The organism is Burkholderia sp. GW821-FHT14F03, from assembly GCF_058803765.1.
Window position 1 is genome coordinate 59,102 of sequence record NZ_JBXAPG010000015.1, and the last position, 55,433, is coordinate 114,534.

The 55,433-nt window shown below is 69.3% G+C and carries 55 protein-coding genes and 2 pseudogenes (1 of these 57 cut by a window edge); 35 read left to right on the forward strand and 22 right to left on the reverse strand.

Going from position 1 to position 55,433, the window contains the following annotated elements:
- Positions 1 to 404: histone H1-like DNA-binding protein (locus tag AC1RQF_RS12445; protein WP_492872156.1), on the forward strand; the 404-nt coding region annotated here is incomplete at its 5' end.
- A 213-nt stretch (positions 405 to 617) separates the two neighbouring features.
- Here AC1RQF_RS12445 and AC1RQF_RS12450 read toward each other — a convergent pair.
- The 11 genes and pseudogenes from AC1RQF_RS12450 to AC1RQF_RS12500 all read right to left on the reverse strand — a co-directional run bounded on the left by AC1RQF_RS12450 (position 618) and on the right by AC1RQF_RS12500 (position 9,473).
- The gene (locus AC1RQF_RS12450) at positions 618 to 1,091 is read right to left on the reverse strand and encodes an outer membrane lipoprotein (protein WP_274001073.1); all 474 of its coding nucleotides are present in this window, start codon (positions 1,089 to 1,091) and stop codon (positions 618 to 620) included.
- A 26-nt stretch (positions 1,092 to 1,117) separates the two neighbouring features.
- A complete protein-coding gene (locus AC1RQF_RS12455; RefSeq protein ID WP_274001074.1) occupies positions 1,118 to 2,056 on the reverse strand; it encodes a carbohydrate kinase family protein in 939 nt (312 codons plus the stop codon).
- Between the two features lie 99 nt (positions 2,057 to 2,155).
- Positions 2,156 to 2,659, reverse strand: a complete 504-nt coding sequence (gene tpx, locus AC1RQF_RS12460; protein ID WP_274001075.1) for a thiol peroxidase — start codon at positions 2,657 to 2,659, stop codon at positions 2,156 to 2,158.
- A gap of 69 nt (positions 2,660 to 2,728) precedes the next feature.
- Positions 2,729 to 3,682, reverse strand: a pseudogene (locus tag AC1RQF_RS12465) (DUF3426 domain-containing protein); the annotation flags it as partial.
- Between the two features lie 903 nt (positions 3,683 to 4,585).
- Positions 4,586 to 4,651: pseudogene (locus AC1RQF_RS12470) on the reverse strand (MJ0042-type zinc finger domain-containing protein); the annotation flags it as partial.
- 47 nt (positions 4,652 to 4,698) lie between these two features.
- A complete protein-coding gene (gene prmA / locus AC1RQF_RS12475; protein ID WP_274001076.1) occupies positions 4,699 to 5,601 on the reverse strand; it encodes a 50S ribosomal protein L11 methyltransferase in 903 nt (300 codons plus the stop codon).
- Positions 5,602 to 5,604: 3 nt separating this feature from the next.
- On the reverse strand, positions 5,605 to 6,972 hold the full coding sequence (accC, locus tag AC1RQF_RS12480) for an acetyl-CoA carboxylase biotin carboxylase subunit (protein WP_274001077.1): 1,368 nt from the start codon (positions 6,970 to 6,972) through the stop codon (positions 5,605 to 5,607).
- Between the two features lie 111 nt (positions 6,973 to 7,083).
- Positions 7,084 to 7,557: an acetyl-CoA carboxylase biotin carboxyl carrier protein gene (accB, locus tag AC1RQF_RS12485; protein WP_274001078.1), complete on the reverse strand. Its 474-nt coding sequence runs from the start codon at positions 7,555 to 7,557 to the stop codon at positions 7,084 to 7,086.
- A 67-nt stretch (positions 7,558 to 7,624) separates the two neighbouring features.
- Positions 7,625 to 8,077: a type II 3-dehydroquinate dehydratase gene (gene aroQ / locus AC1RQF_RS12490; RefSeq protein ID WP_274001079.1), complete on the reverse strand. Its 453-nt coding sequence runs from the start codon at positions 8,075 to 8,077 to the stop codon at positions 7,625 to 7,627.
- Between the two features lie 194 nt (positions 8,078 to 8,271).
- Positions 8,272 to 8,820, reverse strand: a complete 549-nt coding sequence (locus AC1RQF_RS12495; RefSeq protein WP_274001080.1) for a TlpA family protein disulfide reductase — start codon at positions 8,818 to 8,820, stop codon at positions 8,272 to 8,274.
- Positions 8,820 to 9,473 (reverse strand): UDP-N-acetylmuramate--alanine ligase, encoded by a 654-nt coding sequence (locus tag AC1RQF_RS12500; protein WP_274001081.1) that lies wholly within the window; start codon positions 9,471 to 9,473, stop codon positions 8,820 to 8,822. Before AC1RQF_RS12500 ends, AC1RQF_RS12495 begins: the two co-directional genes overlap by 1 nt.
- 217 nt (positions 9,474 to 9,690) lie before the next feature.
- Here AC1RQF_RS12500 and mpl point away from each other — a divergent pair, with 217 nt between their 5' ends.
- From mpl to pyrF, 17 genes are all read left to right on the forward strand, one after another.
- Positions 9,691 to 11,106, forward strand: a complete 1,416-nt coding sequence (gene mpl / locus AC1RQF_RS12505) for a UDP-N-acetylmuramate:L-alanyl-gamma-D-glutamyl-meso-diaminopimelate ligase (RefSeq protein WP_443111553.1) — start codon at positions 9,691 to 9,693, stop codon at positions 11,104 to 11,106.
- Positions 11,103 to 11,672 (forward strand): YqiA/YcfP family alpha/beta fold hydrolase, encoded by a 570-nt coding sequence (locus AC1RQF_RS12510; protein ID WP_492872157.1) that lies wholly within the window; start codon positions 11,103 to 11,105, stop codon positions 11,670 to 11,672. Before mpl ends, AC1RQF_RS12510 begins: the two co-directional genes overlap by 4 nt.
- A 108-nt stretch (positions 11,673 to 11,780) precedes the next feature.
- Complete coding sequence (locus AC1RQF_RS12515; RefSeq protein ID WP_492872158.1) at positions 11,781 to 13,919, forward strand: ribonuclease catalytic domain-containing protein; 2,139 nt, start codon at positions 11,781 to 11,783, stop codon at positions 13,917 to 13,919.
- Entirely contained in the window at positions 13,916 to 14,764 is an 849-nt protein-coding gene (gene aroE, locus AC1RQF_RS12520) for a shikimate dehydrogenase (protein ID WP_274001086.1), read from the forward strand. The genes AC1RQF_RS12515 and aroE overlap by 4 nt, the downstream gene beginning before the upstream one ends.
- A gap of 5 nt (positions 14,765 to 14,769) precedes the next feature.
- Positions 14,770 to 15,516 (forward strand): monofunctional biosynthetic peptidoglycan transglycosylase, encoded by a 747-nt coding sequence (gene mtgA / locus AC1RQF_RS12525; protein WP_274004435.1) that lies wholly within the window; start codon positions 14,770 to 14,772, stop codon positions 15,514 to 15,516.
- Positions 15,517 to 15,958: 442 nt separating this feature from the next.
- On the forward strand, positions 15,959 to 17,581 hold the full coding sequence (locus tag AC1RQF_RS12530) for a S10 family peptidase (RefSeq protein ID WP_492872159.1): 1,623 nt from the start codon (positions 15,959 to 15,961) through the stop codon (positions 17,579 to 17,581).
- A 79-nt stretch (positions 17,582 to 17,660) separates the two neighbouring features.
- Positions 17,661 to 18,059 carry an EF-hand domain-containing protein gene (locus AC1RQF_RS12535; protein ID WP_274001088.1) on the forward strand — a complete coding sequence of 133 codons (399 nt, stop codon included), beginning with the start codon at positions 17,661 to 17,663 and terminating at the stop codon, positions 18,057 to 18,059.
- Between the two features lie 353 nt (positions 18,060 to 18,412).
- Positions 18,413 to 19,318 (forward strand): IclR family transcriptional regulator, encoded by a 906-nt coding sequence (locus tag AC1RQF_RS12540; protein ID WP_274001090.1) that lies wholly within the window; start codon positions 18,413 to 18,415, stop codon positions 19,316 to 19,318.
- Positions 19,315 to 20,322: a 2-dehydro-3-deoxygalactonokinase gene (locus AC1RQF_RS12545; RefSeq protein ID WP_492872160.1), complete on the forward strand. Its 1,008-nt coding sequence runs from the start codon at positions 19,315 to 19,317 to the stop codon at positions 20,320 to 20,322. The genes AC1RQF_RS12540 and AC1RQF_RS12545 overlap by 4 nt, the downstream gene beginning before the upstream one ends.
- 26 nt (positions 20,323 to 20,348) lie before the next feature.
- Positions 20,349 to 21,029, forward strand: coding sequence for a 2-dehydro-3-deoxy-6-phosphogalactonate aldolase (locus tag AC1RQF_RS12550; protein ID WP_492872161.1), 681 nt, complete (start codon positions 20,349 to 20,351; stop codon positions 21,027 to 21,029).
- Entirely contained in the window at positions 21,026 to 21,805 is a 780-nt protein-coding gene (locus AC1RQF_RS12555; RefSeq protein ID WP_492872162.1) for an SDR family oxidoreductase, read from the forward strand. The genes AC1RQF_RS12550 and AC1RQF_RS12555 overlap by 4 nt, the downstream gene beginning before the upstream one ends.
- Before the next feature lie 117 nt (positions 21,806 to 21,922).
- Entirely contained in the window at positions 21,923 to 22,918 is a 996-nt protein-coding gene (locus AC1RQF_RS12560) for an arabinose ABC transporter substrate-binding protein (RefSeq protein ID WP_274001097.1), read from the forward strand.
- Positions 22,919 to 22,982: 64 nt separating this feature from the next.
- Complete coding sequence (araG, locus tag AC1RQF_RS12565) at positions 22,983 to 24,494, forward strand: L-arabinose ABC transporter ATP-binding protein AraG (protein WP_274001098.1); 1,512 nt, start codon at positions 22,983 to 22,985, stop codon at positions 24,492 to 24,494.
- A 79-nt stretch (positions 24,495 to 24,573) separates the two neighbouring features.
- A complete protein-coding gene (araH, locus tag AC1RQF_RS12570; protein ID WP_492872163.1) occupies positions 24,574 to 25,584 on the forward strand; it encodes an L-arabinose ABC transporter permease AraH in 1,011 nt (336 codons plus the stop codon).
- Between the two features lie 27 nt (positions 25,585 to 25,611).
- A complete protein-coding gene (locus AC1RQF_RS12575; RefSeq protein WP_492872164.1) occupies positions 25,612 to 26,391 on the forward strand; it encodes an SDR family NAD(P)-dependent oxidoreductase in 780 nt (259 codons plus the stop codon).
- A gap of 50 nt (positions 26,392 to 26,441) precedes the next feature.
- Positions 26,442 to 27,500, forward strand: a complete 1,059-nt coding sequence (locus AC1RQF_RS12580) for an aldose 1-epimerase (protein WP_274001101.1) — start codon at positions 26,442 to 26,444, stop codon at positions 27,498 to 27,500.
- A 41-nt stretch (positions 27,501 to 27,541) separates the two neighbouring features.
- On the forward strand, positions 27,542 to 28,375 hold the full coding sequence (pyrF, locus tag AC1RQF_RS12585; protein WP_274001102.1) for an orotidine-5'-phosphate decarboxylase: 834 nt from the start codon (positions 27,542 to 27,544) through the stop codon (positions 28,373 to 28,375).
- 9 nt (positions 28,376 to 28,384) lie between these two features.
- On the opposite strand, the gene AC1RQF_RS12590 is transcribed toward pyrF, so the two are convergent.
- The 3 genes from AC1RQF_RS12590 to thiL are packed head-to-tail and all read right to left on the reverse strand — an operon-like array spanning position 28,385 to position 30,522.
- Entirely contained in the window at positions 28,385 to 28,885 is a 501-nt protein-coding gene (locus tag AC1RQF_RS12590; RefSeq protein ID WP_274001103.1) for a CinA family protein, read from the reverse strand.
- 31 nt (positions 28,886 to 28,916) lie between these two features.
- The gene (locus AC1RQF_RS12595; RefSeq protein ID WP_274001104.1) at positions 28,917 to 29,495 is read right to left on the reverse strand and encodes a phosphatidylglycerophosphatase A family protein; all 579 of its coding nucleotides are present in this window, start codon (positions 29,493 to 29,495) and stop codon (positions 28,917 to 28,919) included.
- Complete coding sequence (gene thiL / locus AC1RQF_RS12600) at positions 29,485 to 30,522, reverse strand: thiamine-phosphate kinase (RefSeq protein WP_274001105.1); 1,038 nt, start codon at positions 30,520 to 30,522, stop codon at positions 29,485 to 29,487. The genes AC1RQF_RS12595 and thiL overlap by 11 nt, the downstream gene beginning before the upstream one ends.
- A gap of 138 nt (positions 30,523 to 30,660) precedes the next feature.
- Between thiL and AC1RQF_RS12605 the strand changes: the two genes are divergently transcribed.
- The 3 genes from AC1RQF_RS12605 to AC1RQF_RS12615 all read left to right on the forward strand — a co-directional run bounded on the left by AC1RQF_RS12605 (position 30,661) and on the right by AC1RQF_RS12615 (position 34,303).
- On the forward strand, positions 30,661 to 32,961 hold the full coding sequence (locus AC1RQF_RS12605) for an NADP-dependent malic enzyme (protein WP_274001106.1): 2,301 nt from the start codon (positions 30,661 to 30,663) through the stop codon (positions 32,959 to 32,961).
- 330 nt (positions 32,962 to 33,291) lie between these two features.
- Positions 33,292 to 33,723, forward strand: coding sequence for a ribonuclease (locus tag AC1RQF_RS12610; protein ID WP_274001108.1), 432 nt, complete (start codon positions 33,292 to 33,294; stop codon positions 33,721 to 33,723).
- 16 nt (positions 33,724 to 33,739) lie between these two features.
- Positions 33,740 to 34,303 (forward strand): barstar family protein, encoded by a 564-nt coding sequence (locus AC1RQF_RS12615; protein WP_252982145.1) that lies wholly within the window; start codon positions 33,740 to 33,742, stop codon positions 34,301 to 34,303.
- An 86-nt stretch (positions 34,304 to 34,389) separates the two neighbouring features.
- Here the strand turns inward: AC1RQF_RS12615 and AC1RQF_RS12620 are convergent, their stop codons facing one another.
- The 3 genes from AC1RQF_RS12620 to speE are packed head-to-tail and all read right to left on the reverse strand — an operon-like array spanning position 34,390 to position 36,474.
- Positions 34,390 to 35,154, reverse strand: a complete 765-nt coding sequence (locus AC1RQF_RS12620) for a 16S rRNA (uracil(1498)-N(3))-methyltransferase (protein WP_492872165.1) — start codon at positions 35,152 to 35,154, stop codon at positions 34,390 to 34,392.
- On the reverse strand, positions 35,151 to 35,567 hold the full coding sequence (locus AC1RQF_RS12625; RefSeq protein ID WP_274001111.1) for a VOC family protein: 417 nt from the start codon (positions 35,565 to 35,567) through the stop codon (positions 35,151 to 35,153). Before AC1RQF_RS12625 ends, AC1RQF_RS12620 begins: the two co-directional genes overlap by 4 nt.
- A 49-nt stretch (positions 35,568 to 35,616) precedes the next feature.
- Complete coding sequence (speE, locus tag AC1RQF_RS12630; RefSeq protein ID WP_274001112.1) at positions 35,617 to 36,474, reverse strand: polyamine aminopropyltransferase; 858 nt, start codon at positions 36,472 to 36,474, stop codon at positions 35,617 to 35,619.
- A 259-nt stretch (positions 36,475 to 36,733) separates the two neighbouring features.
- Between speE and tkt the strand changes: the two genes are divergently transcribed.
- Complete coding sequence (gene tkt, locus AC1RQF_RS12635; protein WP_274001113.1) at positions 36,734 to 38,761, forward strand: transketolase; 2,028 nt, start codon at positions 36,734 to 36,736, stop codon at positions 38,759 to 38,761.
- Between the two features lie 105 nt (positions 38,762 to 38,866).
- Complete coding sequence (gene gap, locus AC1RQF_RS12640) at positions 38,867 to 39,877, forward strand: type I glyceraldehyde-3-phosphate dehydrogenase (RefSeq protein ID WP_274001115.1); 1,011 nt, start codon at positions 38,867 to 38,869, stop codon at positions 39,875 to 39,877.
- A gap of 96 nt (positions 39,878 to 39,973) precedes the next feature.
- Here gap and AC1RQF_RS12645 read toward each other — a convergent pair whose 3' ends face one another.
- The 3 genes from AC1RQF_RS12645 to AC1RQF_RS12655 all read right to left on the reverse strand — a co-directional run bounded on the left by AC1RQF_RS12645 (position 39,974) and on the right by AC1RQF_RS12655 (position 42,447).
- Positions 39,974 to 41,167 (reverse strand): MFS transporter, encoded by a 1,194-nt coding sequence (locus tag AC1RQF_RS12645; RefSeq protein ID WP_274001117.1) that lies wholly within the window; start codon positions 41,165 to 41,167, stop codon positions 39,974 to 39,976.
- 98 nt (positions 41,168 to 41,265) lie between these two features.
- Complete coding sequence (cynS, locus tag AC1RQF_RS12650) at positions 41,266 to 41,733, reverse strand: cyanase (protein WP_274001119.1); 468 nt, start codon at positions 41,731 to 41,733, stop codon at positions 41,266 to 41,268.
- Positions 41,734 to 41,787: 54 nt separating this feature from the next.
- Positions 41,788 to 42,447 carry a carbonic anhydrase gene (locus AC1RQF_RS12655; RefSeq protein WP_492872166.1) on the reverse strand — a complete coding sequence of 220 codons (660 nt, stop codon included), beginning with the start codon at positions 42,445 to 42,447 and terminating at the stop codon, positions 41,788 to 41,790.
- A gap of 124 nt (positions 42,448 to 42,571) precedes the next feature.
- Here AC1RQF_RS12655 and cynR point away from each other — a divergent pair, with 124 nt between their 5' ends.
- Positions 42,572 to 43,450: a transcriptional regulator CynR gene (cynR, locus tag AC1RQF_RS12660; RefSeq protein WP_492872167.1), complete on the forward strand. Its 879-nt coding sequence runs from the start codon at positions 42,572 to 42,574 to the stop codon at positions 43,448 to 43,450.
- A 12-nt stretch (positions 43,451 to 43,462) separates the two neighbouring features.
- Here the strand turns inward: cynR and AC1RQF_RS12665 are convergent, their stop codons facing one another.
- Positions 43,463 to 44,155: a FadR/GntR family transcriptional regulator gene (locus AC1RQF_RS12665; protein ID WP_274001122.1), complete on the reverse strand. Its 693-nt coding sequence runs from the start codon at positions 44,153 to 44,155 to the stop codon at positions 43,463 to 43,465.
- Between the two features lie 243 nt (positions 44,156 to 44,398).
- On the opposite strand from AC1RQF_RS12665, the gene AC1RQF_RS12670 reads away from it, so the two are divergent.
- The 3 genes from AC1RQF_RS12670 to AC1RQF_RS12680 are packed head-to-tail and all read left to right on the forward strand — an operon-like array spanning position 44,399 to position 47,309.
- Positions 44,399 to 45,727, forward strand: coding sequence for a C4-dicarboxylate transporter DctA (locus tag AC1RQF_RS12670; protein WP_274001123.1), 1,329 nt, complete (start codon positions 44,399 to 44,401; stop codon positions 45,725 to 45,727).
- A gap of 44 nt (positions 45,728 to 45,771) precedes the next feature.
- Positions 45,772 to 46,782 carry an allantoicase gene (gene alc / locus AC1RQF_RS12675; protein WP_274001124.1) on the forward strand — a complete coding sequence of 337 codons (1,011 nt, stop codon included), beginning with the start codon at positions 45,772 to 45,774 and terminating at the stop codon, positions 46,780 to 46,782.
- An 11-nt stretch (positions 46,783 to 46,793) separates the two neighbouring features.
- The gene (locus AC1RQF_RS12680; RefSeq protein WP_492872168.1) at positions 46,794 to 47,309 is read left to right on the forward strand and encodes an ureidoglycolate lyase; all 516 of its coding nucleotides are present in this window, start codon (positions 46,794 to 46,796) and stop codon (positions 47,307 to 47,309) included.
- 101 nt (positions 47,310 to 47,410) lie between these two features.
- On the opposite strand, the gene fur is transcribed toward AC1RQF_RS12680, so the two are convergent.
- Positions 47,411 to 47,839, reverse strand: a complete 429-nt coding sequence (fur, locus tag AC1RQF_RS12685) for a ferric iron uptake transcriptional regulator (RefSeq protein WP_274001128.1) — start codon at positions 47,837 to 47,839, stop codon at positions 47,411 to 47,413.
- A gap of 154 nt (positions 47,840 to 47,993) precedes the next feature.
- On the opposite strand from fur, the gene AC1RQF_RS12690 reads away from it, so the two are divergent.
- The 8 genes from AC1RQF_RS12690 to AC1RQF_RS12725 all read left to right on the forward strand — a co-directional run.
- Positions 47,994 to 48,782 carry an outer membrane protein assembly factor BamE gene (locus AC1RQF_RS12690; RefSeq protein WP_274001129.1) on the forward strand — a complete coding sequence of 263 codons (789 nt, stop codon included), beginning with the start codon at positions 47,994 to 47,996 and terminating at the stop codon, positions 48,780 to 48,782.
- A 60-nt stretch (positions 48,783 to 48,842) separates the two neighbouring features.
- Complete coding sequence (gene dapB / locus AC1RQF_RS12695; RefSeq protein ID WP_274001131.1) at positions 48,843 to 49,649, forward strand: 4-hydroxy-tetrahydrodipicolinate reductase; 807 nt, start codon at positions 48,843 to 48,845, stop codon at positions 49,647 to 49,649.
- 11 nt (positions 49,650 to 49,660) lie between these two features.
- Complete coding sequence (locus AC1RQF_RS12700; RefSeq protein WP_274001133.1) at positions 49,661 to 50,332, forward strand: MotA/TolQ/ExbB proton channel family protein; 672 nt, start codon at positions 49,661 to 49,663, stop codon at positions 50,330 to 50,332.
- A 25-nt stretch (positions 50,333 to 50,357) separates the two neighbouring features.
- Positions 50,358 to 50,795 carry an ExbD/TolR family protein gene (locus tag AC1RQF_RS12705; protein WP_274001135.1) on the forward strand — a complete coding sequence of 146 codons (438 nt, stop codon included), beginning with the start codon at positions 50,358 to 50,360 and terminating at the stop codon, positions 50,793 to 50,795.
- 146 nt (positions 50,796 to 50,941) lie between these two features.
- The gene (gene leuS, locus AC1RQF_RS12710) at positions 50,942 to 53,536 is read left to right on the forward strand and encodes a leucine--tRNA ligase (RefSeq protein ID WP_274001137.1); all 2,595 of its coding nucleotides are present in this window, start codon (positions 50,942 to 50,944) and stop codon (positions 53,534 to 53,536) included.
- A gap of 22 nt (positions 53,537 to 53,558) precedes the next feature.
- Complete coding sequence (locus AC1RQF_RS12715; RefSeq protein ID WP_274001138.1) at positions 53,559 to 54,113, forward strand: LPS-assembly lipoprotein LptE; 555 nt, start codon at positions 53,559 to 53,561, stop codon at positions 54,111 to 54,113.
- A 40-nt stretch (positions 54,114 to 54,153) separates the two neighbouring features.
- The gene (gene holA, locus AC1RQF_RS12720) at positions 54,154 to 55,242 is read left to right on the forward strand and encodes a DNA polymerase III subunit delta (protein WP_492872169.1); all 1,089 of its coding nucleotides are present in this window, start codon (positions 54,154 to 54,156) and stop codon (positions 55,240 to 55,242) included.
- 122 nt (positions 55,243 to 55,364) lie between these two features.
- Positions 55,365 to 55,433 carry the start of a glutamate-5-semialdehyde dehydrogenase gene (locus AC1RQF_RS12725; protein ID WP_274001141.1) on the forward strand. Its footprint extends 1,203 nt past the window's final position, so the window shows 69 of its 1,272 coding nt (coding positions 1-69); its start codon is at positions 55,365 to 55,367; its stop codon lies beyond the right edge, outside the window.

Consider the following 55,433-nt stretch of genomic DNA (forward strand, 5'->3'; position numbering starts at 1 on the left):
CGGCGAAGAAGGTTGCAGCCAAGAAGGTCGCGGTGAAGAAGGTTGCCGCGAAGAAGGCAGCGCCGGCCAAGAAGGCGGCGGCGAAGAAGGTTGCAGCCAAGAAGGTCGCGGTGAAGAAGGTTGCCGCGAAGAAGGCAGCGCCGGCCAAGAAGGCGGCAGCGAAGAAGGTTGCAGCCAAGAAGGCTGCGCCCGCGAAGAAGGCTGCGCCTGCTGCGAAGAAGGCCGCTCCCGCCGCGAAGAAGGCTGCGCCCGCGAAGAAGGCTGCCGCTCCGAAGAAGGCCGTCGTGAAGAAGGCTGCGCCGGCAACGACGGCGTCGACGGCATCGGTCGCACCGGCATCGGGCGTGAAGACCGCGCTGAACCCGGCTGCTGCATGGCCGTTCCCGACCGGCAGCCGTCCGTAATCGCTGTCCTGTCGGACGCTGCTATCTATATAGCGTGTCCGCGGATTGAGTAGGCCTACTCAAACCGAAATCCCGCCACGGCGTGCCGTCGGCGGGATTTTTTATGCCTGCGCGCAGGCGGGCGCGCTTCGCGCGCAGGCATAAAAAAACGCATGCGCGAGTTACGCGCATGCGTCGGATCGCGGCTCACGCCGCGTGCTGAGGTCAGTCCGCTCAGTGCGTGACGCGGGTCACGCCGCCGCTCGACAGCAGTCGCACGCGTTCGCCCGCGCGGAATACTTCCGCCGTCGCCGCTTGCGTGATCGAGCGCAGGTCGCCGTTGTCGAGACGCACCGTGATTTCGACACCGTTGGCATTGCTCAAACCCTGGCCGAGCGCATTGCCCGCGACTGCGCCGGCGAGGCCGCCCGCGATCGCGGTCAGGATCGAGCCCTTGCCGCCGCCGATCGCGCTGCCGGCCACCGCGCCGAGCGCGCCGCCGCCGAGCGTGCCGATCGCCGCGCCGCCGCCTTCGCCTTCGATCTTCACCGCGCGCACGCTTTCGACCGTGCCGAGGCGCACGGTTTGTTCGCGCTGCGCCTGGCCGACGCTATAGACGTCGGCCGACCCCGGCGGGGTGAAGCAGCCGGTCAGCGTTACCGATGCGACCAGCATGGCCGCGAGCGTCAGGGTTTTCTTGTTCAACATGTGTCGTGCTCTCCAACTCTTTCAGTTCATTTGAGACTGTAACCGAACGCGGTTTCAAAGCGAGCGTTGATTTCCGCGCGGCTCGGTGCATAGGTTTGCGGCCCTTGGGCCGCGATCTTGAGTGAGCCCATCAGGCTGGCGAGGCGGCCGGTGGTCGCCCAGTCCAGCCCGTGCTCGATGCCGTACAGCAGACCACCGCGGAAGGCGTCGCCGCATCCGGTCGGATCGACGATGCGCTCGGCCGGAACGACCGGAATCTGCTCGTCGCCGCCCTTGAGGCGGATGGTCGCGCCGTGCTCGCCGCGCGTGATGATGAGGGCCTGAACCCGGCCGGCGATTTCGTCTTCGGACCAACCCGTTTTGTCGCTCACCAGCTTGGCTTCGTAATCGTTGACAGCAACGTAAGACGCAAGTTCAATGCTGCGGCGCAATGTAGCACCGTCGAACAGCGGCAGGCCCTGGCCCGGATCGAAGATGAACGGCACGCCGGCAGCCGCGAGTTCCTCGGTGTGCTGGACCATGCCCTGGAACCCGTCCGGGCCGACGATCGCGAGCTTGATGTCCTTCGCCTCGCCCGCATGGTTCAGGTGGGACTGCATCATCGCGCCCGGGTGGAATGCGGCGAGCTGGTTGTTGTCGAGGTCGGTCGTGATCATCGCCTGCGCCGAGTGCATCTCGGGCAGTACGCGCACGTGTTCCTTCGACATGCCGAGCTGGTCGAGGCGATCGAGGTAGGGCTGCGCGTCGACCGCGCCGAGCGTGCCCATGATGCGCGCGTCGCCGCCCAGCAGGTGCAGCGCGTAGCCGATGTTGCCCGCGCAGCCGCCGAATTCGCGCCGCATCGTCGGCACGAGGAAGCTCAGGTTGATCATGTGCACCTGGTCGGGCAGGATGTGCTCCCGAAAGCGCCCTTCGAACGTCATGATGCTGTCGTAGGCGATCGAACCGCAGATAAGCGTAGCCAAGATAGCGTCCTTAGATATCAGTAGTTTTTTGTCGGCCCGGATGCGCGTACGCCGCGCACGGATGCGCGGCGTACGGCGGTCGCTCGGAGTGGATGGGGGTCAGTTCAGTGCGGCGAGCGCAGCCTCGTAGTTCGGCTCGTCCTTGATCTCGCCCACGAGTTCAGCGTGCGCGACCTTGTCGTGCTCGTCGAGCACCACCACGGCGCGCGCGGTCAGCCCATTGAGCGGGCCGCTCGTCACGTCGACGCCGTAGGCGCCGGCGAAGGCCCGGCCGGCGCGGAAGGTCGACGCGGTGACGACGTTCGCGAGGCCTTCGGTCGTGCAGAAGCGGGTGGCCGCGAACGGCAGGTCGCCCGACACCACGATCACCACCGTGTTCGCGAGCTTGCTCGCCGCTTCGTTGAACTTGCGGGTCGAGGTGGCGCAGGTCGGCGTGTCCAGGCTCGGCACGATGTTCAGCACCTTGCGCTTGCCCGCGAAGCTGGCGAGCGACAGGTCGGCGAGATCCTTGCCGACCAGCTTGAAATCGGGGGCTTGTGAACCGACGGTCGGGAAGGTGCCGGCGATCTCGATCGGGTTGCCACCCAGCGTGACTTTGCTCATGTTCGTGCTCCGGAATGATGCGTCGACGTGACGCACGGGTTGAAGGCTGGCGCGCGAAGGCGCGCCGTTTTACGGATAAAAGATCTGGACGCGGAAATTCGAGGCGGTGACGTCACCCGTCTCGATCCGGACGACCATGGTCTGCGTCGCGCCGGCCGGAATGCCCGCGTCGACCGACGCGCCGGGGCGGACATAATCACGCGGCGCGAGTACGCGGCGCACCGCCACGCGGTTGGCCTCGTCGAGCAGCGTCAGTTCGATCGCGGGATAGGCGAGCGCGACCGAATAATGATTGGTGAGCGGCACCTTCAGCTCCAGCACGTGCGGCCCGTCGAGCTGGCGCAGGTCGGACGCGTCGAGCCGCAGCCCGTCGATCGCGCGCGGCGGCGCGACGTGGCAGCCGAGCGTCGCGCAGGCCCGCGCGAACAGCGTCTGGCTGGTCGGCCAGTAGACCATCGCCTTTTCACGCTGCCACCACGCGAGCTGCACGATCAGCAGCAGCGCGAGCGTCAGCGCCAGCCCGATCACGAAGCCGCCCAGCACCCGCAGGAAGCCGCCGCGACGCTGCGGCGCGCGGGTCTCGCGCGTCATCGCGAAGTGTTCGCGCGCATCGTCGGCGGGCGCGGTTGCGAACGGAACCTCCGGCGGCGACGTGAAGTGCGGCTCGCGGTGATCGCGATCGCCGTCGGGCGTGACCATTGCAGCGGCGCCGGCCGCGAGGGTCGGTTCCAGCGCGGCGGGCGAGGCGTCGTGCCCAGCCGCAGGCGGGGCCGATTCGGAGGAACGCTGCCGTCCGGCCGCGGCCGGAAGCGGATCGGGTTCGGCGTGTGCCGGTTCGGCGACGAGCGGCACCGGCGCGCCGGAGAAGCGTGCAACGGCGCTCGCGCCGTCGGCGCCGGGGCCGCTGCGGTCCGGCAGCGCAAGCGGCACGAGCGGCGTGGTGCTGACGTTCGCGCCGCTGTGCTGGAGGGCCGGGTCGATGCCGCCGTCGAGCCAGGGCGCCCACATGTCCCACGCGCCGGGCGCGAAATCCTGCTCGTGAGTGGGCGAGGCGGTCGACTCGGTCGTCGCGAACGTGTGATTCGGGATGACCACGGGGGGCACGGCAGGCCGCGCAGCATGCGTTGGTTCGTGTTCGGCCGGCGGCGCTGCGTCGGGCGCGAGCGGGTGTTGCGTGGCGGGCGGGACGTCGGACGCCGCCGTATGCTCGACGGCCAGGGTGTCATGTGGCGTCGGCGTCTCGGGCGATGCGTCGGCGTCGGGTGTGTGTGCCGCAGGCGTGTCGGTTGCCGCAGCGATCTCGCCGCGCGCTGCTTCGACGCCGGGCGCGGACGCTTCATCGAAGGCGGATCGTGCCGTGGCCGAATCGTGAGCGTGTGCGGTTGCTACGGGCGCATCGGCAACGGGCGCGGGAATCTCGTCGTGCGTTGCCGCGATGTCGGGCGCGGACGCTTCATCGGAGGCGGACTTTGCCGTGGCCGAATCGTGAGCGTGTGCGGTTGCTACGGGCGCATCGGCAACCGGCGCGGCGATCTCGTCGTGCGTTGCCGCGATACCGGCGGGCGTCTCGATCTCATCGGCGGCGGTGCGTGTCGCGGCCGGATCGTGCGCGGGCGTGGCGTTATCGTGCGTTTCGGCCGGCGCAGCAGGCGCAACGTGCGTGGGCGGCTCCGAGGCAGGCGAGTGGCGGGCTGCCGCGTCGTCGGCGGCGGCGCCCTCGGCGGAGGGCGACCCGGCCGGCCGCGGCGCATCGCGCGGCGGCGCGACCTCGTGCGCGATCGGCGACGGGGTGGACGACGGGATCGGCGCGGCCGGGCTGTCCGCCGCGCGCGCGGCGGCGTCGAGCAGCGGCCCGGGCTCGACGAGCGAACTGGCCGCGTCGAATACCTGCTGGCATTGGCCGCAGCGCACGAGCCCGCCGTGCAGCGTCAGGTGATCCTGCCGCAGCCGGAAGACGGTTTCACAATGAGGACAGCGCGTCGCGAGGAGCATGGGTAGCCGGGCGGCCAGCTGGGCCTGAGTGAAAGACAGCGCTTATTCTAATGGCTTTCGCGTCGCGTTCCGGCCAGACAGACCCAACCTTCGTGTTCGCGCCACACGGCAATGTCGATATAGCGCGCATAGACGCTCGCGACTTCCTCCGCCTGGCGCGCCAGCACGCCCGACAGCGCGAGGCGCCCGCCCGGTTTCACCTTCGACGCGAGCATCGACGCCATCAGCTTGAGCGGGTTCGACAGGATGTTCGCCACCACGATGTCGAATTCTCCCGCCGGGCAATCGTCCGGCAGCCCGTAGGTCACGTCGGCGTGGTTGCGCGCGCTGTTCTGGCGCGCCGATTCGACGGCCTGCGGGTCGATGTCGATGCCGGTCACCGGCTGCGCGCCGCATTTGCGCGCGAGAATCGCGAGGATCCCCGAGCCGCAGCCGTAGTCGAGCACCGACTGGCCGGGCCGCACCGTCTGCTCGAGCCATTCCATGCAGAGCCGCGTGGTCGGATGGCTGCCCGTGCCGAAAGCCAGGCCCGGATCGAGTTCGAGTACGAGCGCGTCGGGATCCGGCGCCGCGTGCCACGACGGCACCACCCAGATCCGCTCGCCGATGGGGATCGGCTCGAATTGCGACTGGGTGAGCCGCACCCAATCCTGCTCCGCGACTTCGCGCACGCTGAAGGCGGGCGTATCCGCCAGCCCCAGCGCATTGGCGGCGGCGGCGAGCAGCACCGCCGGCTCGCGCTGCGCATCGAGCAGCGCGACCACGCGCGAACGCTGCCATGCGGTGCGTTCGGGCGTGAGGCCGGGCTCGCCGAAGAGCGGCTGCTCGTCCGGCGTGTCCGCGTCGGCGTCCTCGACGGACACCGACAGCGCGCCGAGGTCGAGCAGCGCGTCCGACAGGGCTTCCGCGTGCTCGCGCGCGAGTTCGACGACGAGTTCCCGATAGCTCATGGCTTACGCTTCGTCCCGTGCGACCTGCTGGCGTTCCGCCAGACGGTTTTCGAGGTAGTGGATGCTGGTGCCGCCCTCGACGAACTTCGCGTCGAGCATCAGCTCGCGGTGCAGCGGGATGTTGGTCAGGATGCCTTCGACCACCATTTCCGACAGCGCGATGCGCATGCGCTGGATCGCCTGGTCGCGGGTCGCGCCGTAGGAGATCAGCTTGCCGATCATCGAATCATAGTTCGGCGGCACGAAATAGCCGTTGTACGCGTGCGAATCGACGCGGATCCCGGGGCCGCCCGGCGTATGCCACGACGTGATCCGGCCCGGCGACGGCGTGAACTTGAACGGATCTTCCGCGTTGATCCGGCACTCGATCGCGTGACCGCGGAACTGGATGTCGCGCTGGCGGAAGCCGAGCTTCTCGCCGGCCGCGATGCGGATCTGTTCCTGCACGATATCGACGCCGGTGATCAGCTCCGTCACCGGGTGCTCGACCTGCACGCGCGTGTTCATCTCGATGAAGTAGAACTCGTTGTTCTCGTACAGGAACTCGAAGGTGCCCGCGCCGAGGTAGCCCATCTTCTTGCAGGCGTCCGCGCAGCGATCGCCGATCCGGTCGATCAGGCGGCGCGCGATGCCGGGCGCCGGCGCTTCCTCGATCACCTTCTGGTGGCGGCGCTGCATCGAGCAGTCGCGCTCGCCGAGCCAGACGGCGTTCTTGTGCGAATCCGAGAGCACCTGGATTTCGATGTGGCGCGGATTCTCGAGGAACTTCTCCATATAGACCTGTGGATTGCCGAACGCACGGCCGGCTTCCTCGCGGGTCATGTTGACCGCATTCACGAGCGCGGCCTCGGTGTGCACGACGCGCATCCCGCGCCCGCCGCCGCCGCCCGCCGCCTTGATGATGACGGGATAGCCGACCGCACGCGCAATTTTCACGATCTCCTTCGGATCGTCCGGCAACGCGCCGTCCGAACCCGGCACGCAGGGCACGCCGGTGCGCATCATGGTCTGCTTCGCGGTGACCTTGTCACCCATCATGCGGATCGTGTCGGGACGCGGCCCGATGAAGGTGAAGCCCGATTGCTCGACGCGCTCGGCGAAGTCGGCGTTCTCGGACAGGAAGCCGTAGCCCGGGTGGATCGCCTCGGCATCGGTGACTTCGGCCGCGCTGATCAGCGCCGGCATGTTCAGGTAGCTGAGGTTCGACGGCGCCGGGCCGATACAGACGGCTTCGTCGGCGAGCCGCACGTATTTCGCTTCCTTGTCGGCTTCCGAATAGACGACGACCGTCTTGACGCCCAGCTCGCGGCACGCGCGCTGGATGCGCAGTGCGATTTCGCCGCGATTGGCAATGAGGATTTTTTCAAACATAACGAGTATTCGTCTCTTCAAGGGGCGCGCGCGAGGCGCGCCTTAAGAGGATCGGCGTCGCGCAGCGCGAGGGCGCGCGGCGGTCCGCGAGGCTGTTCGCACGACGGCTCGTCAGCCGATCACGAACAGCGGCTGGCCGTACTCGACCGCCTGGCCGTTGTCGACGAGGATTTCCTTGATGACGCCTGCCTTGTCCGATTCGATCTCGTTGAGCAGCTTCATCGCTTCGATGATGCAGAGGGTCTGGCCTTCCTTCACGGTGTCGCCGATCTGGGCGAACGGATCGGCGCCCGGCGACGGTGCGCGGTAGAAGGTGCCGACCATCGGCGAGGTGACCACGTGGCCCTGCGGCGCGCTGGCCGCGGGGGCCGCGCCGGCCGCGGCCGGTGCGCCGGCTTCGGCGGCGAGAGGCGCGGCGGCCGGGGCCATGCTGACTTGCGGGGCGAAACCGCTCGATTGCTGGACATAGACCGGCGGCGCGTTCTTGACGATGCGCACCTTGCCTTCGCCTTCGGTGACTTCCAGCTCGGAGATGCCGGATTCGGAGACGAGGTCGATCAGAGTTTTCAGCTTACGAAGATCCATCGGGAGTTCCCCTTTTCAATACGTGAAACGCCGGTTTGAACCGGCGTTGAATCGAGTTCTTGATCAATCAGCCGCGCGACGCGCCTTGCAGCTTGTCGAGCGCGTAGTCGAGCGCGTAGAGGTAACCGCGCCAGCCGAGGCCGCAGATCACGCCGTCGGCGAGATCTGACAAATAGGAGTGTTGCCGGAACGGTTCGCGACGGTGCACGTTCGACAGATGCACTTCCACGAACGGTATCCCGACGCCCGCGAGCGCGTCGCGGATCGCGATGCTCGTGTGCGTGTACGCGGCCGGATTGATCAGGATGAAGTCGGTCTGCTCATTCCGGGCCGCCTGGATCCGGTCCACGAGCGCGCCTTCATGATTGCTCTGGAACGACGCCAGTTCGGCGCCGGCCTGCTGCGCCCGCTCGGTCAGCGCCTGATCGATCTGCGCAAGCGTCACGCGGCCGTACACCTCCGGTTCCCGGGTGCCGAGAAGGTTCAGGTTGGGGCCGTGCAGCACCAGCAATCGTGTCATGGTCGCTTCTTTTTCTGCGGAATTGCGCGAACTTTAGCGCTGATTAGAGAAATTTGTCTAGTTTTGCCGAATGGTCCGCGGCGCGCGACCAGCGTGGCGCATCGTTTCGCGATTTAACAATCAGCTAACTGCATTGATTTTGATGTCAATCAGGCCGGTTCTGCGCATAACGCGCAGAACCAAAATTCACGCGATCAGAGCGCGTCGAGCGTGCGTTTCAGGGCATCCGGCTGAATTTGCCCCAATTTTGTCTCACGAACCTTGCCGGTTTCGTCGATGACGACCGTGAAGGGCAGCGCGCCCGCGCTGTTGCCGAACTGGCGGGCGAGGTCCGCGCCCGCGTAGCCGCTGACGAACACCGGGTAGTCGACCTTCACCTTCTGCAGGAAGGCCTTCACGTTCTTCTCGGAATCGACCCCGATCCCGATGAAACGGATGCCCTTCTTGCGGTATTCGTGCGACAGGCGCACGAGTTCCGGCATTTCCTCGACGCACGGGCCGCACCACGAGGCCCAGAAATTGACGACGACCTTCTGGCCCTTGAAAGCGGTCAGCACTTGCGGTTTGCCGTCGGCGTCGGTCATCGGCGCGGCCCACAGCATGTCGACCGCGTTGCCTTTCGCGGGCGCGGCCTCGGCCGTGTTCTCGAGCGAGCCGCCGCGCACCCAGTGACCGGCGGCAAAGCCGCCGACGATGGCGATCGCCGCGACCGCGGCGCCCGCCAGGATTCGTTTGGTATTCATCATCCGTTCAATTCCGCGTTCAAAGGAGTGCCGGCGCCGCCGAGCAGCGCGCGCAGCGCGTTCGCGTCGGCCCGCGCGAGCCGGCCGCGCGCGTCGGCCCGGACCGCGCCGCGCAGGTCGTCGCTTGTATACAGTGAGACATGCAGGCCGACGGGCTCCGCGGCGCGGCGCTCGCGCCACAGGAAGCTCAGCGTCTCGACTTCGCCGCGCCCCGCGAAGTGGCGGGTCTCGGATACGTCGTACTGGATGTTCTCGTTCAGCAGATAGATCGCCACGTCCTTCTGGCTGTCGGAGAAGGTCTGCAGATGGATGTCCGAGTGTGCGTTCGCGGTGCCATTCAGCACGGCGCCCGTGACATACGGATTGAATTGCGCGAGCCGTGCCATCCAGGCAAGCGCGATCTCGCGCAGGCGCAGCAGCTCGGCCGGCTGCGTGTCCGACTGGAACAGCGCCAGGTATTCGTGCAGTTCCGCCTCGATCTGGTCGTTATCCGGCAGCCATTCGCCCGCAATCCGCGTATCGCCGATCAGCTGGCGCGCGGCCTTGCGCTTGGCGCCCGCGTAATCGAGCCCATCTTCGGCGATCAGGCGAGCCGCGGCCAGGGCGATTTCCTCGCGCACGCGACGCGGATCGAGTAAGGGTTTTCGAGACATGATGCGCCCATCATACTAGATCGGCCCGCCGCAACCCGCGCGGCGGCAAGCCGCGGCAGCGAGGTCGGTGCGGCGGGCCCGTTGCGGCAAGGCCGGCACGGCGGGACCGGCTCGGCGGGACCGTCAGTTACAATAACGGCCTTCGCGCGGCGGCAGGCGCGCCACCCATGCGGGCGGCGCGCGCCGTTGCCGGGCCTACGTCTTCGACTCTACGCCGATGCGGCGCGACTGTTCTATGCATATCCACATTCTTGGCATCTGCGGCACCTTCATGGGCGGTCTCGCCGTGCTCGCGCGCGAGGCCGGCCATACGGTCACGGGGTGCGACGCGGGCGTCTATCCGCCGATGAGCACCCAGCTCGAGGCGCAGGGCATCCAGTTGATCGAAGGATACGGCGTCGAGCAGCTCGACCTGAAGCCGGACCTGTTCGTGATCGGCAACGTGGTGTCGCGTGGCAATCCGCTGATGGAGGCGATCCTCGACCGCGGGCTGCCGTATACGTCCGGTCCGCAGTGGCTCGGCGGGCACGTGCTCGCCGGCAAATGGGTGCTGGCCGTCGCGGGCACCCACGGCAAGACCACCACCAGCTCGATGCTCGCCTGGCTGCTCGAGGACGCCGGCCTCAACCCCGGCTTCCTGATCGGCGGCGTGCCGCTGAACTTCGGCGTGTCGGCGCGGCTCACCGATTCGAGCTTCTTCGTGATCGAGGCCGACGAATACGACACCGCCTTCTTCGACAAGCGCTCGAAGTTCGTCCACTACCGGCCGCGGACCGCGATCCTGAACAACCTGGAATTCGATCACGCCGACATCTTCCCCGATCTCGCCGCGATCGAGACGCAATTCCATCACCTGGTCCGCACCGTGCCGGGCCTGGGCCGGCTCGTGAGCAACGGCCGCGAGGCCGCGCTCGACCGGGTGCTCGCGCGCGGTTGCTGGAGCGAGGTCGAGCGCTTCGGCGTCGACGGCGGCTGGCAGGCGCTGCCTGTCGAGGACGGCGTGCCGGTCGACGCGCGCTTCGCCGTGTATGCGCGCGGCGAACGGGTCGGCGAGGTCGACTGGGCGGTGCAGGGCGAACACAACCGCCAGAACGCGCTGGCCGCGATCGCGGCCGCGCGCCACGTCGGCGTGCCGCCTGCGCAGGCGGCGGCGTCGCTGTCGACGTTCCGCAACGTGAAGCGTCGGATGGAGGTGCGCGGCAGCGTCGACGGCGTGACGGTCTACGACGACTTCGCGCATCACCCCACCGCGATCGAAACCACGATCGCCGGGCTTCGCGCGCGGATCGGCAGCGAAAACACCCGGATCCTTGCGGTGCTCGAGCCGCGTTCGAACACCATGAAGCTCGGCGTGATGAAGGCGCAGCTGCCCGCGAGCCTTGCCGACGCCGATCTGGTGTTCGGCTACGGCGCGCCCGGCAGCGGCCGCGACGCGCTCGGCTGGAGTCTCGCCGACGCGCTCGCGCCGCTGGGGGCGAAGGCGCATGCGTTCGACGACCTGCACGCGCTGGTGAAGGCGGTGACGGCGGCCGCGCGTCCCGGCGACCAGGTGCTCGTGATGAGCAACGGCGGGTTCGGCGGCGTGCATCAGCTGCTGCTCGATGCGCTGTCGGCGCGCGGGAGCGCCGCGTGATCCTGTATCTGCACGGGTTCCGCTCGTCGCCGCAGTCCTTCAAGGCGCAACTGCTGGCCGCACGGCTCGCGGAACGGGGGCGCGCGGACATCTGGCGCTGCCCGGCGCTGCCGGTGTCGCCGTTCGACGCCGTGGCGGCCGCCGAGGCGGCCGTGGCCGGCGCGGCGGCGGACGAGGTGACGGTGATCGGCAGCTCGCTCGGCGGCTACTACGCGACCTGGCTCGCGGAGCGCCACGGCTGGCGCGCGGTCCTGCTGAATCCGGCCACCACGCCGCAGCACGACCTCAGTCACCACCTGGGTGAGCAGCCGTTGTGGCACGGCGGCGGCAGCATCGTCGTCGAGCCGCGGCATCTCGACGAACTGGACGCGCTGCGCGTCGCGGCGATCACGCGGCCCGAGCGCTACTATCTGATCGCGGCGACGGGCGACGAAGTGCTCGATTACCGCCAGATGCTCGCGCACTATCCCGGCGCGCGCACCCGGGTGATCGAAGGCAGCGATCACGGCATCAGCGAATTCGCCGACTATCTCGACGACGTGCTCGCTTTCTGCGACGTCCGCTAGTCGGTCAGTCGGCCGGGGCGGCCCGGCCAACCGCACACACCATCCAACGCGGCGCGGCGTCTCCCTCGCGGGAGGCGCGGCGCCCTGAAGTCTGAACGAGAGTACTGAGTGAACGTTTTCTTCGAGGAATCGGGCAGTTTCAAGGCGGGCAGCGTGCTGTCCCGCCAGGGCGACGCCTTTCAGGTCGAATTGCCGGGCGGCCGGCGCGCGAAGGTCCGCGCGAAGGACGTGCTGATCGAATTCGAAAAACCCGCCGCGGGCGAACTGATGCAGCAGGCGGACGCCGCCGCGCAGCAGATCGATCTCGATTTTCTGTGGGAATGCGCGCCGGAGGAGGAGTTCGCCTATGGCGCGCTCGCCGACGACTACTACGGCGCGGGCTACGGCGCGGTCGAGCGCGCGGCGCTGGTGCTGCGCCTGCACGCCTCGCCCGTCTATTTCCGCCGCAAGGGCCGCGGCCAGTATCAGCGCGCGCCCGAGGAGCAGCTCAAGATGGCGCTCGCCGCGCTCGAACGCAAGCGTCAGCAGGCGCTCGTGCAGGCGGGCTACGAGGAGGAACTGAAGGCGGGCCGGCTGCCCGAGGCATTCGCGGGCAAGGCGCTCGCGCTGCTCACGCGGCCGGACAAGAATTCGATCGAATACAAGGCGCTCGAATCGGCGGCCGGCGCGCGCGGCGAATCGGCCGCGCGGCTGATGCTCGAATGCGGCGGCATTCCGTCCGCGCGCGCGCTGCACGAGGCGCGCTTCCTCGCGGAATTCTTCCCGCACGGCACGGGCTTCCCGCCCGTCACGGTCGGCGCGCTGCCTGATGACCTGCCGCGCGCGAACGTCGAGGCGTTCTCGATCGACGACGTGACCACCACCGAGATCGACGATGCGTTCTCGGTCGAACACCTGTCCGACGGCCGGATCCGGGTCGGCGTGCACATCGCGGCGCCCGCGCTCGGTGTGACGCGCGGCGACGCGGTCGACGCGATCGCGCGCGCGCGGCTGTCGACCGTCTACATGCCCGGCGACAAGATCACGATGCTGCCGGACGACGTCGTCGAGGTGTTCACGCTGAAGGAGGGCGACTACCGTCCGGCGCTGTCGCTCTACATCATCGTCAATCGCGAGACGCAGGAGATCGTCGCGAACGAGACCCGCGCCGAACGGGTGTTCATCAAGCACAACCTGCGCCACAACACGCTCGACGAGCTGGTGACCGAGGATTCCCTCGCGGCCGGCAGCGGCGAGTATCCGCACAAGGATGACATCGCGGTGCTGTGGCCGCTCGCGCAGGCGCTGTTCGAGAAGCGCCAGGTCGCGCGCGCCGGCTACGGGCTGAAGCGCGAGGTGCAGCGCAACACCGACTTCAACTTCTACGTCGAAGGCGAGCACGTGACGATCACGCCGCGCCGGCGCGGCTCGCCGCTCGACCTGATCGTGTCCGAGCTGGCGATTCTCGCGAACTCGACCTGGGGTGCGTTCCTGCACGACCACAGCGTGCCCGGCATCTACCGCTCGCAGCGCGCGTTCGGCATGCCGAGCGGCCCGAAGCGCACCCGCATGCAGACCAGCGCCGCGCCGCACGAAGGGTTGGGCGTCGCGCAGTATGCGTGGAGCACCTCGCCGCTGCGCCGCTACGTCGACCTCGTCAACCAATGGCAGCTGCTCGCGTGCGTGCAGCATGGCGTGACGGCGAAGCTCGCCGCGCCGTTCAAGCCGAAGGACGCCGATCTCTATGCCGTCGTGCAGGGCTTCGACGACACCTATGGCGCGTACGCCGACCACCAGCGCCGCATGGAGTATTTCTGGTGTCTGCGCTGGATCACGCAGGAGGGCCGCAAGCAGGTGGCCGCGACCGTCGTGAAGGGCGACCTGGTGCGCCTCGAGGAAGTGCCGCTGCTGCTGCACGTGCCCGCGCTCGGCGTGCATGCGCGCGGCACGCGCGTGCTGCTCGACGTGATGTCGATCGACGAACTGACGGTCGAGGCATCGGTGCGGCTCGTGAGCGTGCTTGACGCGCCGGTCGTGTCGGGCGGCGAGCCGGCCGACGATGAGGACGAGGCGGGCGACGATTCGCCGGGCGACGAAACGCCGGGCGACGAAACGCCGGGCGACGACTCGCCGGGCGACGAAACCCTGCTCGACGCCGCCGACGCATCGGCCGAGAGCGAAGCGGAAGCGCTTGCCGAGGCGCCGGAGGCCGACGCAACGCCGGCGGACGAGCCCGCGGCGGACGGCAACCCGGAGCGGGCGGCATGAACGCCGTGCGCGACCAGTACGCGGTGATCGGCAATCCGGTCGCGCACAGCAAGTCGCCGTTCATCCATGCCCGCTTCGCCGAGCAGACGGGCGAGGCGCTCGACTACACGCACCGGCTCGCGCCGCTTGACGGCTTCGTCGAGTCGGTGCGCGCGTTCGCCGCCGCCGGCGGCCGCGGACTCAACGTCACGGTGCCGTTCAAGCTCGAAGCGCATGCGCTTGCCGACACGCTGTCGCCGCGCGCGGCCGCGGCGGGCGCGGTCAACACACTGCGCATCGATGCGGCGGGCATCCACGGCGACAACACCGACGGCGTCGGGCTGGTGCGCGACATCGAAGCGAACCTCGGCGTGCGTCTCGCCGGCGCGCGGATCCTGCTGCTCGGCGCGGGCGGGGCGGCGCGCGGCGTGGTGCTGCCGATGCTCGAACGCGCGCCGCTGTCGCTGACGATCGTCAATCGCACGGCGAGCAAGGCGGAGCAACTGGCCGGCCAGTTCTCGCAGGCTGCGCACGAGGCGGGCTGCACGCTCGCGGGCGGCGGGGCCGAGCGGGTCGGGCGCGCGCCCTACGACGTGATCGTCAACGCGACGGCGGGCAGCCTCGACGCGGCGCTGCCCGAGTGCGACCCGGCCGCGTTCGGCGCAGCGACGCTCGCCTACGACATGATGTACGGCGCGCAGCCGACGGTGTTCATGCAGCACGCGACGGCGCTCGGCGCGCGCGCGGCCGACGGGCTGGGCATGCTGGTCGAGCAGGCGGCCGAATCGTTCCGGATCTGGCGCGGCGTGCGCCCCGACAGCGCGCCCGTGCTGGCCGCCCTGCGCGCGGCCCTGAGCCGGTCTTGAGCGTGCTGCCGCGACACGGCGGCGCGGCCGGCGTCGGGGTGGCCCGGCGCGCGGGTCCGCTGCGCTGGCTGGTCTACGCGTCGCTCGTGCTGGCCGGCGCGTGGGCCGCGACCCAACTCTATTATTTCGCGCAGATCGGCCTGTGGGCGGTGCTCAATCCGTCGTCGACCGCCTTCATGCGCGCCGACGCGTGGCGCCTGTCCGCCGCGCAACCGCCCGTCGCGATCCAGCACCAGTGGGTACCCTACGAGCAGATCTCGCGCAACCTGAAGCGCGCGATCATCGCGTCGGAAGACGCCGACTTCGCGAACAACAACGGCTATGAAGTCGACGCGATCCTGCAGGCGTGGGAGCGCAACAAGGCAAAGGGGCGGATCGTCTCCGGCGGTTCGACGATCAGCCAGCAGCTCGCCCGCAACCTGTTCCTGTCGAGCCAGAAGAGCTACGTCCGCAAAGGCCAGGAACTGATCATCACCTGGATGCTCGAGACCTTGCTGGACAAGGAGCGCATCTTCGAGATCTATCTGAATTCCGTCGAGTTCGGCAAGGGCGTGTACGGCGCCGAGGCCGCCGCGCGCTACTACTACCGGGTGCCCGCGAGCCGCCTGAGCGCATGGCAGGCGGCCCGGCTCGCGGTGATGCTGCCGAGTCCGAAATATTTCGACGCGCATCGCGGTTCGCCCTATCTCTCGCAGCGCGCGGGCGTCATCACCCGGCGCATGGGCGCGGCCGAGCTGCCGGCCTCGCAGTAAGCCGGGCGCGCGCTCGCGCATCCCCGTTTCCCCCTCAGGTTTTCTTCGCCTTCGTGAAGCGTCGCAGAAGCGTCGCGGAAAGCGGCTTTCAAAACGGCTACGCGTCGTCTGTTTCGATTACTTCATCTATTTCAGGCTCCTGATCAATGGTTGGCCGCGGTCGGCCATTGGTAACCAAAGTGTGCGCGGGATTGTCGGTTTGAGCGCCGTCGACAGCACTGCCAATGAAATAGTCAGCTGAATGAATGGTGTTGGTCTGAATCAAAAACATGCAATTGAAAGGACAAAATTCCACCTGTTTCTTTCAAATGTTTCCGTATTTTTCAAAACGAATGGCCTCGCGTATATTGGCCCTCGCCTTGGCTTATCGGCCGATCGAGCAAGGTGGGGGGCCGCCTGACCGGCAGCTCGGCACGACAACACGAAAAGAAGGAAAACGACTATGCCAGCGAGTAAAACGAAGCTGTTATTAGGAATGGTTTTCTCTTCGCTGCTTCTGGCGGCATGCAACGGCGACGACGGTGGTCCAGTCGCGAGCGCCGCCAGCGCGAGCAGCACGGTGAACAACAGCGCGGCATCCGCCGACCAGCCTTACGCCGATCCCAATCGTTATTCGTCCAGCCCCCGCGCGTCGTTGAGCGCGGCGGCGGCCACCGAGAAGGCGGCCGTCACGCACCACCAGATCACGCTGAACGGCAAGACCATCAGCTACACCGCCACCACCGGGCATCTGGTCGCGCGCAATCCGCAAACCGGCCAGCCCGAGGCCTCGTTCTTCTACATCGCGTACACCGCCGACAACCAGCCGGCCGCGCAGCGCCCGGTCACGTTCTTCTACAACGGCGGCCCGGGTTCGTCGACGGTCTGGCTGCACCTCGGCTCGTTCGGACCGAAGCGGATCGAGACGAGCGACCCGAACACGCCCTCGCAATTCCCGTTCGTCGACAACGCGGAGAGCCTGCTCGACACGACCGACCTCGTGTTCGTCGACGCGGTCGGCACGGGCTACTCGGAAGCGGTCGCGCCGAACACCAACCAGACCTTCTGGGGCGTCGACGAGGATGCCGGCGTGTTCCGCGATTTCGTGGTCCGCTATCTGGCCGCGAACCAGCGCGGCGCGTCGCCGAAGTATCTGTTCGGCGAGTCCTACGGCACGCCGCGCACCGACGTGCTCGCGAACCTGCTCGAGACGGCCGGCGTGAAGCTCGACGGCGTCGTGCTGCAATCGTCGATCCTCAACTACAACAGCAACTGCGACATGGCGAGCAGCGGCGTGGGCAACGGCAACGACGGCACGAGCGCGGTCAGCTGCGCGGGCTACGCACCGAGCTACGGCGAGGTCGGCGCGTACTACCGGCTCGACAACCCGAACCCGGGCGACCCGGCGCAGTACGCGGACCAGATGCGGCTCCTGACGGCCGGCACCTATGTCCCGGCGGTGAACGCCTATCTCGCGAGCAACACGCCGCCGAGCGCGGCGCTCGTGACGACGATGGCGAACGCGACGGGCGCGCAGGCCGCGCTGTGGAACGCCGACTTCAACCTGCTGCCGACGACCTACGACAACAGCTACCAACTGGCGTTGATCCCGGGCACGCTGATCGGCCGCTACGACGCGCGCGTGAACGTGCCGGTCAACAGCCCGCTGGCCTCGGAGGGTGATCCGTCGAGCACCTTCATCACGCAGCCGTTCACGAGCACGATCGGCACCTATCTGCCCAACGTGCTCAAGTACTCGGCGAAAACGGCCTATGCTGTAGAGAGCAACGCGATCAACACCTGGGACTGGAGCCACGACGGGCTGGCCATGCCGGACACGATTCCCGACCTGGCCGCGGCGCTCACGCTCAACCCGTCGCTCAAGGTCCTGTCCCTGAACGGATATCACGATCTCGCGACGCCGTTCTATCAGACGGAGCTGGATCTGGCCCGTCTCGGCACGCAGCCCAACCTGACCTTCCAGCACTACTCGGGCGGACACATGATCTATCTGGACGACACGTCGCGGCCGCTGGAGAAGGCGGACCTGGTGGCGTTCTACCAGGCGGCGCCCGCCGCGCGCTGACGCCCCGGCCGGCCGACGGACGCGCGCGCGGCGCGCGCCGTCGCACGGCCGACGACCTCATTTCCAATTGGAGCCTGACATGAAGAAACAATCGCTCATCGCCTGGTCGGCATTGTGCGTCGCGGGTCTGGCCATGGTCCCGGCGGCGCGTGCGCAGGACAGCGCGGACGCCGCGCCGGATCGCGCCGCCCAGGCGCAGCTCGGCGACCCGTACGTGCCGCCGGCGGCGCGCAAGCCGACGGCCGGCACCCAGACCACCGGCGCGGCGCTGCATGCGCAAGTGGTGGATAAGCTCGCGCGCCAGTTCGCCGCCGCCGACTCGCGCAACACCGGCAGCGTGACCGAGGCGCAGGCGCGCGCGGCCGGCCTCGGCTACGTCGCGAACAACTTCAAGCAGATCGATACGAACCGCAGCGGCCGCGTATCGTTCGCCGACGTGCAGCGCTACATGCAGACGCAAAGCGCGACGCAGAAATAAGCGCCGCATCGCTGCCCCTCGATGAACCCCTGGGGCGAACGGGCTCTGCCGCACCAGCGGCAGGGCCCGTTTTCATTGTCCCCCGATTTTTCGCGCGTACGATCGAAAATCCCAATATCTGACCAATCCATTCAGATATTGGATATCGAAATGACGCCCCCTACAATCCGGAGCACATCGAACTGCTTCGGTGGATTCGCGCCGCGCGGCGCGCCCGAGGCCGCATATGGAGATCGATCCATGACGCTTGCCGGGCCGCTCGCCCATCACCAGCCGCGCATCGCGCCCGCCCTCCGGCGACGCGATGCGACGCGCGGACGCGGGTCTGATCTCCGACGGAGTCCATTCGCATCATGAACAAATCCCATGTGACGCTTGCCGTGAACGGCGCCGCCCAATATCACGTCACGCCCGACGACGCGCTCGCCGACAGCATCGGCGCGACCGGCACGCCGCTCGACCTGGCGGCGCAGCAGGCCGGCACGCAGACCTTGCTGCGCGGCCTCGCGATCCTCGAAGCGGTCGCGGGCGGCGCGCGCGACATGCGCGCGATCGGCGCGGCGCTCGGCACGACCCGCAGCACCACGCACCGGCTCGTCAGCAGCCTCGTGCAGGCGCGCTACCTGCGCCAGGTGCAGGGCGGCTACCTGCTCGGGCCGAAGCTGATCGAACTCGGCACGATCGCGCTCGAGCAGATGCCGCTCACGGCCGTCGCGCGGCCGCACCTCGAGGCGCTCGCGGAAGCCACGCTCGACACCATCCACCTCGGCGTGCGCGACGGCGACGACGTGCTGTACATCGACAAGATTCCCGGCACGCGCGGCCTGGAAATGCGCTCGCGGATCGGCCACCGGATGCCGCTCGCGTCGACCGGCATCGGCAAGGCGATGATGCTCGACCTCGAACCGCAGGTCTGGGGCGACCTGTTCGACGCGTCGAAGCGCGCGCTGGCCGGCGTCAACTTCAAGCCCGACCGGCGGCCCGACACGCACACCTTCCTGCAGCGCATGGCGCATTACGCGGCGGGCGGCTACACGTTCGACCTGGAGGAAAACGAAACGTCGATCCGCTGCGTGGCCGCGCCGGTGCGCGACGCGTCGGGCGCGATCGTCGCGGCGCTGTCGGTGGCGAGCACGATTCCGTACATGCCGCTCGACCGCATGGACGAACTGATTCCGCTCGTGCAGCGCGAGGCGCGCGCGATCTCCGCGGATCTCGGCTGGAGCGCGCCGCAGACGACGCGCCGGATCAAGCGATGACGGCCCACGCCCACGCCCGCGCCGCGGCGCCCGCGCTGATCGGCCTCGACTGGGGCACGACCTCGCTGCGCGCCTACCTGTTCGACGCCGATGGCGCGGTCATCGAGACCGAGGCGCGCGCGGCCGGCGTGATGCGCCTGCCGCGCGCGGCCGATGCGCACGCGTTCGACGCGGTGTTCGAGGCGGTCTGCGGCGCGTGGCTCGATCGCGCGCCCGGCGTGCCGACGCTCGCGGCCGGCATGGTCGGCAGCGCGCAGGGCTGGCGCGAGGCGCCTTACGTGGCCGCGCCCGCCGATGCCGATGCGCTCGCGGCCGCGCTGGTGCGCGTCGAGACCACGCGCGGCGCGTCGTTCGCGATCGTGCCGGGCGTGCTGATGCCGGGCGCGCTGCCCGACGTGATGCGCGGCGAGGAAACCCAGATCCTCGGCGCGCTGGCGGGCGATCCGTCGCTGGGCGGCGACGCGGACGGCGCGCTGATCGGGCTGCCGGGCACGCACGCCAAATGGGCGTGGGTGCGCGGCGGCCGGATCGAACGCTTCCATACCTACATGACGGGCGAGCTGTTCGCGGCGCTGCGCGATCACACGATCCTCGGCCGCACCATGCAGGCGGATGCGCCGCCCGACGAGGCCGCGTTCCGGCGCGGCGTCGCGGTGGCCCGCGAGGCGCGCGACGCGGGCCTGCTCGCGACCGCGTTCAGCACCCGAACGCTGGGCCTGACCGGGCGGCTCGCGCCGTCCGCGCAGCCCGACTATCTGTCCGGCCTGCTGATCGGCCACGAACTGCATGCGCTCGACGCGATGCTGGCCGGCCACGCCGCGCCGCTCGCGCGCCAGCCGCTGCGCCTGATCGGCGAACCCGCGCTGTGCGCGCGCTACCGGATCGCGCTGGCCGAGTTCGGCTGCGCGGGCGCGCGCGTGGTGGAGCACGCGGCCGAGGCCGGCCTGTGGCGCGTCGCCGTGCAGGCGGGGCTCGTCGACGCGGCGCGCTGCGCGACCCAATGAGCCGTCTTTCCCGAGGATCCGAAACGATGTCAGCCGAACCGAACCTGCCCGCGCCGTACGCGCCGCACGCGGGCCTGATGCAAGCCTTCGCCGCGTGCCCGCTGATCGCGATCCTGCGCGGCGTCACGCCGGGCGAGGCCGCGCAGCATGGCGTCGCGCTGTACGAAGCAGGTTTCCGTCTCATCGAGGTGCCGCTCAATTCGCCCGAACCGCTCGCGAGCATCGCCGCGCTGCGCGCCGCGCTGCCGGCCGATGCGCTGATCGGCGCGGGCACCGTGCTGTGCGTCGAGCAGGTCGATGCGGTGCGCGACGCGGGCGGCGCGCTGATCGTGATGCCGCACGCGGACCTCGACGTGATTCGTCGCGCGAAGGCGCTCGGGCTCGCGTGCACGCCCGGCGTCGCGACGCCGACCGAGGCGTTCGCGGCGCTCAAGGCCGGCGCGGACGCGCTGAAGATGTTCCCGGCCGAGCTGCTGGGCCCGGTCGCGGTGAAGGCGTGGCGCGCGGTGATCGACGCGGCGGTGCCGCTCGTGCCGGTGGGCGGCGTGACGCCCGACAACCTGGGCCCGTACCTGGCCGCGGGCGCGAACGGCTTCGGCCTCGGCTCGGCGCTGTACCGGCCGGGCCAGGCGAGCGCGGCGACCGCCGCGCAGGCGCGCGCCTACGTCAACGGGCTGCGCATCGCCCGGCGCGGGGCGGCGCGATGAATCGCCTCGCGGGCAAGACGGCCTTCGTCACCGGCGCGGGACGCGGAATCGGCGCGGCGATCGCGCTCGCGTTCGCGCGCGAGGGGGCGGCCGTCGCGCTCGCGGAACTCGATCACGCGCGCGGCCGGGAGACGGCCGCCGCGATCGAGCGCGCGGTGCCCGGCGCGCGGGTGCGCGCGCTCGGCGTCGACGTCACGCGCGCGGAGGCGGTGCGCGACGCGGTGGCCGAGACGGAGCAGGCGTTCGGTCCGCTCGACATCCTCGTCAACAATGCGGGCGTCAACGTGTTCAGCGAGCCGCTCGCGCTCAGCGAGGACGACTGGCGCCGCTGCTTCGCGGTGGATCTCGACGGCGTCTGGAACGGCTGCCGCGCGGCGCTGCCGGGCATGACCGAGCGCGGCCGCGGCAGCATCGTGAACATCGCATCGACGCACGCGTTCTCGATCATCCCGGGCTGCTTTCCGTACCCGGTCGCGAAGCACGGCGTGCTCGGGCTCACGCGCGCGCTCGGCATCGAATACGCGCCGCGCAACGTGCGCGTGAACGCGCTCGCGCCCGGCTACATCGACACCGCGCTCACGCGCGACTGGTGGGACGGCCAGCCCGACCCGGCGGCCGCGCGCGCGCGCACGCTCGCGCTCCAGCCGATGCGGCGCATCGGCCGGCCGGACGAAGTCGCGATGACGGCCGTCTTCCTCGCATCCGACGAGGCGCCGTTCATCAACGCGACCTGCATCACGATCGACGGCGGGCGCGCCGCGCTGTACCACGATTGAGCCGAGCCGGCGGCCCGACGGGGCCGCCGCACCCGGCGCGCGACGGCCGCGCGCGCGCCGGGGCCGACAGAAAGAAGCGGCCGGATCCGATTGGATTGAGACAAGGAGACAGGCGAGATGAAACGCAGAGTGTTTGTGACGCTGGCGGCCGCATGCGCGGTGCTGGCGGGCGGCCCCCTCGCGCACGCGGCGGACCCGGTGAAGATCGGCTTCCTGGTCAAGCAGCCCGAGGAGCCGTGGTTCCAGGACGAATGGAAGTTCGCCGAGCTGGCCGCGCAGCAGAAGGGCTTCACGCTCGTGAAGATCGGCGCGCCGTCCGGCGAGAAGGTGATGAGCGCGATCGACAACCTCGCCGCGCAGAAGGCGCAGGGCTTCATCATCTGCACGCCCGACGTGAAGCTGGGCCCGGGCATCGTCGCGAAGGCGAAGTCGCACGGGCTCAAGCTGATGACCGTCGACGACCGTCTCGTCGACGGCGCGGGCAAGCCGATCGAGGCGGTGCCGCACATGGGCATCTCCGCCTACAACATCGGCAAGCAGGCCGGCGAGGGCATCGCCGCCGAGATCAAGCGGCGCGGCTGGAACATGAGCGAGGTCGGCGCGATCGACATCACCTACGAGCAGCTGCCGACCGCGCACGACCGCACCGCGGGCGCGACCGACGCGCTCGTCGCGGCGGGCTTCCCGAAGGCGAACGTGGTCGCCGCGCCGCAGGCCAGGACCGACACCGAGAACGCCTTCAACGCGGCCAACATCGCGCTCACCAAGAATCCGCAGTTCAAGCACTGGATCGCCTACGGTCTCAACGACGAGGCGGTGCTGGGCGCGGTGCGCGCGGCCGAGGGGCGCGGCTTCAAGGCGGCCGACATGATCGGGATCGGCATCGGCGGGTCCGACTCCGCGCTGAACGAGTTCAAGAAGCCGCAGCCCACGGGCTTCTACGGCACCGTGATCATCAGCCCGAAGCGCCATGGCGAGGAAACCACCGACCTGATGTACGCCTGGATCACCACGGGCAAGGCGCCGCCCGCGCTGACGCTCACGAGCGGCATGCTCGCGACGCGCGACAACGTCGGCGAGGTGCGCGAGAAGATGGGGCTGGCGTCGAAGTAAGGGACGGCCGCGCGCGGCCCTCGCGGGCGGCGCGCGGCCCGGGCATCGGGACAGTGGAGGCGACGTGACGGCGGCACTCTGTTTTGACAATATCGGCAAGCGCTTTCCCGGCGTGCGCGCGCTCGACGGCATTTCGTTCGAGGTGCACGCGGGGCAGGTGCATGGCCTGATGGGCGAGAACGGCGCGGGCAAGTCGACGCTCCTGAAGATTCTCGGCGGCGAGTATCAGCCGGACGCGGGCAGCGTGCGGGTCGACGGGCAGGCGGTGCGGTTTCCGAGCGCCGCCGCGTCGATCGCGGCGGGCGTCGCGGTGATTCACCAGGAACTGCAGTACGTGCCCGATCTCACCGTGGCCGAGAACCTGCTGCTCGGCCGGCTGCCGAGCCGCCTCGGCTGGGTGCGCAAGGGCGACGCGCAGCGCTTCGTGCGCGAGCGGCTCGCGGCGATGGGCGTCGACCTCGATCCGCGCGCGAAGCTGCGCCGGCTGTCGATCGCGCAGCGCCAGATGGTCGAGATCTGCAAGGCGCTGCTGCGCAACGCGCGCGTGATCGCGCTCGACGAACCGACCAGCTCGCTGTCGCACCGCGAGACCGAGGTGCTGTTCAAGCTCGTCGACGATCTGCGCCGCGACGGCCGCGCGCTGATCTACATCTCGCACCGGATGGACGAGATCTACCGGCTGTGCGACGCCTGCACGATCTTCCGCGACGGTCGGCTGGTCGCGTCGCACACCGCGCTCGCCGGCGTGTCGCGCGACACGCTGGTGAGCCAGATGGTCGGGCGCGAGATCAGCGACATCTACCATTACGCGCCGCGCCCGCTCGGCGAGGTGCGGCTCGCGGTGCGCGCGCTCGATGGCGAGGCGCTGCGCGAGCCGGCGAGCTTCGAGGCGCGCGCGGGCGAGATCGTCGGCTTCTTCGGTCTCGTCGGCGCGGGGCGCAGCGAGCTGATGCGGCTCGTCTACGGCGCCGATCGCAAGCGCGGCGGCGCGCTGCTGCTCGACGGCGCGCCGATCGACGTGAAGCGCACCGGCGACGCGATCCGGAACGGGATCGTGCTGTGTCCCGAGGACCGCAAGGAGGAAGGGATCATCGCGATGGCGACGGTCGCGGAGAACATCAACATCAGCTGCCGCCGCCACACGCTGCGCGCGGGCATGTTCCTCGACCGGCGCCGCGAGGCCGAGACCGCCGAGCGCTTCATCGCGCTCTTGCGGATCAAGACGCCGAGCCGCCGCCAGAAGATCCGCTTCCTGTCGGGCGGCAACCAGCAGAAGGCGATCCTGTCGCGCTGGCTCGCGGAGCCGGACCTCAAGGTCGTGATCCTCGACGAGCCGACGCGCGGCATCGATGTCGGCGCGAAACACGAGATCTATCAGGTGATGTACGAACTCGCGGCGCGCGGCTGCGCGATCGTGATGGTGTCGTCCGAGCTGCCCGAGGTGCTGGGCGTGTCGGATCGCATCGTCGTGATGCGCGAGGGGCGCATCGCGGGCGAACTGGCGCGCGCGCAGGCGAGCGAGCAGGCGGTGCTGAACCTCGCGCTGCCGCAGGGGCCGGCGGCGCGCGCCGCGTGATGGCAGGCGGCCCGCGCGCGACGCGGGCATGAACGGACGATACCGCGCGGCAGGGCCGCGCGACGCAGGAGCGAGAACCATGCAAGTCAGAGAAAACCTTCCGCAAGCCGCGCCGCATCCGGCCGCCGACGATGCCCAGCCCGCGCGCCGGCACGCCTGGGGGCAGCTGCTCGGCGACTACAGCCTGATCGCGATCTTCGTGGTGATGTTCGCCACGATGTCGCTGACGGTCGATCACTTCTTCTCGATCGACAACATGCTCGGCCTCGCGCTGTCGATCTCGCAGATCGGCATGGTCGCGTGCACCATGATGTTCTGCCTCGCGTCGCGCGACTTCGACCTGTCGATCGGCTCGACCGTCGCGTTCTCGGGGGTGCTGTGCGCGATGGTGCTGAACGCGACCGACAACACCTTCGTCGCGATCGTCGCGGCGGTCGCGGCCGGCGCCGCGATCGGCTTCGTCAACGGCGCGGTGATCGCCTATCTGCGGATCAACGCGCTGATCACCACGCTCGCGACGATGGAGATCGTGCGCGGGCTCGGCTTCATCGTGTCGAAGGGGCAGGCGGTCGGCGTGTCGTCGGACACCTTCATCGCGCTGGGCGGCCTCACGCTGTTCGGGGTGTCGCTGCCGATCTGGGTCACCCTGCTGTGCTTCATCGTGTTCGGCGTGATGCTGAATCAGACCGTGTACGGTCGCAACACGCTCGCGATCGGCGGCAATCCCGAGGCGTCGCGCCTCGCCGGGATCAACGTCGAGCGCACCCGGGTGTGGATCTTCCTGGTCCAGGGCGCGGTGACCGCGCTCGCGGGCGTGATCCTCGCGTCGCGGATCACCTCCGGCCAGCCGAACGCCGCGCAGGGCTTCGAGCTGAACGTGATCTCCGCGTGCGTGCTGGGCGGCGTGTCGCTGCTCGGCGGGCGCGCGACGATCTCGGGCGTCGTGATCGGCGTGCTGATCATGGGCACGGTCGAGAACGTCATGAACCTGCTCAACATCGACGCGTTCTACCAGTACCTCGTGCGCGGCGCGATCCTGCTCGCGGCCGTGCTGCTCGATCAATTGAAGAATCGCGGCGCGCGCGACTGAACGCGCGCCGCTCCCAGGAGACCCGGCATGACCCCAGAAGCTTCCGTCCGCGACGCGCGCTATCCGAGCCTCGTCGACCGCGCCGTGCTGATCACGGGCGGCGCGACCGGCATCGGCGCGGCCTTTGTCGAGCATTTCGCGCAGCAGGGCGCGCGCGTCGCGTTCGTCGACCTCGACGCGCAGGCGGGCGATGCGCTCGCCGCGCGGCTCGCCGGCGCGCGCCATGCGCCGCTGTTCGCCGCCTGCGACCTGACCGACACCGATGCGCTGCGGCGCGCGGTCGAGGCCGCGCGCGCACGCTGCGGCCCGCTCGCGGTGCTGGTCAACAACGCGGCGAACGACGTGCGGCATGCGCTCGCGGACGTGACGCCCGCATCGTTCGACGCGGGCATCGCGGTGAATCTGCGGCACCAGTTCTTCGCCGCGCAGGCCGTGATCGACGACATGAAGCAGCTGGGCGGCGGCTCGATCATCAATCTCGGCTCGATCAGCTGGATGCTGAAGAACGGCGGCTACCCGGTCTATACGATGGCGAAGGCGGCGGTGCAGGGGCTCACGCGCGGCCTCGCGCGCGAGCTGGGGCCGTTCGGGATCCGCGTGAACACGCTGGTGCCGGGCTGGGTGATGACCGACAAGCAGCGCCGCCTGTGGCTCGACGATGCGGGGCGGGCGGCCATCCAGGCCGGCCAGTGCCTGGGCGCCGAGCTGCTGCCCGCCGATCTCGCGCGCATGGCGCTGTTTCTCGCGGCCGACGACAGCCGCATGATCACCGCGCAGGACCTGGTGGTGGACGGCGGCTGGGCCTGAACGCCGCACCGGCCGGGCCCGGCCGACTGCTGACTGACGAGGAGCTTCTGATGACCGGCACCGCCTCCCGCGCCTTCGATTCGACCACGCAGACGCGCCGCGCGCGGCTCGCGGCCGCCGCGCAACCCGTCAGCCCGGGCCCGCAGACGGCCGCGGTCGCGCAAGGCGTCGGCGCGCCCGATGCGTCGGTCGTCACGCTCGCGACGCCCGAGCTGCGGCTCGACGTCGCGCCGCACCTGGGCGGCGGCGTCACGCGTTTCGACTGGCGCGGCGACGGCGCGCCGACGCCGCTGTTCCGGCACTGCGCGACGCCGCGCGAGGACACCGATCCGAACGCGCTCGCCTGCTATCCGCTGCTGCCGTATTCGAACCGGATCGGCGACGGGCGCTTTCGCTGCGACGGCCGCGAGGTCGAGGTGGCGCGCAACCGCGCGGACGAGCGCTGGCCGATCCACGGTGACGGCTGGCTCGCGCGCTGGCGGGTGGAGGCGGCGAGCGACACCGCGCTGCAGCTGTCGCTCGACCGGCGCGACGGGCGGCCGTACGCGTACCATGCGACCCAGGTATTCACGCTCGACGGCGCGCAGTTGTCGATCACGCTCGCGATCGAGAACGTCGGCCGGCAGCGGCTGCCGTTCGGGCTCGGGCTGCATCCGTTCGTGGTGCGCGACGACGCGACGGAACTCGCGGCGGCGGCGAGCGGGCTGTGGCTCGCGCGGCCCGACTGGCTGCCCGAGCGGCACGTGAGCGTGCCGCCCGCCTGGCAGTTCGGGATCGCGTATCCGCTGCCCGAGCAGCTCGTGAACCACGCGTTCACGGGCTGGGGCGGCCGCGCGACGATCGCGTGGCCGCGCCGCGGCCTGGCGCTGACGGTGTCGGCCGACACCGACTGCTACGTGCTGTATACGCCGCGCGGCGAGGATTTCTTTTGCTTCGAGCCGGTCGACCATCCGATCAATGCGGTGAACCTGCCGGGCGGCGCGGCCGCCCACGGGATGACGCTGCTCGCGCCCGGCGAGCGGCTCGCGCGCCGGTTCAGCTTCGGCGTCGCGCGCACCGATGCGCGCGCGGCGTGGCACGCGCGCGAGGCGGGGCGGCGGGGCGGGTAAAATACGGGCTTCCTCCAACTGGTTTGCCGCGAGTGCCCGTCATGTCTTCCCCGCTTACTTTCATCGATTCGCTGCGCGCCGCGTGGCAACGTACGGATTCGCTGCTGTGCGTCGGTCTCGATCCCGAGCCGAGCCGTTTTCCCGCCCAGTTCGCGAACCAGCCGGACGCGATCTTCGATTTCTGCCGCGAGATCGTCGACGCGACCGCACCGTACGCGAGCGCCTTCAAGCCGCAGATCGCCTATTTCGCCGCGCACCGCGCGGAAGACCAGCTCGAGCGGCTGATCGCGCACATTCACCTGCAGCATCCGGGCCTGCCCGTGGTCCTCGACGCGAAGCGCGGCGACATCGGCAGCACGGCCGAGCAGTACGCGCGCGAGGCGTTCGAGCGCTATCGCGCGGACGCGGTCACGGTGAATCCATACATGGGTTTCGATTCGATCGAGCCGTACCTGAGCTATGAGGATCGCGGCGTGATCGTGCTGTGCCGTACCTCGAATCCGGGCGGTTCGGACCTGCAGTTCCTCGACACGGGCGGCCGCCCGCTGTACCAGGTGGTCGCGGAGCTGGCGGCGAGCAAATGGAATGCGAAGACGGGCCAGCTCGGTCTCGTGGTCGGCGCGACCTTCCCGAACGAGATCGAGGTCGTGCGCGGGCTGGTCGGCGACATGCCGCTGCTGATCCCGGGCGTCGGCGCGCAGGGTGGCGACGTGCGCGCGACCGTCATGGCGGGTCGTACCGCGGACGGCTCGGGGATGATGATCAATTCGTCGCGCGCGATCCTCTACGCGGAGTCGGGCGAAGACTTCGCCGAAGCGGCGGCCCGCGTCGCGCAGCAGACCCGCGACGCGATCAACGCGCACCGCCGCGCGTGACGCCCGCGCTCAGCGCTCCTGCTCGTCGAGCAGCGTGAGCAGCCCGCGCAGCGCGTGCGCGGCCGCCTGGGTGCGGATCTGCTCGCGGTCGCCCTTGAAGATCACGGTTTCCACCGTGGTGTGCAGCCGGTTGCTCCAACCGAACGACACGGTGCCGACGGGCTTGTGCTCGGAGCCGCCGCCGGGCCCGGCGATGCCGGTGACCGACAGCGCGACCTGCGCGCGGCTGTTGCGCAGCGCGCCTTCGGCCATCGCGCGCGCGACCGGCTCGCTGACGGCGCCGTGCCGCTCGATCAGCTCGGGCGGCACGCCGATCATCTCGCTCTTGGCCTGGTTCGAGTAGGTGACGAAGCCGCGCTCGAACCAGCCGCTGCTGCCCGAGATATCGGTGACCGCGGCGGCGATCAGGCCGCCGGTGCACGATTCGGCGGTGGCGAGCATCAGGTGCTGGTCGCGCAGTTGATTGCCTGCGCGGATCGCAAGCTGGTGGACGACGGAATCGGTGGGCATCGCAAGGGTTCCGGGGTCGGTGGACGGTGCGTCAGTTGATGGTCGAGCGCCACAGCGCGATCACGAGCAGCGTCATGAACGCCGCGACGAGATCGTCGAACATGATGCCTAAGCCACCTTTCAGGTTGCGATCGAAATAGCGGATCGGCGGCGGCTTGACCATATCGAAGAAGCGGAAGACGAGGAACGCGCCCAGTTGTTCCAGGAAGGTCGCGGGCGCGACGAACAGCAGCACGAGCCAGATCGCGACGATCTCGTCCCAGACCGCCGGGCCCGGATCGGCGATGCCCATCCGCTTCGCGGTGAAGCCCGTCATCCAGATGCCGGCGACGAAGCCGACGACGATCAGCGCCCACCACTCGGGCACGGTCAGGTAGCGGTTCAGCGCGACGAACGACAGCCAGCCGAACAGCGTGCCGAAGGTGCCGGGCATGAACGGCGCGAGGCCGCTGCCGAAGCCGAGCGACACGATGTGCACCGGATGCGAGAACATGAAGCCGACGGTTGCGCGGCGGCGCGCGACGCGCTGCACGTCGGGGCCCGCCGGGTCGGGGCGGGCGGGCGCGGGCGGCGCGTCGGGGGCAGGGGACTGCGTCGGGTCAATGTGCATGAAAGTGGTCGAAGCCGTGCAACGAAAGGGACAGCGGCGCGCCTTGGGCGTCGCGCCAGGTGATGGCGGGCGCGTCGGCCGGCGCGGCCAGGCCGCTCATTGTACCGATCCGGGTGACCGCCACGCCCGCCTGCGCGCCGGCCGCCTCGATCGCGGCGCGCGCGGCGGGCGCGGCGGTGAAGCACAGCTCGTAGTCGTCGCCGCCCGCCAGCGTGCAGCGCTGTTGAATGCCGGCGGGCAGGGTCGCGAGCGCGGCCGAGCGCGGCACCGCGTCGATCGCGATGTCGGCGCGCAGGGTCGAGCGTTCGAGAATATGCAGCAGATCGCCTGCGAGGCCGTCGGAGATGTCGAGCGCCGCGTGCGCGACGCCCGCGAGCGCGAGGCCGAGCGCGATGCGCGGCTCCGGCCGCTCGAGCGCGCGCCGGAACGCGGCGGCTTCGGCCGCGCCCGCGGACCATTCGCCGCGCGCGACGCCGAGGCCCGCGCGCGCGTCGCCGAGCGTGCCCGACACCCACACGTCGTCGCCCGCGCGCGCGGCGTCGCGCCGCAGCGCCGCGTCGGGCGCGACGTCGCCGAACACGGTCACGCACAGGTTCAGCGGGCCGCTCGTGGTGTCGCCGCCGATCAGCTCGCAGTCGTAGCGGTCGGCCAGTTCGAACAGCCCGTCGGCGAACGCGGCGAGCCAGTCGGCGTCGGCGCGCGGCAGCGCGCAGGCGAGCGTGAACGCGCGCGGTTGCGCGCCCATCGCGGCGAGGTCCGACAGGTTCACCGCGAGCGTCTTGTGGCCGAGCGCGTGCGGATCGATGTCGGCGAAGAAGTGCCGGCCTGACACCAGCATGTCGGTCGAGATCGCCAGCAGGCGGCCGTCGCGCGGCGCGAGCAGCGCGCAGTCGTCGCCGATGCCGAGCGCGGCGCGCGCGCGCGGCCCGCGCGCCCGGCGCGCGAAGAAGCGGTCGATCAGGGAAAATTCGGAGAGCGGGGCGGCGGTCACGGCGGACGGATTCGCAAGCGTTGACGGGATGGACATTGTAAGGCTGTCCTACGGGTTTGCCCGGGGCGTTTCATGCGTTTTGGTCGCGGCAGTTGCACCCGAATCGACGGCTTTGTGCAAGGGATTGGCGCTACAATGTGCCGAACAGTTATTCTAATCCGGTCACACTGACTCATGCCCACGACGCCTTCCCAGAAAGTCGACCTGCGCGAAGCCGCACTCGATTACCACGAATTCCCCACCCCCGGCAAAATCGCGATTGCCCCGACCAAGCAGATGATCAACCAGCGTGATCTCGCGCTGGCGTATTCGCCGGGCGTCGCGTTCGCCTGCGAGGAGATCGTCGAGAATCCGCTGAACGCGGCGCGCTTCACCGCGCGCAGCAACCTGGTCGGGGTCGTCACGAACGGCACGGCGGTGCTCGGGCTCGGCAACATCGGGCCGCTCGCGTCGAAGCCGGTGATGGAAGGCAAGGCGGTGCTGTTCAAGAAGTTCGCGGGCATCGACGTGTTCGACATCGAGCTGAACGAATCCGACCCGCACAAGCTGGTCGACGTGATCGCCGCGCTCGAGCCGACCTTCGGCGGCATCAATCTCGAGGACATCAAGGCGCCGGACTGCTTCATCGTCGAGCGCGAATGCCGCAAGCGGATGAAGATCCCGGTGTTCCACGACGACCAGCACGGCACCGCGATCGTCGTGGCGGCGGCGGTCACCAACGGCCTGAAGGTGGTCGGCAAGGACATCAAGCACGTCAAGCTGGTCGCGTCGGGCGCGGGCGCCGCGGCGCTCGCGTGCCTCGACCTGCTGGTCGACCTCGGCCTGCCGATCGAGAACATCCTCGTCACCGACCTGGCCGGCGTGGTGTACAAGGGCCGCGCCGAGCTGATGGACCCGGACAAGGAACGCTTCGCGCGCGAGACCGATGCGCGCACGCTGGCCGAGGTGATGGTCGGCGCGGACATCTTCCTCGGGCTGTCGGCGGGCGGGGTGCTGAAGCCGGAGATGGTGAAGGGCATGGCCGAGCGCCCGCTGATCCTCGCGCTCGCGAATCCGACGCCGGAAATCCTGCCGGAGGCGGCGCTCGCGGTGCGGCCCGACGCGGTGCTCGCGACGGGCCGCACCGATTATCCGAACCAGGTCAACAACGTCCTGTGCTTCCCGTTCATCTTCCGCGGCGCGCTCGACGTCGGCGCGACGACGATCACGCGCGAGATGGAGATCGCCGCCGTCAACGCGATCGCCGAGCTCGCGGAGCAGGAGCAGAGCGACATCGTCGCGACCGCCTACGGGATCCAGGATCTGTCGTTCGGGCCGGCCTACCTGATTCCCAAGCCGTTCGATCCGCGCCTAATCGTCAAGATCGCGCCGGCCGTCGCGCAGGCCGCGATGGACGGCGGCGTCGCGACGCGGCCGATCGAGGACATGGACGCGTACAAGGTGCACCTGCAGCAGTTCGTGTACCACAGCGGCACCACCATGAAGCCGATCTTCCAGATCGCGCGCGGCGCGCCGGCCGAGAAGAAGCGCGTGGTGTTCGCCGAGGGCGAGGAGGAGCGCGTGCTGCGCGCGGTGCAGATCATCGTCGACGAGAACCTCGCGAAGCCGATCCTGATCGGCCGGCCGGCGGTGATCGAACACCGGATCCAGCGCTACGGCCTGCGCCTGACGCCGGGCGTCGATTTCACCGTGGTGAACACCGAGCACGACGAGCGCTACCGTGATTTCTGGCAGACGTACCACAAGATGATGGCGCGCAAGGGCATCAGCGAGCAGCTCGCACGCGTCGAGATGCGCCGCCGCACCACGCTGATCGCGTCGATGCTGGTCAAGAAGGGCGAGGCGGACGGGATGATCTGCGGCACGATCAGCACGACTCACCGTCACCTGCACTTCATCGACCAGGTGATCGGCAAGCGCGAAGGCTGCAGCGTGTTCGCGGCGATGAACGGCCTCGTGCTGCCCGGCCGCCAGATCTTCCTCGTCGACACCCATGTGAACGTCGATCCGACCCCGGAGCAACTGGCCGAGATCACGATCATGGCGGCGGAGGAAGTGCGCCGCTTCGGCATCGAGCCGAAGGTTGCGCTGCTGTCGCATTCGAATTTCGGCACGAGCAATGCGCCTTCGGCGCAGAAGATGCGCGATACGCTCGCGATCCTGCAGGAACGCGCGCCGCACCTGGGCGTCGACGGCGAGATGCACGGCGACGTCGCGCTCGACGCGGCGCTGCGCAAGGAAATCCTGCCGACCTCGACGCTCGAGGGCGAGGCGAACCTGCTGATCCTGCCGAACATCGATGCGGCGAACATTGCCTACAACCTGCTGAAGACGGCGGCCGGCAACAACATCGCGATCGGGCCGATCCTGCTCGGCGCGGCGCAGCCGGTGCATGTGCTGACCGAATCGGCGACGGTGCGGCGGATCGTCAACATGGCCGCGCTGCTCGTGGCCGACGTGAACGCGGTGCGCTGAGCGCCGGACAAAAAAAAGCGTGCCCGTGTGACGACGGGCACGCTGCCGGGCAAAGCGGGGGGGCCGCCGCCCGAATCGACTACACAATGTCTGGCCGCCCTCGGGCCGCGAGGAGTGACGGGGAGGCAGATACCCGTCATGACCAGCACTGCGGAAGCAATCTTATCCTCGTTGGGATAAAAATTACCCGAACGGGTGGTTTTTTGCGGCATTGTCTTAAGTTGTTTCCTTTCAATTCCCAAACGATCATTGATTCGAAAGGACAATAGCGCTACGCTTACGCCTTTCTTGGTCGTCAACCTCTTGATTTAACAGCGGGAACCCCGGTTCATGGCACGCAAGTGGCTCCGCAACGGCGCGCTCGCGTCCGTCTTCGCGATCGTCGCGATGGGTAACGTCGGCATCCCGACGGGCAGTCTGGTTTCCGCCGCCTATGCGCGGGAGTCCGTCTCGGCGAACGGGGCGGCAGGGCAGGTCGACACGGTCGGCACGGCCCGGTTGCCGCGCGAAGCCGTGGCGACGCTCGGCCTGATCGGTTCCGGCGGGCCCTATCCTTATCCGAAGGACGGTTCGGTGTTCGGCAACTACGAGCGTATTTTGCCGAAGATGAAGCGCGGCTATTATCACGAGTACACGGTGCCGACCCCGCGCGCGCGCAACCGCGGCGCCCGGCGCATCGTGTGCGGCGGGCCTCTGCGGCGGGTCGACACCTGTTATTACACCGACGACCACTACGCCAGTTTTAAACGTATTGTTGAATGACATCGGGATGAGCGGCATGAGCGACACCATCTACGCGCACGATACGTCGGCGGCGGATCTGTTCGCTGCCGGCGACGGCAACCTGTTTCAGCGCGTCATGCAGAAGCTGCATGCGGGCGCGCACGTCGGCAGTGCGCCGGCGGATGAAGCGAGCCCCGGGCTTTCAGCCAATGAGGAGCCTATGAGCCTTTTCAAGACCGTGCGACCGAACCTCGTGCAGTCGATCCGCGCGTTCCGCGTGCAGGATCTCGCTGACGAAGCGAATCAGCTCGGCCAGCATTTCCTGTATGCGTACTGCGGGAATGCGCAATCGAAGCAGGAAGTGCTGGAGACGATCGCGACCTCGTTCCTGTTTCCGAAGCATTTCGGCAAGAACTACGACGCGCTCTACGATTGCCTGACCGACCTCGTGCACAAGGCGGGCGCGCAGCCCGGCTTCGTGATCGTGCTCGAGGCGCTGCCGATCGCGCAGAAGTTCGACAAGGAAGGCCGCGAGACGCTGCTCGACGTGTTCCGCGAGGCCGCGGAATTCTGGGCCGAGCGCAAGGTCGCGTTCCGCGTGTTCTACTCGTTCGCGTAAGCGGGCGGGCGCCGCCGCGCCGCGCTCCTTCGAAGGCCCGCTTGTCCGCGGGCCTTTTCACATGCACATCGGGCCGCCGCCGGCGGCTACCAGCCGCCCCAGCGCGCGGCCAGCGCGGCCAGCATCGCGATGCCGGCCGTCTCGGTGCGCAGCACGCGCGCGCCGAGCAGCAGCGACGTAAAGCCGCAGCCGCGCGCGGCCTCCTCTTCGTCCGGCGACAGGCCGCCTTCCGGTCCGATCAGCAGCGTCACCTCGCCCGTCGGCGCACCGGCCGGCAATTGCGCGAAGCCGATGCTCGCGCGCGGCGACAGCATCAGCCGAAGTTCTCCGGGAGCGGGCTCGGCCGGCAGCTGCGCGAGCCAGGACGTGAGGTCGCGCACCGGCGCGACCTCGGGCAGGCGGTTGCGGCCGCACTGTTCGCAGGCGGCGCGCACGATGCCGCGCCAGTGCGCGACGCGCTTCTCGGCGCGCTCGCCCGACAGGCGCACGACGCCGCGCGCGGTCGACAGCGGCGCGACGCGCGCGACGCCCAGCTCCACGGCCTTCTCGATCAGCCAGTCCATCTTGTCGCCGCCCGCGATGCCTTGCGCGAGCATGATCCGGTAGGGCGCCTCGGCCTCGCGCGGCGAGAACGCGCCGATCCGCACGAGCGCGTCGCGCTTGCCGACTTCGATCAACTCGGCGTCGAACTGCCCGCCCGCGCCGTTGAACAGCGCAAGCCGTTCGCCCGGCGCGACGCGCAGGACCTGTACGTGGCGCGCGACGTCGGCGGGCAGCGCGAGCGTGGCGCCTTCCTGCAGCGCGAGATCGACGTGAAGGCGCGGCACCGACGCGGTGCTGGCGGCCGTCATGCGCGCAGATGGCGGGCGAGCGCCCACCGGTAGCCGTCGGGATCCTCGATCTGCGCGAAGCGATCGCCCCAGAACTGGTCCTGCGGCGCGCTCACGCCGGTCGCGCCCGCGTCGAGCGCGCGCTGATAGACCGCGTCGACGTCGTCGACATACAGATAGAACGACTGCGGCGCGGGGGCGCCGGCGGAGCGCGGCGAGCGGGCCGTGGTGCCGAACGCGCCTTCCGGCGCGAACATCAGCACCTGCTGGCCGCGATACGACATCTCCGCATGCATGATCGCGCCGTCCTCGTCGATCAGTTCGCGGGTGTCGAAGCCGAAGGCCGCGTGATAAAACGCGAGCGCGGCCTGCGCGCTGCGCACCGTCAGGTACGGGGTCAACCAGGGGACGCCGGCCGGACGTGGGTCGGTCATGGGTGTTTCTCCAATGGAGCGGCCGGGCCGCATCAAGATGGAACGCGGGTCAGCGCTGAATCCCGAGTGTATCGCGCAGCGGATGCGGCAGCGCGAACAGCGCCGGATGCAGGCGGGCGTCGTAGTAGCGCAGGCCGTCGATCTGCCGTTCGGCGAGCCGTTCCGCGACATCGTGCGCGAACAGCGCAGCCGCGTCGAGCGCGTCGCTCGCGATCGCCATCAGCCAGGGCGAGCCGTACAGCGGCACGCTCGCGCACAGCGGCGTCACCACCGCGAAGGCGGCGCGCAGGTCGGCGAGCAGCGCGCCGATGCGCGCCGCGTGGAACCAGGGCGAGCCGAGGTGGACCGACAGCGTGCCCTGCGGCGTCAGGATCCGCTTCAGGCGCGCGTAGAACGCCGGCGTGTACAAGCCCGCGGCCGGCGAATCGGGCGGCGTGAGATCGAACACGACGAGATCGAAATGTTCGCAGGCGGCGTCGACGTAGCGGGCGGCGTCGCCGATCACGAGTTCGACGCGCGGATCGTCGAGCGCGCCCTGGTGCACCGCGTCGAGGTAGCGCCGCGCCATCCGCACGACGTCCGGATCCAGTTCGGCGATCACGATCCGCTCGATGCCCGGATGCTTGAGCAACTGGCGGGCCGCGCCGCCGTCGCCGCCGCCCAGCACGAGCGCCTTGCGCGGCGCGGGGTGCGCGAGCGCGGCCGGATGCGTCATGCATTCGTGATAGATGAATTCGTCGCCGACCGAGGTCATCGGCCGGTCGTCGAGCGTCAGCAAGCGGCCGAGCTGCGGCGTGTCCCAGACCTCGATGCGCTGGAACGGCGAGACGACCCGCGCGAGCCGCCGCGCGTTCGGGAAGCCGTAGACGGTGTCGGGAGTCGGATGGAAAAGCAGCGTGGTGCGCACGAAAGGACGGGGGCGAGGCGGCGGACGGTTCCGATTCCTGAATTATAGAAGGCGACCCCGCGACCCGGAAAGCGGGTCGGATGCCCGCGCCGATCAAGGCGGCGCGCGGGGCATCTGATAAAATGCGTGGCTTTGCAGCCCTGTCCGTTTGCTCGTCCGCTTCGCGTCCCTCCGGCGCCGCACCGCGCGCCGGGACCGGCTGTCCAGCGAGCTTCCGGATGCCGCACCCCGTTTTTTCGACTCGTTCTCCGGACTCGACATGACGACCTCGTCTCCCGCCTCAACCTCCCTGATGGCCAACGCCATCCGCGCGCTCGCGATGGATGCCGTCCAGCAAGCCAACTCCGGTCACCCGGGCATGCCGATGGGCATGGCCGAAATCGGCGTCGCGCTGTGGTCGCGCCACCTCAAGCACAATCCGGCGAACCCGCACTGGGCCGACCGCGACCGCTTCGTGCTGTCGAACGGCCACGGCTCGATGCTGCTGTACGCGCTGCTGCACCTGACGGGCTACGACCTGCCGATCGAGGAGCTGAAGAACTTCCGCCAGCTGCACTCGAAGACCCCGGGCCACCCGGAATACGGCATCACGCCGGGCGTCGAGACGACCACCGGCCCGCTGGGCCAGGGCCTCGCCAACGCGGTCGGGATGGCGCTCGGCGAAGCGCTGATGGCCGCCGAGTTCAACCAGGCCGATGCGAAGATCGTCGACCACCACACCTATGTGTTCCTCGGCGACGGCTGCCTGATGGAAGGCATCTCGCACGAGGCCTGCTCGCTCGCGGGCACGCTGAAGCTCAACAAGCTGATCGCGCTGTACGACGACAACGGCATCTCGATCGACGGCGACGTCGTCAACTGGTTCCACGACGACACGCCCAAGCGCTTCGAGGCATACGGCTGGAACGTGATCCCGAACGTGAACGGTCATGACGTCGACGCGGTCGACGCGGCGATCGCCAAGGCGAAGCTGTCGGACAAGCCGACGATCATCTGCTGCAAGACGGTGATCGGCAAGGGCGCGGCGACCAAGGCGGGCGGCCACGACGTGCACGGCGCGGCGCTCGGCGCGGAAGAGATCGCGAAGACGCGCGAGGCGCTCGGCTGGAAGTGGGCGCCGTTCGTGATTCCGCAGGAAGTCTATGCGGCGTGGAACGCGAAGGAAGCGGGCGCGCGCACCGAGCACGACTGGGATGCGGCGTTCGCGCAGTACCGCGCGAAGTATCCGCAGCAGGCGGCCGAATTCGAGCGCCGCATGGCGAACCGGCTGCCGGCCGACTGGGCCGAGAAGGCGGCCGCGATCATCGCGGGCGCGAACGAGCGCGCCGAGACGGTCGCGACCCGCAAGGCGTCGCAGCAGGCGATCGAGGGTCTCGCGGCCGCGCTGCCCGAGCTGCTCGGCGGCTCGGCCGACCTGACGGGCTCGAACCTGACCAACTGGAAGGCGTCGAAGGCGGTCCGCGCGAACACGGAAGGCCCGGGCGTGCAGTACGGCAATCACATCAACTACGGCGTGCGCGAGTTCGGCATGAGCGCCGCGATCAACGGCCTCGCGCTGCACGGCGGCCACAAGCCGTTCGGCGGCACCTTCCTGACCTTCTCCGACTACAGCCGCAACGCGCTGCGCGTGGCCGCGCTGATGAAGGTGCCGTCGATCTTCGTGTTCACGCACGATTCGATCGGCCTCGGCGAGGACGGCCCGACGCACCAGTCGATCGAGCAGGTCTCGAGCCTGCGGCTGATCCCGAGCCACGACGTCTGGCGTCCGGCCGACACGGTCGAGACGGCGGTGGCGTGGACCCACGCGATTGCCGCGGATCGCCCGTCGAGCCTGATCTTCAGCCGCCAGAACCTGGCCTTCAATCCGCGCACCGACGCGCAGATAGCGAACATCGAGAAGGGCGGCTACGTGCTGCGCGACTGGGACGAGGAGATCGTCGCGCGCAAGATCATCCTGATCGCGACCGGCTCGGAAGTCGAGCTGGCGATGAAGGCGGTCGAGCCGCTCGCGCAGCAAGGGATCGCCGCGCGCGTCGTGTCGATGCCGGCCACCACGGTGTTCGATCGCCAGGACGCCGAGTACCGCGAGCGCGTGCTGCCGCACGGCGTGCGCCGCGTCGCGATCGAAGCGGGCGTGACGAGCTTCTGGCACAAGTACGTCGGCCTCGAAGGCGGCGTGGTCGGGATCGACACGTTCGGCGAATCGGCGCCGGCCGGCGTGCTGTTCAAGCATTTCGGCTTCACGGTCGAGCACGTCGTCGAGACGGCCAAGGCGACGCTCGCGTAAGCGGCCGCCCCGCCTCCACCCCATTGCGCGCGGCGGGCGGCCCCACGCCCGCCGCGCGACGTGAAGCTGCACGAAACGAATTTTTTCAGCCATCAGGAGATAGACATGACGATCCGCGTTGCAATCAACGGATACGGCCGCATCGGCCGCAACACGCTGCGCGCGTTCTATGAAAACGGCAAGAAGCACGATCTCGAGATCGTCGCGATCAACGACCTGGGCGATGCGAAGACCAACGCGCACCTGACCCAGTACGACACCGCGCACGGCAAGTTCCCGGGCGACGTGTCGGTCGACGGCGACTACCTGGTCGTCAACGGCGACAAGATCCGCGTGCTGGCGAACCGCAACCCGGCGGAACTGCCGTGGGGCGAGCTGGGCGTCGACGTCGTGCTCGAGTGCACGGGCTTCTTCACGACCAAGGAAAAGGCCGGCGCGCACCTGAAGGGCGGCGCGAAGAAGGTGATCATCTCGGCGCCGGGCGGCAAGGACGTCGACGCGACGATCGTCTACGGCGTGAACCACAACGTGCTGAAGGCCGAGCACACCGTGATCTCGAACGCATCGTGCACGACGAACTGCCTCGCGCCGCTCGTCAAGCCGCTGAACGACAAGATCGGCCTCGAAACGGGCCTGATGACGACGATCCACGCGTACACGAACGACCAGGTGCTGACGGACGTCTATCACGAAGACCTGCGCCGCGCGCGTTCGGCCACGCACAGCCAGATCCCGACTAAGACGGGCGCCGCCTCGGCGGTCGGCCTCGTGCTGCCGGAACTGAACGGCAAGCTCGACGGCTACGCGATCCGCGTCCCGACCATCAACGTGTCGATCGTCGACCTGTCGTTCATCGCGAAGCGCGACACGACGGTCGAGGAAGTCAACGCGATCATGAAGGAAGCATCGGAAGGCGCGCTGAAGGGCATCCTCGGCTACAACGACGCGCCGCTCGTGTCGATCGACTTCAACCACAACCCGGCGTCGTCGACCTTCGACGCGACGCTGACCAAGGTGTCGGGCCGTCTCGTGAAGGTGTCGAGCTGGTACGACAACGAGTGGGGTTTCTCGAACCGCATGCTGGACACCGCGATCGCGCTCGCGAACGCGAAGTAAGCCCGCCGCGCCGTCCGGCCGCCGCATGCGCGGCGCGCCGGCGCGCGGATCCGCCCGGCCCGGCTGCCCGCCGCGCCGGGCTTTTTTTCGTCCGCGCTAGGACGTCGCGCGGCGCGCGCCGAGGCGCTGCGATGCGCCCCACAGCGCGACGAGGCCGCCCGCGATGAGCGCGCCCGTGATGCATACGCCGCGCCAGCCGTCGGCGCCGAACGCGGCGCTCGCCGCGCCCGAGCCGAGCGCGCCGCCGATGAAATAGCTGGTCAGGTAGATCGTCGTCACGCGGCTGCGCGCGTCGCCGGCGATCGCGTAGATCACGCTCTGGTTCGAGATGTGCAGACCCTGCACGCCGACGTCGAGCAGCAGGATGCCGGCGATCAGCGCCGCGAGCGAATGCGCGCCGGCCGCGATCAGCGCGAACGAGGCGAGCACGGCGGCCGCGAACAGCCCGGTCGCCGCATTGCCGTGGCCGCGGTCGACGAGCCGTCCCGCCGAGGTCGCGGCGAGCGCGCCCACCGCGCCGACGATCCCGAACAGGCCGATGCGGCCTTCCGAATACCCATACGGCGGCTGGCTCAGCAGGAAGGTGAGCGCGGTCCACAACAGGCTGAAGCAGGCGAACACCAGCGCGCCGTAGGCGGCGCGCAGCGCGATCAGCGGCTGCGCGCGCACCAGCGCGACGAGCGAGCGCAACAGCGCCGGATAGTCGACGCGCGCGTCGCGGCGGTCCTGCGGCAGCCTGGCCGCGAGCACGCACGCGAGCGCGGCCACCAGCAGCGCGGCGACCACGTAGACCGCGCGCCAGCCGAAGCCGTCCGCGAGGGCGCCCGACACGACGCGCGCGAGCAGGATGCCGAGCAAGAGGCCGCTCATCACGGTACCGACCGCGCGGCCGCGCGAGCGCGCGTCGGCGAGCGAGGCCGCGAACGGCACCAGCAGCTGTGTCGAGCAGGTGACGAAGCCGAGCGCGACGTGCGCGCCGACGAACCACGCATAGCGGGTGCTGAACGCGACCGCGAGCAGTGCGATCACGTTGGCGGCGAGCAGCCGCACGATCAGGGTGTGCCGGTTGAGCACGTCGCCGAGCGGCACGACGAACAGCAGGCTGGCCGCGTAGCCGAGCTGGGTCAGCGTGACGAGGTAGCCGAGTTCGGCCGTCGTGCGGCCGAAGCTGTGCGCGATCGCGGCGAGCAGCGGCTGAGCGTAATAGAGATTGCCGATCACGATGCCGCACGCGCAGGCGAACAGCAGCGTCATGCCGCGGGTCAGCGGCGCGGGGGAGGGAGAGGACATGGACGCGTGGCGAATGAAGAGACGGGGCGGCCGCCCGGCCATGCGGACCGGGCGGGACGAGGTTCGACGGCGCGGGGCGGGCGGCGCGCCCGCCGCGTTCAGAACGGCCGGGTCGGCAGGTACTTGCCGTCGAGCGTGATGACCGCGCGCGAGCCGCCTTCGGGGTCGTCGACCTTCTTGATGTCGAGCTTGAAGTTGATCGCGCTGATGATGCCGTCGCCGAACTGCTCGTGCACGAGCGCCTTCAGCGTCGTGCCGTAGACCTGCAGGATCTCGTAGAAGCGGTAGATGGTCGGATCGGTCGGCACGCCGTCCGGGATGCTGCCGCGCAGCGGGATCGTCTGCAGCAGGCGGACGTCGTCGTCGTTCAGGCCGAGCCGCTGCGCGACGCGTTGCGCGGCCTCGGCGGGCAGGGCGTGCTGGCCGAGCAGCGCGGCGGTGACGAACGCGATGCTCAGCCCCGTGCCTTCGTTGATCTGCTCGAAGCTCAGGTTCAGGCGTGTCTTCGCGTCGATGATGCGCTCGGTCAGGGCGGCGCGGGCGGTCTGGCTGTGCTGGGATTGCATCGTGGCTCCTCGTGGGTGAGTGAAGGGTGAACGGTGAAACGTGAAACGCGAGGCTCAGGCCGCGGCGTGGAGCGGCGGCGGCGTGGCGTGAACCCGGGGATGCTCGGCGAGCGCGACGAAGCGTCGCGTCGCGCCGTCGAGCGCCTGGATCGCACCGGTTTCGATGTCGTAGATCCAGCCGTGCAGCATGACGCGCTCCTGTTCGAGCGCGAGCCGGACCGCGGGGTGGGTCGCGAGGTTCGCGAGCTGGGCGACCACGTTGTCGCGCACCATCGCGTCGACCCGCGTGCGCTCGTCCGGATAATCGCGCGCGCCGTGCACGGCCTTCGCGGCGTCCGCGTGGCGCAGCCAGCCGCGCACCGCGGGCAGGTGGTCGAGGCAGCGGCAGGTGGCGAGCGCCGTCATCGCGCCGCAGTCGGAGTGGCCGCAGACCACGATGTCCGCGACGCCGAGCACCGCGACCGCATATTCGACCGAGGCCGACACACCGCCCGGCTCGGGGCCGTAGGACGGCACGATGTTGCCGGCGTTGCGGATCACGAACAGGTCGCCGGGCTCGCGCTGCGTGACCAGCTCGGGCACGAGCCGGCTGTCCGAGCACGAGATGAACAGCGCGCGCGGCTGCTGGCTGGCCGCGAGGCGGCGGAACAACGCGGAGCGCGCGGGAAACGCGTCGCGCTGGAACTTCAGGAAACCCTCGATGATGTCTTGCACGCTGACCTCCAGGACGGGAATCGGTAACGGGTGGACAGAGCATGCGGGAATCCAGTCATAGCGTCCAAGACCGGTTTATTATTGTTTGTATAGGCAGAACCAATACCTCTAGCCCGGACGCGCCATGCTGCTCAGACACATCCGCTATTTCCTCGCGGTCGCGGAACACGGCAATTTCACGCGCGCGGCCGACGCGCTGCACGTCTCGCAACCCACGCTGTCGCAACAGATCCGCCAGCTCGAGGACGCCCTCGGCGTGCCGCTGTTCGACCGTTCGGGGCGCGGCGTGCGTCTCACGGAATTCGGCGAGGTGTACCTGCGGCACGCGCGTGCGGCGTTGCGCCAGCTCGATGCGGGGCGGCGCGCGCTGCACGATGTGGAGGACCTGCAAAGCGGCTCGCTGCGGCTCGCGATGACGCCGACCTTCACCGCCTATCTGGTCGGGCCGCTCGTCGAGCGCTTCCACGCGCGCTATCCGAAGCTCACGCTGTCGATCCGCGAGATGCCGCAGGAGCAGATCGAGGCGCTGCTGCTCGAGGACGAACTCGATCTCGGCTTCGCGTTCGAGCCGGTCCAACTCGCCGACATCGACGCCCAGCCGTTGTGGGAGGAGGCGCTCGCGCTGGTGGTCGGCCCGGGCCATCACCAGGCGCGCCGGCAGCGGCCGCTCGCGCCGGCGGATCTGGCCGACGAGCCGCTGATCCTGCTGAGCCGCGCCTTCGCGACCCGCGTGAACATCGACCAGTATTTCGCCGCGCACGGGGTCGCGCCGCGCGTGGCGATCGAGGTCGAATCCTTGAATGCGCTGCTCGAGATCGTCGGCGGCGACCGGCTCGCGACCGTGCTGCCCGCCGCGGTCGCCGCGCGCCACGCGGGGCTCAGCGTGGTCGAGCTGACGCCGTCGCTGCCGCGCCGTACCGCGGCGCTGCTGACGCGGCGCGGCGCGTACCGCAGCGCGGCCGCGCGCGCGCTGGTCGCATGCCTGGAGGCGCTGGCGCTCTAGCGCGCCGCCGCTTCAGCGGTCCGGGGTCGGGAAGTGCACGCCGGCGCGCTGCGCGGCGTTCGTGATGTGCGCCTCGATCGCGCGCCCGGCGGCGGCGGGTTCGCGCGCGAGCAGCGCGTCGAGGATCGCGCGATGCTCGTGATAGGTCGACTGCATCAGCTCGCGCCGGTAGAACGGCATGCGCTGGCTTTCCTTCATGATGTCGGCGCTGCCGCGCAGGATCGACTCGATCGCCGCGTTGCCGGCCAGGCTCACGATCCGCATGTGGAACTCGAAGTCGAGCTGCGACGCCTCGTCGAGCGCCTGGTTCGCGAGCGCGATCTGCAGCGCGGCGAGATTGTCCTCGAACCAGGCGAGGTCGTGGTCGCTGACCGCGAGCGCCGCCATCCGCGCGGCGAAGCCTTCGAGCGCGTAGCGCATCTGGTAGGTGTCGGGCGGCGACGACTGCTCGGCGAAGCGCCACGCGTGGGCGACGCCCGCCTGCGCGCTCTCGACATAGACGCCCTTGCCGGGCCGGATCGTCAGCATGCCGAGCGCTTCGAGCGTGGTCAGCGCCTCGCGCAGCGAGGCGCGGCTGATCGCCAGCTCCTCGGACAGCTGGCGCTGCGCGGGCAGCAGGCAGCCGACGGGGTAGACGCCGGTCTCGATCCGGTCGCGGATCGTGGCGATGGCGGCGTCGGTCACGGTGTGCGGAACGTTCTTCATGAAGGCAGGGAGTCGGCGGTCTGACCGGCATTGTAATCCGGTCGCCGCCAAGCGCCGCCAGGGTTCGGGAAAGCGATGATTCAACAGGCTTTTTTCGGACGAATATTGCTTGGCGGCACGCGGGTAATCCCTGAATTTTGCTGGCTTGACGCGACTATATCGGCTTCCTACTATCGTCCATAACATCACTGGTCCGACCAGTATGAACAGACGATTCCGCAACCGCTGGAATGGGAGAACGCCGTGTCGAAGTTTCTCAATTCGCTGTTTGGCCGGGTGGTCATCGCCCTGGTGATCGGGGTGGCGCTCGGTGCGTTCTTCCCGCATTTCGCGCAGTCGCTGCGGCCGCTCGGCGACGGTTTCCTGAAGCTGATCAAGATGGTGATCGGGCCGATCGTGTTCTGCGTGGTGGTCGGCGGGATGGCGAACGCGGGCGACCTGAAGAAGGTCGGTCGGGTCGGGCTGAAGGCCGTGATCTATTTCGAGGCGATGACCACCATCGCGCTCGGGATCGGCATCCTGCTCGCGTGGCTCACGCGGCCCGGCGCGGGCATGAACGTCGATCTCCATTCGCTCGACCCGGCCTCGCTCGCCGACTACGCGCGCAACGCGCAGAGCCTGAAGGACACGGCCGGCTACCTGCTCAAGATCATCCCGGACACCGCGTTCGACGCGTTCGCGCGCGGCGACATCCTGCAGATCCTCGTGTTCGCGGTGCTGTTCGGCTCGGCGCTGTCGCTGCTCGGCGAGCGCGCGCAGCGCGTCAACGCGCTGATCGAGGAGTTGTCGGGCGTGTTCTTCCGCGTGATGGGCTTCATCATCAAGCTCGCGCCGCTCGGCGTGCTCGGCGCGATCGCGTTCACGACCGGCAAGTACGGCGTCGCGTCGCTGAAGCAGCTCGGGATGCTGGTCGTGGTGTTCTACGCGAGCTGCGCGATCTTCGTCGCGGTGGTGCTCGGCCTCGTGATGCGGCTCGCGGGCTTCAGCGTGTTCAAGCTGATCCGCTATCTGCGCGAGGAGCTGTCGATCGTGCTCGGCACCGCCTCGTCGGACGCGGTGCTGCCGCAGGTGATGCGCAAGCTCGAATGGATGGGCATCAAGGATTCCACGGTCGGCCTCGTGATCCCGACCGGCTACTCGTTCAATCTCGACGGCTTCTCGATCTACCTGACGCTCGCGGTGCTGTTCATCGCCCAGGCCACCAACACGCCGCTGTCGATGCACGACCTGCTGGTGGTGCTGCTGGTGTCGCTCGTGACCTCGAAGGGCGCGCACGGGATCCCGGGCTCGGCGATCGTGATCCTGGCCGCGACGCTGTCCGCGATTCCGGCGATCCCGGTGCTCGGCCTCGTGCTGATCCTGCCGGTCGACTGGTTCGTCGGGATCGCCCGCGCGCTGACCAACCTGCTCGGCAACTGCGTCGCGACGGTGGTGGTCGCGGTCTGGGAGCGCGATATCGACCGCGCCCGTGCGCACCGCGTGCTGAACCAGGAGCTGCGCTATGTGCCGTCGGGTGACGAAGCCGCGCCGGCGGGCGCGCTCGCGGGCGGCGACCACGCGCCCGCGCATTGAACGCCCCCCAACCATTCCTTCCTCAGAACGATTCAGGAGACGCCATGGCTGCCCCGATGCTGGACCCGAACGCGCCCGCGTTCACGCGCCGCTACATGAACCTCGCCGATCCGCGCCTGGGCGCGCAGGCGCTGTTCGCGAGCGACGAGTTCTTCGCGCCGAAGGAGCGGATGCTCAACCCGGAGCCGGCGGTGTTCATCCCCGGCAAGTACGACGATCACGGCAAGTGGATGGACGGCTGGGAGACGCGCCGCAAGCGCACGACCGGCCACGATTTCTGCGTGCTCAGGCTGGCCCGGCCGGGCGTCGTGCACGGGGTCGATCTCGACACCAGCCACTTCACCGGCAATTTCCCGCCGGCCGCGTCGATCGACGCGTGCGTGTCGGATGCCGAGACGCCGCCGGACGACGCCGACTGGCAGGTGCTGGTGCCCGCGACCACGCTGCAGGGCAACAGTCACCACTATGTCGAGGTCGACGACGCGCGGCCGTACACGCACCTGCGCGTGAACCTGTACCCGGACGGCGGGCTCGCGCGGCTGCGCGTGTACGGCCAGCCGCAGCGCGACTGGAGCCGGGCGGCGCGCGGCGAGGCGGTCGATCTCGCGGCGATCGAGAACGGCGCCTACCTGGTCGCCGCGAACAACCAGCATTTCGGGCCCGCCTCGCAGATGCTGATGCCGGGGCGCGGCGCGAACATGGGCGACGGCTGGGAAACCCGCCGCCGCCGCGAGCCGGGCAACGACTGGGCGATCATCGCGCTCGCGCGGCCGGGCGTGATCCGTCGGGTCGAGGTGGATACCGCGCACTTCAAGGGAAATTTCCCCGACCGCTGCTCGCTGCAGGCGGCGCGCGTCGCGGGCGGCACCGACGATTCGCTCGTCACCCAGGCGATGTTCTGGCCGGTGCTGCTGGGCGAGCAGCCGCTCCAGATGGACCATGTGCACGTGTTCGACAGCCTGCTCGCGGCGCTCGGCCCCGTGACCCACGTGCGCTTGAACATCTACCCGGACGGCGGCGTGTCGCGGCTGCGTCTGTGGGGCGATCCGGCTTGACGGCGGCGGCGATGGACACGCGGCGCATCCTGCGCATCGAGCCGCTGACGCGGGCGGCGTTCGCGCCGTTCGGCGACGTCATCGAACTGGAGGGCGCGCGCCGCTTTCCGATCAATGGCGGCACGACCGAGCGCTTCCACGATCTCGCGTCGATCGACGTGGCCGACGCAGGCGGACGGCCGCTCGTGAGCCTGTTCCGCGCGCAGCCGCGCGCGGAACCGATCGAGATCGCGATGATGGAGCGCCATCCGCTCGGCAGCCAGGCGTTCATTCCGCTCGCGGCGGTCGCGCGCTATGCGATCGTCGTCGCGCCGGCGGGCGGATTCGAGCCGGCGCGCCTGCGCGCCTTCATGGCCGAGGGCTGGCAGGGGGTGAATTACGCGAAGGGCGTCTGGCACCATCCGCTCCTCGCGCTCGACCGGGTCAGCGATTTTCTGGTCGTCGACCGCGGCGGCGGCCAGCCGAACTGCGACGAAATCGCGCTCGACGGGCCGTGGCGGCTCGTCGGCGGCGCGGCGCCCGCCTGAGCGGGGCGGGGGCAGGAACGTCACGAAAAGAAAAAAACCCGGTCGGCACGAGCCTGACCGGGTTTTTTTCGGCAGCGCGCAGGCGCGGCTTTCTGTAAGCTTCAGTGCTTGCGATGCGGGCAGTTTTCCGTCGTGCAGGTGCCGTACATCGCGAGCGAATGTTCCTGCAGCTTGAAGCCGCGCTCCTTCGCGATCGACTGCTGGCGACTTTCGATCTCCGCGTCGAAGAATTCCTCGACCCGGCCGCAATCGAGGCAGACCAGGTGGTCGTGGTGCGAGCCTTCGTTCAGCTCGAACACGGCCTTGCCGGATTCGAAGTTGCTGCGCGACAGCAGGCCCGCCTGCTCGAACTGCGTGAGTACGCGGTAGACCGTGGCGAGGCCGATGTCCAGCTCTTCGTGCAGCAGATTGCGATAGACGTCTTCTGCGGTCAGGTGGCGTACCGGGCTCTGCTGGAAAATTTCGAGAATTTTGAGGCGCGGTAGGGTGGCCTTCAGCCCGATATTTTTGAGATCGGTCGGATTGGTCATGGCTAGGCATCCCTAGAGTACAATGCAGGGCTCTAATAGTACCGGCTTTTAGCCGTTTCAGTCATCAGTGACAAAACTCGCGCGGCCTGCGCAACGGGCCAGCACGGTGAGGGACATGATTCCAACATCTCTTTTGCATTTTCAGCGGAACCGCATGCGGAGTGCCATCCTCGCCGCCGCCGCAGTTGCCGCGCTGGCCGGTTGCTCGTCGTACGACAGCGTCACGCAGCGCATCGCGCAAAGCATCACGCCGTATCGCATCACGGTTGTGCAGGGTAATTTCGTGTCGCAGGAAAAGGCCGCGCAGCTGCAGGCCGGCATGACGCGGGATCAGGTGCGCGCCTTGCTCGGTACGCCGCTCCTGGCCGACATGTTCCATGCGGACCGCTGGGATTACATCTTCTATTTCAAGCGCGGCTCGACGTCCGTCGTGCAGCAGCGCGATCTCGTGCTGACCTTCGGCGGCGACCGCCTCGCCAGCTGGACGGGCGGCGACAACCTGCCGTCCGAGCTCGAGCTGCTCGCCGACATCGACGGCGACAAGCGCGGCAAGAAGGCCAAGGCGGCCGCGCTGGCCGCGGCGAGCGGCGCGCAGGCGACGGCGGCCCAGCCGGCCGCCGCGCCGCAGCCGCAGGATCTCTCGAACGACGCGAACGAGCAGGCGGCCCGCGCGGCGAACCGCGCGACCAGCCAGGTCTCGGGCCAGGGCTCGGTGGGCGGCGGCCGCTTCGCGCCGTCCACGCAGACGGCGCCGAACGCGCCGACCCCGGGCGGGATGCCGCCCGGCGCGAGCCCGGCGATCCAGCCGCAATTCCAGTTCCATCGCCCCGCCCAGCCGGTGCCGAGCGACGCGGGGCAGCCGGTCGGCCCGCGCAGCACCGATACGCTGCCGAACCAGCCGCTCACCACGCCTGCCTCGGGCGCGGCGGGCACGGGCGGCTGAGCCGGCGTTCCATGATTGTCGGGCGGCGCGGCCGCCCGTCTTTTTTGCAGCAGGTAGCGCATGTCGTCGTACAACATTGCCATTGCAGGAGCGTCGGGCCGCATGGGCCGGATGCTGATCGAAGCGGTCCTGAACGATCCCGACGCACGGCTCGTCGGCGCGCTCGACCGTACGGGTTCGCCGCAGCTCGGCCAGGACGCGGGCGCGTTCCTCGGCAAGGACACCGGTATCGTGCTGACCGACGATCTCGAGCGCGTCAGCGCGGAGGCCGACTACCTGATCGATTTCACCCGTCCGGAAGGCACGCTCGTGCATCTCGAGGCCGCGCTGCGCCACGGCGTGAAGCTCGTGATCGGCACGACCGGCTTCACCGACGCGCAGAAGGCCACGCTCAAGGCCGCGGCCGAGCGGATCGGCATCGTGTTCTCGGCCAACATGAGCGTTGGCGTGAACGTCACGCTGAAGCTGCTCGAAATGGCCGCGCGGCAGTTCGCGCAGGGCTATGACATCGAGATCATCGAGGCGCACCACCGCCACAAGGTCGACGCGCCGTCCGGCACCGCGCTGATGATGGGCGAGGCGGTCGCAGGCGCGCTCGGGCGCTCGCTCGACGCCTGCGCGGTGTACGACCGTCACGGCGTGACGGGCGAGCGCGATCCGTCGACGATCGGCTTCTCGGCGATCCGCGGCGGCGACATCGTCGGCGATCACACGGTGCTGTTCGCCGGCACCGGCGAGCGCATCGAGATCACCCACAAGTCGTCGAGCCGGGTGTCGTACGCGCAGGGTTCGCTGCGCGCGGTGCGCTTCCTCGCGGACCGGCCGACCGGCCTGTTCGACATGCAGGACGTGCTCGGCCTGCGCTGATCCATCCACCGATGGCGACCCCGACCGGCATTCTCCATTACCTCGACAGCGGCGACGCGGTCACGCACGCGGTCGCCTACCTGCTGCTCGCGATGTCGGTCGCGAGCTGGTGCTTCCTGCTCGTGAAGGCCTGGGTGCTGGTGCGCGCGAAGCGCCAGGGCCCGGCCGCGCTCGCCGCGTTCTGGCACGCGTCCACGCTCGACGACGGGATCGCCGCGCTGCGCGCGGCGGATCGCGAGCGGGTGTTCGCGCCGCTCGCCGAGGCCGCGCGCGACGCGGCGGCGGCCCGCGACGCCGAGCCGCAGGCGCTCGCGGCGCGCGTCGAGCGCGGCGAACGCGTGCTGCGCGCGCTGCGTCACGCGCTGCGCCGCTCGCAGCGCCGGCTCGAATTCGGCCAGGTGCTGCTCGCGTCGATCGGCAGCACGGCGCCGTTCGTCGGGCTGCTCGGCACCGTCTGGGGCATCTACCACGCGCTCGGCAGCATCGCGGCGAGCGGCCAGGCGCAGATCGAGAACGTCGCGGGGCCGGTCGGCGAGGCGCTGATCATGACCGCGTTCGGGCTCGTCGTCGCGATTCCTGCCGTGCTGGCCTACAACATCCTCGGCCGGCTCGTGCGCCAGCTCGTCGAGGATCTCGACGGCTTCGCGCGCGACCTGCACGTATTCGTCTGCGGCGAGGCCTGAGCGGCCCGCGCGCACGGAGATTGCCATGGCATTCGGCGGCCTCGACCACCAGGACACGGCGGCGCCGATCGCGGACATCAACATGACGCCGCTGATCGACGTGATGCTCGTGCTGCTCGTGATCTTCATCCTGACCGCGCCGCTCCTGACCCACGCGATCCGGCTCGATTTGCCGAAGGTCGCGGCCGCGCCGTCGCGCGACACGCCCGAGGTGATCACGCTGTCGATCGACGGCGCGGGGCGGTTGTTCTGGAACGACGAACCCATCGCGTCCGACGCGCTCGCCGCGCGCTTCCGCGCGGCGGCGGCGGGCGCCGCCGCGCCCGAGCTGCGCCTGCGCGCCGAGCGCTCGACCCGCTACGAGACGATCGCGCAGGTGATGGGCGCCGCGCAGCAGGCGGGCCTTTCACGCATCGGCTTCGTGACCGAGCCGCCGGCCGCGCCGGCTCCGGCGTCGCGCTGAGCGCGGATTCGCCGCACGGGCGGCCGTGCCGGCCGGCGCGGACGGTATAATCGACGTTTTCCCCGCCCGCCGGGGATGCGCGACTTTCGATCCACTCCGCCGCGTGCGCCAGGCGCGCGCCGCTCCAAGCCTAGTCCGACCACACCATGCACGAAAGATACGTACCCGCCGACGTTGAAGCCGCCGCCCAGAGCGACTGGCGCGCAGTCGATGCCTACAAGACGACGGAAGACTCGCAGAAGCCGAAGTTCTACTGCGTGTCGATGCTGCCGTACCCGTCAGGCAAGCTGCACATGGGGCACGTGCGTAACTACACGATCAACGACGTGATGTACCGCTACCTGCGCATGAACGGCTACAACACGCTGATGCCGATGGGCTGGGACGCGTTCGGGATGCCGGCGGAGAACGCGGCGATGGCGAACGGCGTGCCGCCCGCGCAGTGGACCTACGACAACATCGCGTACATGAAGAAGCAGATGCAGTCGATGGGCCTCGCGGTCGACTGGTCGCGCGAGGTCACGACCTGCAAGCCGGATTACTACCGCTGGAACCAGTGGCTGTTCCTCAAGATGCTCGAGAAGGGCATCGCGTACAAGAAGACCGGCACCGTCAACTGGGATCCGGTCGACCAGACCGTGCTCGCGAACGAGCAGGTGATCGACGGGCGCGGCTGGCGCTCGGGCGCGCTGATCGAGAAGCGCGAGATCCCGATGTACTACATGCGCATCACGCAGTACGCGGACGAGCTGCTGAACGACCTCGACGGCCTCGGCTGGCCCGAGCGCGTGAAGCTGATGCAGCAGAACTGGATCGGCAAGAGCTTCGGCGTGAACTTCGGCTTCCCGTACGAGCTGGACGGCGAGCGCAAGTTGTTGCGCGTGTTCACGACCCGCGCGGACACGATCATGGGCGTGACCTTCTGCGCGATCGCGGCCGAGCACCCGCTCGCGACCCGGCTCGCGCAGGATCGCCCCGAGCTGCTCGCGTTCATCGACGAATGCAAGCGCGGCGGTGTCGCGGAAGCCGACATGGCGACGATGGAGAAGAAGGGCGTCGCGACGGGCTTCGAGGTCAGCCACCCGCTGACGGGCGAGCCGGTCGAGGTGTGGATCGGCAACTACGTGCTGATGAGCTACGGCGAGGGCGCCGTGATGGGCGTGCCCGCGCACGACGAGCGCGATTTCGCGTTCGCGCGCAAGTACGGCCTGCCGATCAAGCAGGTGATCGCGGTCGAGGGCGAGACCTATTCGACCGAGGCCTGGCAGGAGTGGTACGGCGACAAGGACGCCGCCGCGTGCGTGAACAGCGGCAAGTACGACGGCCTCGGCTATGCGGCGGCCGTCGACGCGGTCGCGGCCGACCTGAAGGCGGGCGGCTTCGGCGACAAGCAGGTGACCTGGCGCCTGCGCGACTGGGGCATCTCGCGCCAGCGCTACTGGGGCACGCCGATCCCGATCATCCACTGCCCGTCGTGCGGCGACGTGCCGGTGCCCGAGGCGGACCTGCCCGTCGTGCTGCCCGAGGATCTCGTGCCGGACGGCTCGGGCAATCCGCTCGCGAAGTCGGAGGCGTTCGTCAACTGCGCGTGCCCGAAGTGCGGCGCGGCGGCGAAGCGCGAGACCGACACGATGGACACCTTCGTCGATTCGTCGTGGTATTTCTCGCGCTACGCGGCGCCGGATGCGACGAGCATGGTCGACGCCCGCACCGACTACTGGATGCCGATGGACCAGTACATCGGCGGCATCGAGCACGCGATCCTGCATCTGTTGTATTCGCGCTTCTGGACCAAGGTGATGCGCGACCTCGGCCTCGTCAAGTTCGGCGAGCCGGCGAAGAACCTGCTCACGCAGGGCATGGTGCTGAACGAAACCTTCTACCGCGAAGACGCGGCCGGCAAGAAGACCTGGTACAACCCGGACGACGTCACGGTGTCGCATGACGACAAGGGCCGGCCCGTCGGCGCGGTGCTCAATGCCGACGGCCAGCCGGTCGTGCTGGGCGGCATCGAGAAGATGTCGAAGTCGAAGAACAACGGCGTCGATCCGCAGGTGCTGATCGACCAGTACGGCGCCGACACCGCGCGCCTGTTCACGATGTTCGCGGCGCCGCCCGAGCAGCAGCTCGAGTGGTCGGGCGCGGGCGTCGAGGGCGCGAGCCGCTTCCTGCGCCGGGTGTGGAGCTTCGGCATCGCGAACGAGGCGGCGCTGCGCGCGCGCGGGTCGTTCGACGCCGCGCAGCTCGGCGACGCCGACAAGGCGCTGCGCCGCGAGATCCACAGCGTGCTGAAGCAGGCGGATTTCGACTACCAGCGCCTGCAGTACAACACGGTCGTGTCGGCCGCGATGAAGATGCTGAACGCGCTCGACGGCGCCAAGGGCGCGACGCCCGCGGTGCTGCGCGAGACCTACAGCGTGCTGCTGCGCGTGCTGTACCCGGTGGTGCCCCACGTCACGTACCAGCTGTGGCGCGAGCTGGGCTATGCGGACGAATCGGGCGCGCTGCTCGACGCGGCCTGGCCGAAGGTCGACGAAGCGGCGCTCGAGCAGGCCGAGATCGAACTCGTGCTGCAGGTGAACGGCAAGGTGCGCGGCGCGCTGACGGTCGCGAAGGACGCGAGCCGCGAAGCGATCGAGGCGGCCGCGCTGGCCGACGAGAGCGTCGTGAAGTTCGGTGAAGGCAAACCGGCGAAGAAGATCATCGTCGTGCCGGGCCGGCTTGTGAACGTCGTCGTCTGACAACGAACCAGAAGGAGCGAAGGTGATCCGCAGATCGTTTCTGATGCTCGCGGGCAGCGCTGTGCTGCTGTCCGCGTGCGGTTTCCAGCTGCGCGGGCAGCAGAACTACGTGTTCAAGCGCCTCGCGGTGACGGGCGCGCCGCCTGCCGTGGCGGCGCGGCTCACGCGCATGATCCAGGGCGGCAGCGATACCGTGATCGTCAAGACGGTCGCGGAAGCGGACGCGGTGCTGGGGGTCTCCGAATCGCGCGGCCAGAGCACGCTGACGCTCGACCGATACGGTTCTGTCCAGGAATACCAGCTGAACTACTCGTTGAACTACACGCTGACGAATCGCGACGGCGCGGTGCTGATCGCGCCGAGCGTGATCGCGCTGAATCGCGCGATGACGTACAACGCGCAGTTCACGAACGCGAAGGCGCAGGAAGCCGACATCCTGTTCGCGGACATGCAGAACGACGCGGTCGACCAGCTGATGCGCCGCTTCGCGATCGTCCGCACGCTGGAGCCGGCCGGGCCGGAGGACGCGGTGCCGGGCGTCGCGCCACGCGCGCCGCTGCCGCCGCCGCCGCTGTAAAGCGAGCGGCGTCTTTTCGACCGACCGAAGCCACGAACCGATGCAATTGCGACTGGACGCACTCGAGCCGCACCTCGCGAAGGGGCTCGCCGCACTGTATGTCGTGTACGGCGACGAGCCGCTGCTCGCGCAGGAGGCGTGCGACCGCATCCGCGCGGCCGCGCGCGCGGCCGGCTTTACCGAACGCAACGTGTTTACCGTCGAGCGCAGCTTCGACTGGAGCACGCTCCTGGGCGCGAGCCAGTCGATGTCGCTGTTCGGCGAGCGGCAGCTCGTCGAGCTGCGGATTCCGTCGGGCAAGCCGGGCAAGGACGGCGCCGAGGCGCTCAAGGCGCTCGCGGCCGCCGGCAATCCCGATGTGCTGACGCTCGTCACGCTGCCGCGGCTCGATGCCGCGACGCAGAAGTCCGCGTGGTTTACCGCGCTCGCGAATGGCGGCGCCGCGCTCAAGATCGACCCGGTCGAGCGCGTGCAGCTGCCGAACTGGATCGGTCAGCGGCTTGGCCTGCAGGGGCAGCGCGCCCCGGCGGGCGAGGAAGGGCGCCGCGCGCTGCAGTTCATCGCGGAGCGCGTCGAGGGCAACCTGCTGGCCGCGCACCAGGAAATCCAGAAGCTCGGCCTGCTCTATCCGCAGGGCGCGCTCACGCTCGAACAGATCCAGGACGCGGTGCTCAACGTCGCGCGCTACGACGTGTTCAAGCTCAACGAGGCGATGCTCGCGGGCGACGCGGGCCGGCTCGCGCGCATGATCGACGGCCTGAAGGGCGAGGGCGAGGCGCTCGTGCTGGTGCTGTGGGCGGTCGTCGAGGAATTGCGCACGCTGCTGCGGATCAAGCGCGGCGTGGCGGCAGGCAAGCCGCTCGCTGTGCTGGTGCGCGAGAACCGCGTATGGGGGCCGCGCGAGCGGCTGATCGGGCCGGCGCTCGCACGCGTGTCGGAGCGCGTGCTCGAACAGGCGCTGGCGTTCGCCGCGCGGCTCGATCGTCAGGTCAAGGGCCTGTCCGGCGCCGCGCCGCACGGTCGCGACGCGCCGCCGCCGGACCCGTGGGACGGCCTGTTCCAGCTGGCCATGACGGTGGCGGGCGCGCAGGCCGCGCCACCGGCTGCGGCATCGCGTCGCCCGGGCTGAGCGGGCTTCGCGCGACGCGCTTACAATCGCGATAGCGACGGCGCGCGGGCTGTCCGAAGCCCGCGCCCCTTTCCCCCCAATCGTTTGTGCCGCATGTCGCGGCCCGCCTCTCGAGTTTCACGATGGATATCGATCAATACATGACGGACGTCGGCCGGCGCGCGCGGCACGCCTCGCGCGCGATGGCGCGG

Bases quoted from the DNA above. Each gene is read 5' to 3' on its own strand.
- AC1RQF_RS12450 (WP_274001073.1), bottom strand. From the start codon at position 1,091: ATGTTGAACAAGAAAACCCTGACGCTCGCGGCCATGCTGGTCGCATCG.
- tpx (WP_274001075.1), bottom strand. From the start codon at position 2,659: ATGAGCAAAGTCACGCTGGGTGGCAACCCGATCGAGATCGCCGGCACC.
- prmA (WP_274001076.1), bottom strand. From the start codon at position 5,601: ATGAGCTATCGGGAACTCGTCGTCGAACTCGCGCGCGAGCACGCGGAA.
- accC (WP_274001077.1), bottom strand. From the start codon at position 6,972: ATGTTTGAAAAAATCCTCATTGCCAATCGCGGCGAAATCGCACTGCGC.
- accB (WP_274001078.1), bottom strand. From the start codon at position 7,557: ATGGATCTTCGTAAGCTGAAAACTCTGATCGACCTCGTCTCCGAATCC.
- aroQ (WP_274001079.1), bottom strand. From the start codon at position 8,077: ATGACACGATTGCTGGTGCTGCACGGCCCCAACCTGAACCTTCTCGGC.
- AC1RQF_RS12495 (WP_274001080.1), bottom strand. From the start codon at position 8,820: ATGAATACCAAACGAATCCTGGCGGGCGCCGCGGTCGCGGCGATCGCC.
- AC1RQF_RS12500 (WP_274001081.1), bottom strand. From the start codon at position 9,473: ATGTCTCGAAAACCCTTACTCGATCCGCGTCGCGTGCGCGAGGAAATC.
- mpl (WP_443111553.1), top strand. From the start codon at position 9,691: ATGCGGCGCGACTGTTCTATGCATATCCACATTCTTGGCATCTGCGGC.
- aroE (WP_274001086.1), top strand. From the start codon at position 13,916: ATGAACGCCGTGCGCGACCAGTACGCGGTGATCGGCAATCCGGTCGCG.
- AC1RQF_RS12530 (WP_492872159.1), top strand. From the start codon at position 15,959: ATGCCAGCGAGTAAAACGAAGCTGTTATTAGGAATGGTTTTCTCTTCG.
- AC1RQF_RS12535 (WP_274001088.1), top strand. From the start codon at position 17,661: ATGAAGAAACAATCGCTCATCGCCTGGTCGGCATTGTGCGTCGCGGGT.
- AC1RQF_RS12540 (WP_274001090.1), top strand. From the start codon at position 18,413: ATGAACAAATCCCATGTGACGCTTGCCGTGAACGGCGCCGCCCAATAT.
- AC1RQF_RS12545 (WP_492872160.1), top strand. From the start codon at position 19,315: ATGACGGCCCACGCCCACGCCCGCGCCGCGGCGCCCGCGCTGATCGGC.
- AC1RQF_RS12550 (WP_492872161.1), top strand. From the start codon at position 20,349: ATGTCAGCCGAACCGAACCTGCCCGCGCCGTACGCGCCGCACGCGGGC.
- AC1RQF_RS12555 (WP_492872162.1), top strand. From the start codon at position 21,026: ATGAATCGCCTCGCGGGCAAGACGGCCTTCGTCACCGGCGCGGGACGC.
- AC1RQF_RS12560 (WP_274001097.1), top strand. From the start codon at position 21,923: ATGAAACGCAGAGTGTTTGTGACGCTGGCGGCCGCATGCGCGGTGCTG.
- araH (WP_492872163.1), top strand. From the start codon at position 24,574: ATGCAAGTCAGAGAAAACCTTCCGCAAGCCGCGCCGCATCCGGCCGCC.
- AC1RQF_RS12575 (WP_492872164.1), top strand. From the start codon at position 25,612: ATGACCCCAGAAGCTTCCGTCCGCGACGCGCGCTATCCGAGCCTCGTC.
- AC1RQF_RS12580 (WP_274001101.1), top strand. From the start codon at position 26,442: ATGACCGGCACCGCCTCCCGCGCCTTCGATTCGACCACGCAGACGCGC.
- pyrF (WP_274001102.1), top strand. From the start codon at position 27,542: ATGTCTTCCCCGCTTACTTTCATCGATTCGCTGCGCGCCGCGTGGCAA.
- AC1RQF_RS12590 (WP_274001103.1), bottom strand. From the start codon at position 28,885: ATGCCCACCGATTCCGTCGTCCACCAGCTTGCGATCCGCGCAGGCAAT.
- AC1RQF_RS12595 (WP_274001104.1), bottom strand. From the start codon at position 29,495: ATGCACATTGACCCGACGCAGTCCCCTGCCCCCGACGCGCCGCCCGCG.
- thiL (WP_274001105.1), bottom strand. From the start codon at position 30,522: ATGTCCATCCCGTCAACGCTTGCGAATCCGTCCGCCGTGACCGCCGCC.
- AC1RQF_RS12605 (WP_274001106.1), top strand. From the start codon at position 30,661: ATGCCCACGACGCCTTCCCAGAAAGTCGACCTGCGCGAAGCCGCACTC.
- AC1RQF_RS12610 (WP_274001108.1), top strand. From the start codon at position 33,292: ATGGCACGCAAGTGGCTCCGCAACGGCGCGCTCGCGTCCGTCTTCGCG.
- AC1RQF_RS12615 (WP_252982145.1), top strand. From the start codon at position 33,740: ATGAGCGACACCATCTACGCGCACGATACGTCGGCGGCGGATCTGTTC.
- AC1RQF_RS12620 (WP_492872165.1), bottom strand. From the start codon at position 35,154: ATGACGGCCGCCAGCACCGCGTCGGTGCCGCGCCTTCACGTCGATCTC.
- AC1RQF_RS12625 (WP_274001111.1), bottom strand. From the start codon at position 35,567: ATGACCGACCCACGTCCGGCCGGCGTCCCCTGGTTGACCCCGTACCTG.
- tkt (WP_274001113.1), top strand. From the start codon at position 36,734: ATGACGACCTCGTCTCCCGCCTCAACCTCCCTGATGGCCAACGCCATC.
- gap (WP_274001115.1), top strand. From the start codon at position 38,867: ATGACGATCCGCGTTGCAATCAACGGATACGGCCGCATCGGCCGCAAC.
- AC1RQF_RS12645 (WP_274001117.1), bottom strand. From the start codon at position 41,167: ATGTCCTCTCCCTCCCCCGCGCCGCTGACCCGCGGCATGACGCTGCTG.
- cynS (WP_274001119.1), bottom strand. From the start codon at position 41,733: ATGCAATCCCAGCACAGCCAGACCGCCCGCGCCGCCCTGACCGAGCGC.
- cynR (WP_492872167.1), top strand. From the start codon at position 42,572: ATGCTGCTCAGACACATCCGCTATTTCCTCGCGGTCGCGGAACACGGC.
- AC1RQF_RS12665 (WP_274001122.1), bottom strand. From the start codon at position 44,155: ATGAAGAACGTTCCGCACACCGTGACCGACGCCGCCATCGCCACGATC.
- alc (WP_274001124.1), top strand. From the start codon at position 45,772: ATGGCTGCCCCGATGCTGGACCCGAACGCGCCCGCGTTCACGCGCCGC.
- AC1RQF_RS12680 (WP_492872168.1), top strand. From the start codon at position 46,794: ATGGACACGCGGCGCATCCTGCGCATCGAGCCGCTGACGCGGGCGGCG.
- fur (WP_274001128.1), bottom strand. From the start codon at position 47,839: ATGACCAATCCGACCGATCTCAAAAATATCGGGCTGAAGGCCACCCTA.
- AC1RQF_RS12690 (WP_274001129.1), top strand. From the start codon at position 47,994: ATGCGGAGTGCCATCCTCGCCGCCGCCGCAGTTGCCGCGCTGGCCGGT.
- dapB (WP_274001131.1), top strand. From the start codon at position 48,843: ATGTCGTCGTACAACATTGCCATTGCAGGAGCGTCGGGCCGCATGGGC.
- AC1RQF_RS12700 (WP_274001133.1), top strand. From the start codon at position 49,661: ATGGCGACCCCGACCGGCATTCTCCATTACCTCGACAGCGGCGACGCG.
- AC1RQF_RS12705 (WP_274001135.1), top strand. From the start codon at position 50,358: ATGGCATTCGGCGGCCTCGACCACCAGGACACGGCGGCGCCGATCGCG.
- leuS (WP_274001137.1), top strand. From the start codon at position 50,942: ATGCACGAAAGATACGTACCCGCCGACGTTGAAGCCGCCGCCCAGAGC.
- holA (WP_492872169.1), top strand. From the start codon at position 54,154: ATGCAATTGCGACTGGACGCACTCGAGCCGCACCTCGCGAAGGGGCTC.